Origin of the sequence: Pseudonocardia zijingensis (genome assembly GCF_042657305.1) — a bacterium.
Lineage (GTDB): Bacteria > Actinomycetota > Actinomycetes > Mycobacteriales > Pseudonocardiaceae > Pseudonocardia > Pseudonocardia zijingensis.
Window position 1 is genome coordinate 1 of record NZ_JBHSKO010000035.1, and the last position, 54,707, is coordinate 54,707.

Consider the following 54,707-nt stretch of genomic DNA (forward strand, 5'->3'; position numbering starts at 1 on the left):
ACCACCGGCAGCCCGGCGGCCTCGCCCGCGGCGTCGAGGTCGGCGGTGCTCGCGCGGCCGCGGCGCGGGGTGGCGAGCAGCGCGGCGCCCGCGACCGCCGACGCCGCGAACTGCGGGCGCCACGCCTGCACGACGGCGGCGAACGTGGCCGGACCGCCCCGGGCCAGCGCCCGCGCCGTGTAGGCCTTTTCCGCGAGCACAGGCCGCATGCTGCGCGGCACGAACGGGCGCACCAGTGCGGTGACGAGCGGTACCAGGGCCATCGATGCCGGTTCCTCTCTGCGTCGGTGGCCCGGCAGGCACGTCGGCGGGCGTCCGTTCAACGAGTGCGGGAGGCGGCTGGTTCCAGGCCCCGCATCCCCCATCGCATGGTGCCAGCAACGGCACTCCCGCCGCCCGCGGCACGCGCTCTTCAGCTTCGTCACAGTGACCGTTTGTCACGCTGCTCCCCGGACGAGTGAGCACACGGGCGACGGAGGGGTGAGATGACGGCAGGTGTCCTGGAGAACACCGGGCAGGTGACCGCAGGCCGTCGCCTCGACTGGGTCGACGCCGCCAAGGGGATGTCGATCCTGCTCGTCGTCGCCCACCACGCGATCTGGTTCCTGCAGCGGTCGGGCCAGGCGCCCGCCGCGATCGTGGCGGCCAACGAGGCGCTGGCCTCGCTGCGGATGCCCCTGTTCTTCCTCGCGTCGGGGCTGTTCGCGGCGGGCCCGCTGGCCGCGTCGTGGCGGGTGGTGCTGCACAAGCGGGTCGCGTTCTTCCTCTACCTGTTCGCCATCTGGACGGTCATCAGGTTCACGTTCTTCGCCACGGTCGTGCCGCCGGTCGTGGACCCGGACGACTCGGCCAACCCCGTCGAGTTCGCGCTGGCGCTGTTCCTGCCCGGTCCGAGCATGTGGTTCCTCTACGCGCTCGCCCTGTTCGCGGTGCTCGCCAAGCTGATGCGCCCGCTGCCGGTGTGGCTGCAGCTCGGGGCCTCCGGGCTGCTGTCGGCGCTGGTCGGGGCCGGGGCGCTGGAGCTGGACGGCTCGCGCTGGACCTACATGGCGCGGCTGCTGTTCTTCTTCCTGGTGGGCCTGCACGCCCGCACGCCGGTCGAGCGGCTGGCCGGGCTCACCAGCGTCTTGCGGGTGGCCCTCGCCGTGGCCGGGTGCGTCGGCGCCGCGGGCGTCGCGGTGGTGTTCGGGCTGCGCACCGTGCCCGGCGTCGCGCTCGCCCTGCAGTGCATCGCGGTGGCCACCGGGGTGCTGTTCGCCGCCTGGATCGCGCGGTTGCGCTTCGGCAGGCCGCTGGTCCACCTCGGCCGCCGGACGCTGCCGATCTACCTCATCCACATGCTGTGGCTGGCCCTGATCATGATCGGGGTGCGGCACCTGGAGCTGCCCACCGCGGCGGCCTACGCGCTGCCGTTCGTCATGGTGCCGGTGCTCACGGCGCTCGCGCTGCTCACCCACCGCCTGCTGGTGGCAGCGGGAGCGCGCTGGCTGTTCGAGCTGCCGCCCCGTCTCGCGTACCGCCGCTGACGCCGCGCGCCCCCAACAGGCCGAGCGTGAGGAGCAGGCGGTCGCGGGGATCGGCCACCGAGCGGCCGGTGACGGCCTCGATGCGGCGCATCCGGTAGATCACCGTGTTGCGGTGGCAGAACAGCGCGGCGGCCGCGTGGGTGGGCGAACCGCCCGCGGCCAGCAGCTGCTCGAGGGTCTGCAGGAGCGTGTCGCGGTCGGCGGGCGGCAGGTCGAGCAGCCCCCCGAGACCCGCGCGTACCACGCGCGGCGCGAGCTCCGGGCTGTCGGCGAGCAGCGCCTCCGGCAGTCGCTCGTCCAGCACCGCGAGGCCGGGCCCGTGCAGGGTCCGGGCCGCGGTGTGGGCAAGGCGGTAGCCGGTGTCGAGTTCGCCCAGCCCGTCGACCGGGGGTGAGACGCCCACGCGGCCGGTCGCGCACGGGCGCAGGGCGTCCAACGCGACGCGAGCCGCGCGGTGGCCGAGCGCCGCGACGCCCACCTCGTCACGCGGGCGCAGGGCCCACGCCGACGCGATCCCGACGGCGGCGAGGGCCTCCTGCGGCGCCCGCAGCGCCTCCTCACCCGACGGGTCCGCGGGCGCCACGACGCACAGCACCGGCCCCACCTCGGGCAGCCCGAGCACCGCGGCGGCGTCGCGCAGGAAGACCGGGTCGCTGCCCCGGCCCTCGATGAGCCCGTCCAGCACCGCGTGCCTGCGGCCCAGGTCGTGGCTCTGCAGGCGCAGCTCCTCCTGCCGGTAGGCCTGCACGAGCGCCGAGGAGCTGCCGTCGTTGACCCGCCAGACGTAGCCCGCCGCGTCCAGCAGCGCCTCGTCGTACCCGCCGTCGAAGCGGCGCCGCGACGCCTCCAGCAGCGCCTCCCACAGCACGCGCCCGCCCAGCCGGTAGGCGCGCAGCACCACCTCCAGCGGCACGCCCGCCCGGGCGCGGCGACGGCCGGTGTCCCGGGACGTGTCCTCCGGGTCAACGCCCGCAGGCACCTGGTCGGCGATCACCTGGATCCCGCGCTGCAGGTTCGCCCGCGACGCCGTGCGCAGCTCCTCGAGCATGTCCCGCTCGGCGTAGAGCGGCTCGCGCTGCAGCACGAGCACGGTGAGCCGGTCGGCGAGCCCCTCGACGTCGTCCAGCAGCGCGGTGCCCAGCACGCGCAGCGCCTCGTCGGCCGCGCGCGGCAGCCGCCGGCCCGGGCGCCCTGTGGGCAACATCTGCGCAGAGTGCAGCAGTGCGCACAGCGACGTCCAGTGCAACGGGCACGCTGCCCAGTCGAGCGGTCGCGATGTTGGGCGCCGAGCCCATGGCATCGGTTGGGCGCTGCGCCCAAGGTGTGACGCGGGGCACCGTCGCCCCCGACCCACCGGGAGGACGCAGACCGTGAACCCGCCCGCCGCCGGCCCGGTGTTCGCCGTGGCGGGCGTCGGCGTCCGGTTCGGCGGGCTCGTCGCACTCGACGACGTCTCCCTCGAGGTCCCGGCAGGGTCCGTGCACGGCGTGATCGGGCCGAACGGGGCGGGCAAGACCACGCTGTTCAACGTCTGCTGCGGCTTCGTGCGCCCCGACGAGGGCCGAGTGCTGCGCCACGGCCGGCCGGTGCGCGACCTGCGCCCGCACCGGCTCGCCGCCATGGGCATCGCCCGCACCCTGCAGGGCGTCGGGCTGTTCCGCGGGCTCACGGTGGCCGAGAACGTGATGGTCGGCGCCGACCGGCACCGCCGCGCCGGCTTCGGCTCCACCCTCTTCGCGCTTCCCCGCTCCGACCGCGACGAACGCGCCCTGCGCGAGCGCGCGATGGCCGCCCTCGCCGAGCTGGGCGCCGACGGCGTCGCCGACCGGCTGCCGGGCAGCCTCCCCTACGCCGTGCAGAAGCGGGTGGCGCTGGCCCGCGCCCTCGCCGCCGACCCCGACCTGCTGCTGCTCGACGAACCCGCGAGCGGCCTCGGCGCCGACGAGATGGCCGAGCTCGGCGACCTGATCCGCGGGCTGACCACCCGGATGTCGGTGGTGCTGGTGGAGCACCACATGGACCTGGTGATGGGCGTGTGCGACCGGATCACCGTGCTCGACTTCGGGCGGGTGGTGGCCGACGGCACGCCGGAGGAGGTCCGCGACGACCAGGCGGTCATCGACGCGTACCTGGGTGAGGAGGCGCGGTCGTGAAGGCCCCCGAAGTTCAGGAACGCCACGTTCATGAACCTGGAGGACAGGAACGTGGCGTTCCTGAACCTTCCATGGACCCGTCATGAGCACCGGCAACCTGCAGGTCCGTGGCCTCACGACCGCCTACGGGGCCGTCGTCGCCGTGGACGAGGTCGACCTCGTCGCCGAGCCGGGGCGGATCACCGCGGTCCTCGGCGCCAACGGCGCGGGCAAGACCACGCTCCTGCGGACGATCTCCGGGCTGGTACGGCCGCGGGCGGGGCAGGTGCTGCTCGACGGCGCCGACCTCACCCGGGAGCCCGCCGAGGCGATCGCCCGCGCCGGCATCGCGCACGTCCCCGAGGGCCGCGGGGTGATCACCGAGCTGACGGTGGAGGAGAACCTGCGGCTCGGGGCGCTGCTGGGGGCCTCCCGCCGCCGGACCGACCGGGGCCTCGCCCAGGTCTACGGAATGTTCCCGGCCCTCGCGCAGCGCCGCCGCCAGGACGCCCACGTGCTGTCCGGCGGCGAGCGGCAGATGCTCGTGATCGGGCGGGCGCTGCTCAGCGGGCCGTCGGTGCTCCTGCTGGACGAACCGTCGCTCGGCCTGGCGCCGCGGATCGTCGCGCAGATCTTCGCGCTGGTGCGCGGCCTCGTCGACGCCGAGGGCACCACGGTGCTGCTGGTGGAGCAGAACGCGCGCAGCGCCCTGTCGATCGCCGACGTCGGGGTGGTGCTGAACCTGGGCCGGGTGGTGGCCCGCGAGGACGCCGCCACCCTGGCCGCCGATGCCGCCCTCCGCCACGCCTACCTCGGGTTCTAGGGAGCGCGATGCAGCAGTTCCTCAACGTCACGCTGACGGGGCTCGGCCAGGGCGCGATCTACGCCGCGTTCGCGCTGGCGCTGGTGCTGATCTGGCGCTCCACCCGGATCGTCAACTTCGCCCAGGGCGCGATGGGCATGTTCACGACCTACCTCGCGCTCACGCTGATCGAGGCCGGGCAGTCCTACTGGGTCGGGCTCGTCGTGGCGCTCCTGGCGGGGCTCGTGCTCGGAGCGCTGGTCGAGCGGCTGGTGATCCGGCCGGTGGAGGGCGGCCCGGAGCTGAACGCCGTGATCGTCACGCTGGGGCTCTTCGTCGCGTTGCAGGCGCTGGCCGCGATCCTGTTCGGCTCGACGTTCCGCTCCTTCCCGGCCCCGTTCGACCTGCGCGGGTTCACCGTCGGCGGCGTCAACATCGCGTTCACCGCCAACAGCGTCTACGTGATCGCCGCCGTGGTCGTGGTGATGCTCGCGCTGGTGGCGCTGTTCCGGTTCACCGACCTCGGCCTGCAGATGCGGGCGGCCGCGTTCAGCCAGGAGGTCTCGCGGCTGCTCGGCGTGCGGGTGGGCCGGATGCTGACGCTCGGCTGGGCGCTCGCGGCCGTCGTCGGGTCGCTGGCGGGGCTGCTCATCGCCGGGGGGAGCCTGGTCTTCCCCGCCTACATGGACGCGGTGATCGTCTACGGGTTCGTCGCCGCCGTGCTGGGCGGGCTCGAGTCGCCGGGCGGCGCGGTCGTCGGCGGACTCGCGATCGGGCTGCTCCTGTCGTACGTCAGCGGCTACCTGGGCAGCGAGCTCGTCGCGCTGGCCGCGCTGGCGATCCTCGTGGCCGTGCTGCTCGTGCGGCCGCAGGGCCTGTTCGCCCGCACCGCCGCCCGGAGGGTGTGATGGTGCAGCAGACCGATCGGCCCGCCACCCTCGCCACCGCGGCGCCCGCCCGCCGGTGGTGGCGGTGGCGGCCGCGCTCGACGTTCGCCCGCCACGGGCTGGCGGTGCTGCTCGCGCTGGTCGCCGTCGTGCTGGTGCTGGAGTTCACCAGCCCGTTCCGCAACTCGCAGTTCGCCACAATGGCGTACTACGCGATCGCCGCGGCCGGGCTGACCGTGCTGACCGGACTCAACGGCCAGATCTCCCTCGGCCACGGCGCGCTGATGGCCGTCGGCGCGTACACCACCGGCCTGCTGCTCGGGCCGGAGGGCGACGGCGCGCTGCCGCTCCCGGTGGTCATGGTGGTCGCCGCGGCCGTGACGGCGCTGGTCGGCGCGGTGGTCGGGGCCGCGGCCGCCCGGCTGCACGGGCCCTACCTGGCCGGGGCGACGCTCGCGCTGGCCGTCGCCGTGCCCGGCCTGGCGATCTACTTCGACCACGTGCTCGGCGGCGAACAGGGCCTGCGCATCGCCTCGCCGGATGTCCCGGGCTGGTTCGACGCCACCGTCTGGTTCCTGTTCGCGCACGAGACGCCGAGCGCGAAGTACCTCGCCTACCTGGGCTGGGGCACGCTGCTGCTCGTCCTGCTGCTGCTGGCCAACCTGATGGCCGGGCGCGTCGGGCGGGTCTGGCGCGCCGTGCGCGACGACGAGGTGGCCGCCGAGCTCGCCGGGATCCGGCTGGGCCGGGTGCGGGTGCTCGCGTTCGTGGTGAGCGCGGCCTGCGCGGGTCTCGCCGGCGCGGTGCTCGGCGTCGTCGTGCGGCTCGCCGCCCCGAGCGGGTTCACGATCGTGCTCTCGCTCGGGCTGCTCACCGCCGTGGTGGTCGGCGGGCTCGGCAGCCTCGTCGGCGCCCTGCTCGGCAGCGCGCTGCTGGTGTTCCTGCCGCCCGCCGTCACCAACATCGGCACCGCCGCCGGGCTGGACGGCACGCAGGCCGCCCAGCTCGCCCCGTTCGTCTACGGCGTGGTGCTGGTGCTCGTGATGCTGCTCGCCCCGACGGGGGCGGTGGGCGTGCTGAAGGACGTCTGGGGTCGCCGGAGGAGGACACGATGAAGGCACGACGGGTGTGCGCCACGCTGGCGGCGGCGCTGCTGCTCAGCGCGTGCGGCGCGGCAGGGCGGCCGGCCGAGGGCGGCGGTGGGGCCGAGCCGCAGGTGGGCATCACCGACACGGCGGTGAAGGTGGGCGCGCACTTCCCGCTCACCGGCGTGGCCGCGCCCGGCTACAGCGAGATCCCGACGGGTGCGCAGGCCTACTTCGACTTCGTCAACGCTGCGGGCGGCGTGCACCGCAGGCAGATCGAGTACGTCTTCCGCGACGACGCCTACAACCCCACCCAGACCAGCCAGGTGGTCAACGAGCTGGTGCTGCAGGACCAGGTCTTCGCGATCATGGGCGGGCTCGGCACGCCCACCCACTCGGCCGTGCTCGACCACCTCAACAGCGAGGGCGTGCCCGACCTGTTCGTCTCCTCCGGCTCGCTCCTGTGGGACCAGCCCGCGGAGAACCCGATGACGTTCGGCTGGCAGCCCGACTACGAGATCGAGGCCAAGATCATCGGGCAGTACGTGGCGCAGAACTTCCCGGACGCCCGCGTCGGCCTGTTCCTGCAGGACGACGACCTCGGCCGCGACGCGGAGATCGGGGCCCGCCGCTACCTGGAGGGGCAGATCGTGGCCGCCGAGCGGTACACGCCCGGCAACACCGACGTGGCCCCGCAGATCGCCGCGCTGCAGGCGGCGGGCGCCGACCTCGTGATCGGGTTCAACGTGCCGTCCTACACGGCGCTGTCGCAGCTGCAGTCGCTGCGGTTGAACTACAAGCCGCAGTGGATCTACTCCAACATCGGCTCCGACCCGGCGCTGGTCGGCTCACTGCTCGCGCGCTTCTCCGAGGGCGCCGTCACCGACGCCGGGCTCCTCGAGGGCGTGCTGACCACCGAGTACCTCCCCGGCGTCGACACCCCGGACAACCCGTGGACCCAGCTGTTCCAGCGCGTCTGGGACGCCCACGGCGGCGACGGCGAACTCACCAACTACCGCATCTACGGCATGTCCGAGGCGTACACGTTCGTGCAGGCGCTGCAGGCCGCTGGCCCGAACCCGACGCGCGAGGGCATCGTCGAGGCGGTGGAGCGCTCCGGCTCCACGTTCGAGGGGCCGTGGGTGGCGCCCTTCCGGTACTCGGCCGACCGGCACGCCGGGATCTCGGGCGTCCAGGTCACCCGGATCGCCGGTGGCACCACGGAGAACCTCACCCCCGTGCTCGTGACCGACAACGGCGACGCCCCGATCACCGAGGCCACCGGCGAGCCGGCCGCGCCCCCGGCCGACGGCATCCCGGACGTGCAGCCGGTGAGCTAGCGGCCCCTGCCCCCGGAGTTCAGGAAAGCCACATTCAGGGCCTCTACGGCCTTGAATGTGGCTTTCCTGCACCTGGGGAGGCACTCGCTAGGTGCGGGAGCGCGGCCTGGGTGAGCAGCACGGGCCCGAGGACGTTGGTGCCCCACATCGTCGCCGCGTCTCCGGCGGTGATGCCGCCCAGCGCGGCGGGCCGGCCCATGCCGGCGTTGTTGACCAGGACGTCGAGGCGTCCGCGCCCGGCGAGCGCCGCGGCGACGATCCCCTCGACGTCCCCGGGCCGGGCGACGTCGGCGACGTGGGTGCGGATGCCGGGGTGGCGGGCCGCGGTGCCGGCCAGCGCGTCCGCCCGCCTGCCGACCACGAGCACGTCCGCGCCCCGCTCGGCCAGGTCGGCCGCCACGGCGCGACCGATGCCCGACCCGCCCCCGGTGACCACGGCGGTCCGCCCCGCCCACCCGCTTCCGGAATCTTCGATCATGTCGGCGACGCTAGGTACTGACACGGGTGTCAAGGTCAAGGACGGAGCTGGGCGGATGCTGATCGGTGAGCTGTCCCGCCGGACCGGGGTGAGCCCCCGGTCCCTGCGCTACTACGAGCAGCACGGGCTCCTGCGGTCGAGCCGCACCGCGAACGGGTGGCGCGACTACGACGAGACCGCCGAGCACAGGGCGCGCACCGTCGCCGAGATGCTCGCCGCGGGGTTGACGATCGAGGGCGTGAAGGAGCTCGGACCGTGCCTGGACCAGCCTGACCTGGACGCCTGCGACGACCCCACCGTCGCGCTGGCCACCTACCGCGCCCGGCTCGCGGTGGTGGAACAGCGCATGGCGGCCCTGCAGCGGCACCGCGACGAGCTGGCCCGCCGGGTCGAGGCGCTCGCCGCCCGATGAGCGGGCCCGGTCAGGGGACGGTCGTGGCCGGGGGCACGTCCGACGAGCGCCTCGACCGGCGGATTTGACCTCGAGCCGGGTTCAGCTCGAACACTGGCGCGGAGCCCCGGGTCGCCGGCCCGGACCGACCGGAGGAGGTCCCGTGTCCTACCCGCACCCCCGCTACCTCGGCACCACCGGGGAGATCAACGCGACGTACCGCCCCGCGAGCACGCCGCCCGACTTCGTGTCCAAACCGGTGAGCTCGTCCGGCCCGACGGTGGGGTCCGGCACCGCCTACCACTACCTGGCCACCACGGCGACCAGCGACGGCGACTTCGGGCTCTACCGCGTCGACATGGGCCCGGACTTCGGCGGGCCTGCGACGCACTTCCACCGGGCGATGGCGGAGTCGTTCTTCGTGCTGTCGGGGACCCTGGCGCTGTTCGACGGCGAGCGCTGGGTGAACGGCACCGCCGGCGACTACCTGTACGTCCCGCCGGGCGGGCTGCACGCGTTCCGCAACGATTCCGGTGAGCCCGTGTCGATGCTGATGCTCTTCACCCCCGGGGCGCCGCGCGAGGCCTACTTCGAGGGCGTGACGGAGCTGGCCGGCATGACCGACGACGAGCGCGCGAGGTTCTTCATCGACCACGACAGCTTCTTCGTCTGACGGCGACCGTCAGTCCGGGGGCGGGAGCACGCAGAACTCGTTGCCCTCCGGGTCGGCGAGCACCACCCACGGGTGCTCCGGCGCGTCGGCGAGGCGGGTGGCGCCGAGGTCGACCAGCCGCTGGATCTCGGCCTCCTGGGTGCCGGTGGCGGGGGCGATGTCCAGGTGCAGCCGGTTCTTGCCCGCCCGTGGCTCGGGCACGGGCTGGAACAGCAGCAGCGGCCCCTCCCCCGTGCTGATCTGCACGTACTCGACGCCGTGCGCGTCGCGCCACCGCCCGTCGACCTCGGCCCCGAGGGCCGCGCACCAGAACGTGGCGCACCGCTCGGCGTCCCGGCAGTCGACGGCCACCGCGATCAGCCTGCTGACCATGCCGGTGGCCTTCCCCCGCGCACCGGCCCGGGAAACCCCTGTAACGCGCGTCCGGGCCCGGGAGATGACGAGTTGTCGATCATCACTCGCGCTGTCGGGGGGGAACCGTGCTAGTGCGCGTCGAAGAGCACGCTCACGGACTCGCCGTTGTGGATGCGCCGCACCGCCTCGGCGAGCGCGGGGGCGATCGAGAGCACGGTGAGCTTGGGTGCCCGCTCGGCGCCCGGCACCGGCACGGTGTTGGTGCACACGATCTCCGCGACGTCGTCGCGCCCGCCGATGCGGTCGAGCGCGCCGTCGCTGAACAGGCCGTGCGTGCACGCCACGCGGGCGGAGGCGATGTCGTGGTCGACGAGCCGGTCGAGCAGTTCGACGATCGTGCTGCCGCGGGCGATCTCGTCGTCGAGCACCACCACGTCCTTGCCGCGGACGTCGCCGATGATCGAGCTGATGACGACCTTGTCGTCGGAGATCCGCTCCTTCGCCCCGGCGGCGACGGGCAGGCCGAGCAGCCGGGCGAATCGGGACGCCTCCTTGGCGTTGCCGAGGTCGGGCGACACGACGACGGAGTTGGACAGGTCGCTCGCGCGGAAGTGGCCCGCCAGCTCGTGCAGCGCGTGCAGGTGGTCGACCGGCACCCCGAAGAAGCCGTGGACCTGCGGGGAGTGCAGCGTCATCGTCAGCACGCGGTCGGCGCCCGCGGTCTGCAGGAGATCGGCCACCAGCCGGGCGCCGATCGAGATCCGCGGCGCGTCCTTCTTGTCCGAGCGGGCGTACGCGAAGTGCGGCATCACCACGGTGATGCGGGCGGCCGACGCCCCGCGGGCGGCGTCGAGCATGAGGAGCAGCTCCACGAGGTGCTCCTGCACCGGCGCCACCAGGGGCTGGACGATGAACACGTCCCGCTCCCGGCAGTTCGCCTGCAGCTGGACCTCGAGGCAGTCGTTGGAGAACCGGGTGAGCCGCGACGGCGCGAGCGGCACCTCCAGGTGGTGGCAGATCGCGGCCGAGAGCTCGCGGTGGGCCGAGCCGCTGAAGATCGTGATCTCCTTCACCGCGCGCTCCACTCGTGACGGCGGGCGTCGAGCAGCGGGGCCTGCAGCTGCGCCCACGGCGACAGCTCGCCCGCGCCGGCCGCGGTGAGGAACGCGTCCCAGCTCCACCACTCCACGGACTCGACCTCGTCGGGCCGCGCCTGCGGTTCGCCGACGAGCGTGCAGACGTACACGGGGCAGCGCTCGTTCTCCTCGACGCCGCCCGCGGCGGCCCGGTAGGCGAAGTCGGGGAGCACGAGGCGCAGGTCGACGGCGCCCAGGCCGAGCTCGTCGGCGAGCCGGCGCCGGACGGCGTCCTCGACGGCCTCGCCGGGCGCGGGGTGGCCGCAGCAGGTGTTGGTGCGCACGCCGGGGAAGGTCACCTTGTCCCGGGCGCGCCGGGTGACGAGCAGCCGTCCGTCCTCGTCGAAGCCGTAGCACGAGAAGGCCAGATGCAGCGGAGTGGTCGGCCCGTGCACCGTGGCCTTGTCGGCGGCGCCGATGGCGCGACCTGCGTCGTCGAGGAGCACGACCTGCTCAGGGGGGCTCACGGCGCTCACGGTAGCCGACCTCGGACCAGCGTTCAGGCTCGGCGGAGACGGCCGACGGGCCGCCCCGGACCAGGAGGGATCCTGACGTGATGTCCCGCGGACCGACCCGTCCCCGCGCCGCCGCCGCGGTCGTCACGCTGGCGCTCGCGGTCGACATGTTCCTCTACGGCAGCCTCGTGCCGCTGCTGCCGGACCTGCCCGCGGTGGCCGGGTCCGCGGGCGCCGCGGGGCTGCTCTTCGCGGCGTACGCGGTGGCGATGCTCGTGGCCACCCCGGTGGTGGGCCGCTGGGTGGACCGCAGCGGCCCGCGGGCCCCGCTGCTCGCCGGCCTCGCGGCGCTCGCCGCCGCCACCCTGCTGTTCGCCGTCGTGATCGACGTGCCGGGCTGGGCCGGGCTCGCGGTGCTCTCGCTCGCGCGGGCAGCGCAGGGCGTCGCGGCGGCGGCGAGCTGGGCGGCCGGGCTGGCGCTGATCGCGAGCACGCACCCGCCGGAGCGGCGGGGCACCGTGATGGGGTTCGCCCTGTCCGCGGTGGGATTCGGGGTGCTGCTCGGGCCGGCCGTCTCCGGGTTCCTCGCCGACGCGTTCGGGCCGCGTGCCCCGTTCGTGCTGGTCGCGGTGCTGGCCGCAGCCGACGCCGTGGCCCGCGTCGTGTGGGTGGGGCCCACGGCGGACGCGCCGGCGTCGGCCCCGTTGCGGGAGGTCGCGCGCGGACCGCAGGCCGGGCTGCTGATCGGGCTCACCGCGCTCGGGGCGGCGGCGATCGCGTTCCCCGAGCCGGTGCTGCCGCTGCACCTGTCGGCGCTCGGGCTCGGCGCCACCGGGATCGGGCTGGTGTTCGGCGCGGCCGCGCTGCTCGGCGGGCTCACGGCCCCGCTCGCCGGGGTGGTCACCGACCGGTTCGGGGCGGCCCGGGTGGCCGCCGCCGGCACGTCGGTGGCGGCGGTCGGCTTCGTGCTCTGCGGGCTGCCGGTGGCAGGCGCGTCGATCGCCGGGGTGCTGGTGGTGGGGGTCGGCGCGCAACTCTTGCTCGCCCCCACGCTCGTGCTGATCGGCACGCTCGCCGAGCACATCCAGCCGCCCGCCTACGGCGCGGCGTACGCGCTCTACAACCTCGCCTACACCGCGGGGCTCGCCGTGGCACCGCTCGCGGCAGGCACGGCGGCCGCCCTCGCCGGCGTGGCGGCCACGACGGTCGCCGCCGCGGCGGTGGCCGCCCTCACCGGGGCCTACCTCCTGGTCCGCGGCCGCCCCGCCCGTTCAGGAACGCCACGTTCCTGAACCTGGAGGACAGGAACGTGGCGTTCCTGAACTTCCCGGGACCCTCAGCGGCGGGGCAGGCCGTACCAACGGGTGGCCGTGCCACCGCGCACCTGCGCCAGCCCCGCCTCGTCGACGCCCGCGGCGGCCACCGCGGCATCCAGGTCGCGGACCGCGGTGGCGTAGTCGGCGCGCACGGTGACCACGGGCCAGTTGCTGGCCAGCATCAGGCGGTCCGGGCCGAACGCCGCCACGGCGTGGGCGACGGCGGGCGCGATCGCGGCGGGATCCCACCGCGGCCAGGCCGAGAGCAGGTCCACCCCGATCGAGACCTTCATCGCCACGTTCGGGCAGGCGGCGAGGGCGGCGAGCCGCGCGACCCAGCCGTCGAGGTCACCGGTCTCCAGCGGCGGGCGGGCGAGGTGGTCGACGACGATCCGCAGCTCGGGCACCTGCCGGGCGAGCGCGACCACGGCCTCGACCTGGCCGTCGGTGACCGGGACGACGTCCCAGGCCAGGTCGGCGGCGGCGAGCGTCGCCATCAGCCCGGGGTCGAGCCAGTCGAGCGGCTCACGGCCCACGAGGCAGCGCACCCCGCACCAGCGGCGGCGGTCGGCGCGGGCGAGCTCGGCGCGGGCCCGCTCCGGGTCGGCGAGCGGCAGCCAGCCGACCACGCCCGCCGCCTGCGGGAACGCGGCGGCGTACGCGGCGAGGCGGTCGTTCTCGTCCGGGGTGTCGACCGACTCGACGATGACGGTGGCGTCGACGCCCGCCGCGGTCATCAGCGGCGCGAGGTCGGCGGGCTCGAAGTCGGCGGCGAGCTCGGTGTGCGCGGGGTGGCGCCACGGCTGCTCCTGCAGGGCCGTCCGCCAGAAGTGGTGGTGGGTGTCGATGATCATGAGCCGCTCCACCGCGGTGCCCGGCGTGCGACGAACGCGGCCACGCCCTCGCGGAAGTCGGCGCTGGCGTAGCAGTCGGCGATGACGTCGTCGGCGTCGACATCACCCGAGCCGTCGGCGGCGGCGAGCCGCCGGTCGATCTCCTTGAGCCCGGCCAGGGTGCGGGGCGCTCCCGCGGCGATCCGCTCGGTGATCTCCGCGGCGGTGGCGTCCAGCTCGTCGGGCGGGACGACGGCGTGCACGAAGCCGGCGGCCGCGGCCTCGTGGGCGTCGATCGTGCGGGAGGTCAGCAGCATGCCCATCGTGCGGGAGACGCCGAGGCGGCGCTGCAGCCGGGCGACGACCGCCGGGGCGAGGACGTTGCCCAGCGTGCGCGCGATGGGCGCGCCGAACTTCGCGCGGTCGGTGGCCACGAGCACGTCGCAGCAGGCGGCCAGCGCCAGCCCACCGCCCACGGCGGGCCCGTCGACGACGCCGAGCACGGGCACCGGCACCGCGAGCAGGTCTTCGAGCACGGCGCCGACGCGGCGCTCGTACTCCAGGCCGTCGGCGGCGGCGGTGAACTCGGTGAATTGCGCGATGTCGGTGCCGGCCGCGAACGCCTCGCCCGCCCCACGCAGCACGACGACGCGCAGGTCGGCCTCGGAGCGGGCCGCGACGCAGAGCTTCTGCAGCTCGTCGTACATCTCCCAGGTCAGTGCGTTGCGCCGGGCCGGGTTGGCGAGCTCGACGTGCAGCACCGGGCCGTCGCGGCGGCTCCGCACCGCACCGGCGGGTCGTGAGTGGATACGAGTGCCAGGGCCCTCGTTCCCACTCACGGGGAGCAGTTCCTCGTTGTGTTGCCCCAGCCGCGGCGGCGGGCGGCGGACCACGGCCGGCGTGCCGGACAGGTGCAGCGGCGAGGACAGCACGGGGACGGGGCCGTCGGCCGGGTCGTCCACGGTGCTCACCAGCCCGCGTGCCTTCACGTGCGGGTCCTCCTCCAGCACCTGCTGGTAGTCCTGGATCGGCCCGGCCGGCACACCCGCGGCGAGCAGCCTCTCCACCCACGTGGCCGTGTCCTCGGCGGCGAGACGGCGCTCCAGCTCGGTGACCAGCTCGGCGCGGTGCGCCATCCGGTCGTCGTTGCGGGCGAAGCGCGGGTCGTCCACGAGGTCAGGCGCGTCGAGGGCCCGGCACAGCCGCTGCCACAGCCGCTCGTTGTTGGCCCCCACCGTGACGTAGCCGTCGCGCGTGGCGAGCGCCTGGTAGGGCGCCGACATCCGGTGGGCGGACCCGAGGGGCTGCGGCGGCTTCCCGGTGGCCCAGAACTCCGTGGACTCCCACACCGACAGCGCGAGCGCCGCCTCGAACAGCGACGTCTCCACGTACTGGCCCTGCCCGGTGCGCTGCCGCGACGTCCACGCGGCGAGGACCCCGACGGCCGTGAACAGGCCGGCCCCGAGGTCGGCGATCGGGATCCCCGACTTCACCGGCCGGTCCCCCGGCTCGCCGGTGACGCTCATGACGCCGGCCATCGCCTGCGCGATCAGGTCGTAGCCGGGCCGGTCGGCGTACGGGCCGGTCTGGCCGAACCCGGACACGCTCGCGTAGATCAGGCCGGGGTTGAGCGGGCGGAGCGTCTCGTAGTCGACCCCGAGCTTCGCCGCGACGCCGGGGCGCCAGTTCTCCACCACGACGTCGGCGGAGCGCACGAGCTCGTGGAAGGTCGCGCGACCCTCGTCGGACTTGAGGTCGAGCGTGACGCTGCGCTTGTTGCGGTTGAGCGCGCGGAACGCGCCCGGGTGCGCGAACGCCGAGCGCGTCTGGTCGCCCGACTCCGGGTTCTCCACCTTCACGACGTCCGCGCCGAGGTCGGCGAGGATCATCGTGCAGAACGGCCCGGCCATGACCTGGGTCAGGTCGAGCACGGTCATGCCGTGGAGTGCGCCCTCAGGGGTCGCCATGCGTCGTTCCCTCCGGTCAGGTGGTGGCGAGGACCGTGTTGACCTCGGTGATGAAGGCCTGCGCCGCCTCGCGCGTGGGGGTTCCCGCGAAGACGATGCTCTCGTACGCGCGCACGAACGCGTTCTCGAAGCTCGCCTGGTACCCCGGCGGGTAGACGACGCTGACCGGCTCCTGGGCCACGATCCGCTGGTACAGGTCGAGCTCGGCCCGCTTCAGCGCGGGCAGCGCCGGGTCGTCGAGCTGCTGCTGCAGGTGCCTGCTGTTGGTGACCGCGCCGTTGGCCGAGAGGAACGCCTTTGCGCCCGCGTCGTCGTTGACGAAGAAGTCGATGAACGCGGCCGCGGTCGGGATGTTGTCGCAGGTGGCCGGGATCGCGAAGCCCGAGGTGAACAGCACGTTGCCGGGGCCGGCCGGCCCGGCGGGCAGCGGCAGGGTGACCAGCTGCTGGCCGGGCTGCGTGCCGTCGAGCGTCTTCTGCGCCGGGGTGAGCGCGTTGCCCGGCAGGTTGTCGGCGAGCACCTTGCCCTGCGCGACGAAGCGCTGTTCGGTCTGGTCGGGCTCCTCGGCGTTCACCTCCGGGGTGGGGGTGAGGCCCGCGGCGCGGATGCGCTCCCACATGTCCCAGTACTCCACGAGCAGGTCCTCGGAGAAGCCGAGTTGCCGGTCGGCGAACAGCGACTCGCCGCGCCCGGCGACGTAGGCGATGAAGTTGTTGGGCAGCCCGCCGCCCAGGTTGACGGCGGGGATCCCCTCGGGCAGCCCGGGCTGCGCGCGCTGGAGCCAGCCGGCGAACGCCTCCCAGTCGTACCCCTCGGGCGGCAGGCCGGCCCCCGACTGCTCGGCGAGCGTCCGGTTCACGGTCATCGCGTCGTACGCGGCCCCGTACGGGATCATGTAGAGCTTGCCGTCGAGCCCGCGGCCGGTGTCGAGCACCTCCGGCGGGATGTCCGAGACGTCGATCGTCCCGGCGTCGATCATCGGCTGCAGGTCGAGCAGCACGTTCTTGGTGGTGTAGTCGTTGAGCTGGCGGCCCTGCAGCTGCGTGGCGCACGGCAGGTTGCCGCTGGAGGCCTGCACGTTGAGCCGCTCCATGTAGGCCTGGAAGTCGGCCGACTCCCCCTCCACCGAGGTGCCCGGGTGTGCGGCCGTGAACAGGTCGATCACCGCGTTGGTGACCTCGTTGCGGGGGCCGGAGCCCCACCACGCGACGCGGATGGTGCCGGTGACCTCGCCGGTGCCGTCCGCGCCCGCGTTGGGGTTGTCGCCGATGCGCGTGCCCCCGGCGCAGCCGGTGGCCACCAGCGCGAGCGCGACCGTGCCGGCCGCGAGAGCTTTCGTGAACACCCTTGTTCCTTTCTGCTACTTCAGCCCGCTGGTGGCGATGCCCTCGACGAGCAGCCGTTGCGCGGCGAGGAAGAACCCGACGATCGGGGCGAGCGAGAGCGTCGCCATGGCGAAGAGCGGGCCGTACGCGCTCTCGCCGGTGGCGTCGAGGAAGCCGTTGAGGCCCTGCGCCACCGTCCAGGTCTCGGGGCGCACGAGGTACAGCAGCGGCCCGAGGAAGTCGTTCCAGGTGTTGATGAACGTGAACAGGGCCGTGGTGCCCAGGGCCGGGATCGACAGCGGCAGGATCACCCGGCGGAAGGTGCCGACGTGCCCGCAGCCGTCGATCCGCGCGGCGTCGTCGAGCTCCCGGGGCAGGGTGCGGATGAACTGCACCATCAGGAAGATGAAGAACGCGTCGGTGGCCAGGAACCTCGGCACCACGAGCGGCAGGATCGTGTTGATCCAGGCCAGCTCGTTGAACAGCACGTACTGCGGCACCAGCGTGACGTGGTAGGGCAGCAGCATCGTGCCGAGCATCAGCGCGAACATCGTCCGCTTGAACGGGAAGGTGAGCCGCGCGAAGGCGTAGGCGGCCATCGAGCAGGCCACGACGTTGCCCACCACGGCGAGCAGCGTGATCACCAGCGAGTTCAGGAAGAACCGGGAGAAGTTGAGGTTCCCCAGGTTCCAGCCCTCGGTGTAGTTCTCGGTGGTGAAGTGGCTCGGCCAGATCGACAGCGTGCCGAACGCCTCGTTGCTCGGGCGGAACGACGCCCCCACCATCCACAGCAGCGGGTAGAGGATCACGAGCAGGATCGCCACGAGCACGGCGTGCCGCGCGAGCGCGATGACGAGGGGGTTGCGCGAGCGGCGCCGTCCGAAGATCATTTCTCGTCCCCGTAGTGGACCCAGAACCGGGCGCTGGCGAACAGGCCCGCGGTGAAGAGCGCCAGCACGACCACGAGGGTCCAGGCCATCGCCGCCGCGTAGCCCATCTCGAGGTTCGCGAAGCCGCGTTGGTAGAGGTAGAGCGTGTAGAACAGGGTGGAGTCCAGCGGCCCGCCCTCACCGCCGGAGATCACGTACGCCGGGGTGAACGCCTGGAACGCGTTCACCGTGGACAGCAGCAGGTTGAAGAAGATCAGCGGCGTGAGCATCGGCAGCGTGATGTGCACGAACCGCCGAACGCGGCCCGCGCCGTCCACGGCGGCGGCCTCGTAGTACTCCTTCGGCACCTGACGCAGCCCGGCCAGGAAGATGATCATCGTGGAGCCGAACGACCAGACGTGCAGCACCACCAGCGTGTACAGCGCGGTGCCCGGGTTGCCGATCCAGCTGCCGCCTTCGATCCCGACGAGCGCGAGCACCTCGTTGACGATGCCGTCCTGGCCGAACACCTGCCGCCACAGCACCGCGATCGCGACGCTGGAGGCGATCAGCGAGGGCAGGTAGAACGCGGCGCGGTAGCCGGACAGGAACCCGAAGCCCTTTTCGGGCGCCTTGCTCAGCAGCATCGCCACCAGCAGCGACACGACGAGCAGCAGCGGCACCGAGATCGCGACGTAGCGCAGCGTGACGCCGACGGAGGCGAGGTAGCGCGGGTCGGCGGTGAACATCCGCACGTAGTTGTCGACACCCACCCACTGCGCGGGGGTCATGAGGTTGTAGCGGGTGAACGACAGGTACAGCGAGTAGATCATCGGGCCGATGGTCAGCACGATCATCCCGGCGATCCACGGGGAGAGGAAGCCGTAGGCCGCGAGCGCCTCCCGGGTGCGTCGCTGCATCCCCGGCGGGCCGGGGGCGGCGGCCGGCGCCTGCGGGACGGGTGGGGCCGCGGTGCCGGCGGTCACCGCTGCTCCCCGCTGCGCGCCGCCGCGGCGCGCGCCTCGACGCGCGCGGCGAGGGTCTGGGCGAGCCACCCGGCCAGCGGCACCGCCACGTCCGCGGCCCGGGCGGCCTGCACGACCTCGGCGAGGTCCTTGCTCCACGGTCGGGAGGCCACGGGCGTACCGCTCTCGTCGTACGCGGCGGCGGTGCGGTCCCAGAAGTCGAGGTTCCGGGCGATCCACGAGTCGCCGAGGCTGGTCTCCAGCGCGGAGAGCAGCGCGGCGGTCTCGACGCCGTGCGCGGTGGCGAAGTCGATCGCCTCGTACACCCCGGCCAGGTTGGCGAACATCGTGAGCTGGTTGGCGAGCTTGGCCGCCGCGCCCGCGCCCACCGGGCCGACGTGCAGCACCGGGTCACCGACGGTGTCCAGCAGCGCCCGCAGCCGCTCGACCACCGTCGGGTCGCCGCCGGTCAGGACGGTGAGGGTGCCGGTGGCGGCCCGCTCGGCCCCGCCGCTGACCGGCGCGTCGAGCAGGTCGACGCCCTGGTCGGCCGCCACCGCGGCCAGGCGGGTGGCTGTCTGCGGCAGGACGGTGCTGTGCACGACCACGGCCCGCCCGGGCCGCTGCACGGCGAGGTAGGCGTCGAGGACCTGCTCGACGGCGGCGTCGTCGGGCACGGCGAGCACCAGCACGTCGCGCTCGGCGAGGGCGGCCACGTCCGCCACCGCGGTGGCGCCGAGCGCGACGACGGGTTCGGCGCGCTCGGTGACCACGTCGTGCACGGCGAGGTCCCACCCCGCCCGCGCGAGGGTGGAGGCCAGCGGGAGGCCCAGGTTCCCGAGGCCCGCGAGGGCCACGGAGGTCGGCGGCGCTGCCATCGTCGCTCCTGGTGGGTCAGACGCCGGCGTAGTACGCCTCGACGGCGTCGATGTCGATCGTGCTGTCGGCGGGCAGGCCGAGCGCGGCGTAGTGCTTGCGCCGCGCGTTCATGTCGGCGAGCAGGATCGCGCGCGCGTGCGTGGCCACCTCGTGCGCGACCTCGACGGGCACGACGATGCAGCCGTCGCCGTCGGCGCCGACGATGTCCCCGGGGCGCACCTGCACGCCGCCGCAGGCGATCGTCGTCTGCACCTCGACCACCTCGATCCGGCCGGGGATGATCGTGCGCCCGCGGCGGCGTACGCAGACCGGGGTGCGCTGGCGGATCACCTCGTCGGTGTCGCGGCAGTATCCGTCGGTGATGATGCCGTTGGCGCCCTTGACGACCGCGCCCATCGAGTTCTCCGAGCCCCAGAACCCGACCTCGCGCCCGCCGCCGGAGTCGGTGACGACGACGTGGCCGGGCTCGAGCCCGTCGGGCAGGCGCTTGTGCCCGTACCTGCCGAACCAGATTCCGTGCGCGCCGACGATCTCCTCGGTGGTGTCGAGCTTCCACATCGGCTTGTTGGCCGGGACGCAGCGCAGCGTCGCCGCGGGCCCCCAGAACCGCATGCCCTCCCACAGCGGCCGGATCTCCGGCGACATCAGCGTGAGGTCGAAGTAGCCGATGCCGTCGAGCGCGTCGGCGACGTCGGCCACCCGCAGGTGCTTGTAGAGGGAGCCGAGGTTCTCCGGGTCGGCCTTGTCGGGGCCTGCGGCGGGTGCGGACCGGTCGTGCGCGATCGTCATCGAGCGCCTTTCAGCTCGTCCGTGAGGTCGGCTATTGTCTACAACAGTCAAAAGACGGACGCAAGGATCGGGGTGAGCGGTGACGGACCGCGGATCAGCGGTCGAGCGCGGCGTAGGCCGAGGTCCAGAAGTCGAGCCGCACGGGGTTGTGGTCCGGGTACTCCATGCGCTGGGTCAGCAGGATCCCCACCAGGTCCTCGGCGGGGTCGGTGTACCAGGACGTGCCCAGGCCCCCGTCCCAGCCGTAGCGCCCCGGGGTGCGCCACAGGTCGTCGCCGCGCAGGCCCACCCCGACGCCGAAGCCCCAGCCGTCCACGCCGCCGAAAGACTCCTCGCACTGCTGCGGGGTGAGCCGGTTCGACGTCATCAGCTCCACCGCGCGGCGCGACAGGATGCGCGTGCCGCCGTGCACTCCCCCGTCCCGCAGCATCCGGGCGAACGCCAGGTAGTCCTGCGCGGTCGAGACCAGCCCGCCCGCGCCGTCGGGGAACGCGGGCCGGTGCGTCCAGGCGCTGCCCTCGCGCGGGTCGTGCAGTTCCAGCCCGCCCTCCGTGGCGACGTACGAGGCCGTGAACCGGTCGACGTCGGCGTCCGGCGCGGTGAACCCGGTGTCCCGCATGCCGAGCGGCTCGAAGATCCGCTCGTGCAGGAACTCCGCGAACGGCGTGCCGCACGCGCGTTCGACGAGGATGCTCTGCACGTACGAGCCGATGTTGTAGCTCCACGACCGGCCGGGCTGGTCGAGCAGCGGCAGCGTCGCGATGCGGCGCAGCCACTCGTCGGCGGTGTGCAGCAGGTCGGGCTGCGGCGGGCCGAAGCCGGCGATGCCCAGCTCCTGGGCCGCGGCGAAGTACGGCCACCCGAACGCCTCCTCGGTGAGGACCATGCCCATCCCGAGCCGGAAGTCGAGCGTGTCTCGCACGATGATGGGCCGCTGCGCCGGCACGGTGTCGTCCAGCGACGCACCTGGGGAGCGCAGCACGCGACGGTCGGCGAGCTCCGGCAGCAACCGATCCACCGGCTCGTCGAGGCGCAGCACGCACTCCTCCACGAGGAGGAGCACGGCCACCGCCGTGATCGGCTTGGTCATGGAGCTGATCCGGAAGATCGTGTCCGGCCGCATCGGCACGTTCCCGCCGAGCTCCGTCGTGCCCATCGCCTCGACGTGGATCTCGCCGTGCCGTTCGACCACGGCGACCAGCCCCGGGACCCGGCCCGATTCCACGTGCGCGGCCATGGTGCGCCGCAGCCGCTGCAACCCGGGTTCGCTGAAGCCGTTCCTGCCGTTGGAGGTCATGGTGTCCAGTGCTCCGTTCGGTGACGCGGTGGTCGGGAGGTCTGCCGGATTCAGACCGGCGGGCGGTGCCCGATTCATCGGCGCGGTGCCGGAGTGCGGGATGCTGGACGCACACGGAACAGGGAGGCCCACATGACCAGCGTCGGCGAGCGGATCGACCCGCCCAGCCTGGTGTCGCTGGCCGCGGAGTCGATCCGCAAGATGATCCTCTCCGGGGCCTTCGCGCCGGGCGAGCGGCTCGTCGAGGAGCGTCTCACCGAGCACCTCGGAATCAGCAGGCCACCCCTGCGCGAGGCGCTGCGGCTGCTGCAGAACGACGGGCTGGTCGTCACGCGGCCCCGCTACGGCTCCACGGTGGCCACCCTCACCGACCAGGACGTCTTCGAGATCCTCACGCTGCGCACCGGGCTGGAGAAGATGGCCGTGGAGCTGGGCGTCCCGGTGCAGGACCGTTCCCGGCTCGTCGCCTGCCACGAGGCGCTCGAGCGGATGGAGCGCAACGCCCGCGAGGAGGACCGCGGCTCGCTGGTCGAGAACGGCTACGCCTTCCACGCCTCGATCGTCGGGCTCGCCGGACACCGCAGGCTCTCCGAGATCTACCGCTCGGTGCAGCAGCAGATGCTGCTCTGCATGTCCCGCAACCTCGACGCCCGCGAGCGCTACTACGAGAGCCTCGTGGAGCACGTCGCCCGGCACCGCTACCTGCTGGAGCTCATCGAGGCGGGCGACCCGCAGGCCGTGCTGGCCGAGCTGGCCGTGCACGGGGAACGCAGCTTCGCCGAGCGCCGCGACCCCGACGGGTCGTGAGTGGATACGAGTGCTCCCGCACTCGTATCCACTCACGGGGTCAGAGCATCGCCAGCAGCATCGCGGCCGTGCCGCCGCTCATCAGGACCTGACCCACCCCGGTGGCGCGGGCGAACGGCGCGGCGCAGACCGCCACCACGAACGCGACGGTGACCAGCTGCGTCACCGCGGGAGCCGCCGCCCCGTGCGTGCCGTGCCCGTGGGCGGCGGACATACCGAGGACCATCCAGACCATCGCCGCGAGCGCGAGCAGGTGGTGGGCACTGCCGTCCGGCCCGGCCGGGTCGAGCACCCGCGCGGCGAACACGACGGCGAGCACACCGAACACCAGGAGCTGCACGGTGCCGCCCACCGTGTGCGGCCCGGCGGGCCACCCCCACGCCATCCCGGCCATCGCGCCGCTCATGGCGAGGTGTGCCAGCTCGGCCGTGCGGTCGGCACCCGCCCGCGCGACCAGCCGGACCAGCGAACCGGCACCGGTGATCACGAAGAGCACCGTGAACGCGAGCGCGAGGACCGGACTCGTCATGGCGCGACCATCCCGTCATGTGGCAACCAGCGGGTTGCCATAAACGCTATAGCAGCTCACTGGTTGCGTCAACGCCGCGCGGTCAGGACAGCGGCACCAGCTCCGGACCGGGCACGATCCGGCCGGTGATCGTCCCGATCTGCTCCACCTCGATCGAGACGACGTCGCCCGGCTGCAGCCACGGGTAGCGCTCGGAGCCGTGCAGCCCGGACAGCTCCAGCAGGCACCCGGTGCCGACGGTGCCGCTGCCCACCACGTCCCCGGGCAGCAGCCGAGTGCCGCGGGAGGCGTAGGCCAGCATCTGCCCGAACGACCAGTGGATGTCGGCCCACGTCCCGCCGCCCTGTTCGCGCCCGTTCACCGACGCCCGCATCGCGAGGCGGTAGCCCCTGCCGTCGCGGTAGGGCTCGAGCTCGTCGGGGGTGACGAGGACCGGGCCGATCGAGGTGGCGCCGTCCTTGCCCTTCGCCGGGCCCAGCCCTGCCGACGACTCGCGGCGCTGCACGTCGCGGGCCGACCAGTCGCAGAGGATCGTGTAGCCCGCGATGCAGGCCTCCGCCTCTGCCGGCGAGAGGTCGCTGCCAGCCCGCCCGACGACGGCCGCCACCTCCACCTCGTAGTCGAACGCCTCGCAGCCCGGAGAGATCGGGACCTCCTCGTCGGGCCCCAGGATCGCGGCCGGGTTGGAGAAGTAGAAGACCGGCTGCTCGAACCACACGGGCGGCGGGTCGGTGCGGCCGAGGGCGTGCACGGCGTTGCGCAGGTGCTCCTCGAACGACAGGAAGTCCCGCACGGAGGGCGGGCGCGGGATCGGGGCCACGAGCTGCACGTCGGCGAGGTCGACGACCTCGACGGGTGCGGCCACGGCCCGCTCGGCCGCCTCGGCGAGACCCGACTCGATCAGCGCGAGCAGCGTGCCGTCCAGCCCGTGCACGCGCCCGTCCCGCAGCAGTCCCGGACGCTCGGCGCCGTCGGCGGCGCGGTAGGTGACCCAGCGCATCAGGCGAAGCACCCGATCGGGCCGCCGTGGAACGCGACCATGTCCGGCCACACGGCGTCGAGGGGGATCCGGGTGCCGAGCGGGTGCCCGTCGAGCTCGTTGTAGGCGCGGTGCAGGTTGCCGACGAGCCGCTCGCTCTCCTGCCAGGAGGCGAACCGGTTGTCCTTCTCCATCGTGGCCGCCTCCAGGGGTGTGCGCCCGGCCGCGTGGTGCTCGCGGGCCACGGCGTCGACGAACGCCCCGTACTCGGTGAGCTCGTCGAGCAGCGCCGGGATCTCGTCGCCGCGGCACACCGGCCCGTGGCCGGGCACGAGGACGTCGGGTTCGAGCTCGCGGATCCGGGCGAGGGCGGGTCGGTAGCCCGCGACGCTGCCCTCCACGAGGAACGGCTGGCCACCCGCGAACGCGAGGTCGCCGGCGAAGAGCACGCGCTCCTGCGGCAGCCACACGACCACGTCGCTGCGGGTGTGCGCCGGGCCGACGTGGATCAGCTCGACCGCCCGCCCGCCCAGGTGCAGGGTCATCGCGCCGGTGAACGTGACGTCCGGCGGGCGGATCTCGAGGCGGCCGTAGTCGGGCCCGGTGAGGACCTGCGCGGCGACGAGCCCCGCGGCGAGCACGTCCTCCCGGCAGTGCACGTGCCCGATGACGGGCGTCTGCGCCGGCACGAGCCAGTTGCCGTAGGTGTGGTCGCCGTGGTGGTGGGTGTTCACCAGCGCCCGCGGGTCGCCCGGGCAGACGGTGGCGACGGCGTCGAGCAGGGCCCGGTTGCGCGCCTCGGTGGACGTGGTGTCGACGAGCAGGTGCCCGGTCTCCCCGGCCACCGCACCGGTGTTGTTGATCATCCAGCTCCCGTCGGGCTGGACGTAGGCGAAGACGCCGGGCGCCAGCTCGGTGAGCTCGGGCGGGGGCATCGTGGTCATGCGGTCCTCTCCAGGGTCGGGGCCGGCTCCGGCTGCCGGTCGGTGCGGGGTAGCAGGAACGTCAGCAGGCCGGCGGCCGCGAAGAACGCCGCGCAGACGAGCAGGCCGCCGGACAGGCCGATGACGGCGGCGAGCGCGGCCAGCCCGAACGGCGCGAACGCCGACACGCCGCGGCCGACGTTGAAGCAGAAGCCCGCCCCGGTGGTGCGGATGCGGGTGGGGAACAGCTCCCCGATGTAGGAGCCGAACAGGCCGGTGAAGGCGGCGAAGAACGCGAACAGCGGCCCGAACCACAGCAGGGCCGTCTGGTTGGTGGTGAGCGCGTAGAGCGGGAGCGTGACCGCCACGCCGAGCAGCGAGACGATGATCGCCGACCGCCTGCCGATCCGGTCGGCGATCAGGCCGAACACGTTGTAGCCCACGAACATGCCGAGGTTGAGCACCGTCATGAACACCGCCACCGTGGCCGTCGGGATGCCCCGCTCGGTGGCCAGGTAGGTCGGCAGCCAGGTGGAGCCGCCCCACCAGCCGGTGAGCGCGAGGCCGGCCACCAGCGTGGCGACGATCGTGCGCCGCCGCACGGCGGGGGCGAAGATCTCGGTGACCGACACGCGGCCGCCCGTGTCCGCCGCCCGCGCGTCCGTCCACGCCTTCGACTCCGGGAAGAACGGGATCACCACCAGCAGCGGGAGCACGACCCCGGCCCCCGCCACCAGGAACATCAGCCGCCAGTCCGGCAGGAAGAGCCCGGACAGCAGCGCCGCGGCGACACCGCCGATGGGGAAGCTGCTCAGCACGAACGCCGCCGCACGTCCGCGGGACTCGCTCGGCCACGTCTCGACGACGTAGGCCGACACCACGCCCCACACGCCGCCGAGCCCGAAGCCCGCGACGAACCGCAGGAGCAGGAAGAGCTCGAAGTTCGGGACGGCCACGAGCGCCGCGGTGAAGACGCCGAACACGGTGAGCGAGCCGATCAGCGCGGTCTTGCGCCCGAAGTTGTCCGACACGTACCCGGCCAGCAGGCTCGAGAGCCCGATCCCGAGCAGCGTGGCCGTGGCGAGCAGGCCTGCCTGCCCCGCGCCGAGCCCGAGGTCCTCGCGGATCGCCGGCAACGCCAGCGACAGCAGGATGATCTCCATCGCGTCGAACATGTAGGCGAGGAAGCTCCCGCCCAGCACCACCCAGCGCATCCGCATCGCGTCTCCTCTTCGAAACGATGCACCGGACTGTACGGACGTCCAGTCAGTCTCGTCCAGTAGTGTGGGCGGATGACCGAGGCCCCCGAGCGCGCTGCCGTCGCCGAGACCCCGATCGCCCGGCGCGAGCGGATCCTCGACGCCGCCGAGCGGGTGTTCGCCGAGGCCGGCTACCACGCCACCACGCTGCGGCAGATCGCCGCCGCGGCCGACGTCAAGCTCTCCCTGATCGGCTACCACTTCGAGTCGAAGCTCGCGCTCTACACGGCGGTCTTCGCCCGGCGCCAGCACGTCAACGAAGAGCGGCTGCGGCTGCTGGAGGCCATCGAGGACCCGACGGCCCCCGAGGCGCTCGACCGGATCGTCGCCGCGTTCATGGACCCGGTGGTGGCGCTCGCGGAGGAGGGCGCCTGGTACCGGCGGCTCGTGCTGCGGGAGGCCGCCGACCCGTCGAGCATGCAGCGGCCGGTGATCGCCGAGCTGTTCGACCCGATGGCACGGCGGTTCATCGCCGCGCTGAAGCAGGCGCTCCCCGGCAAGCCGCCCGGGTTCCACGAATGGGCCTACCTGTTCGCCGTCGGCGCGCTCACCCAGAGCGCGTTCGACGACCGCTTGAGCAACCTCACCGACGCTCCCCCACCGGCCTCCAACGTCGAGCTCCTGCGCGCGTTCATCACGGCGGGCTGGCGGCACGGCTGACGCACCGCACGTCGCGACATAGGGTGGCAACCGCTTTCCTGAAAGGGGACCCGGTGTCGAACCACCCACCGCGCGTCGCGCTGATCGGCGTGCACGGTTACGGCCAGGTGCACCTCGACGGCCTGCTCCGCCTCGCCGCCACCGGGGCGGTGCGGGTGGCGGGGCTCGCCGACCCCCGCCCGCCCGACCCGCAGGCCCTGGAGCGGGTGCGGGCGCTGCCCGGCGGGGCCGGCGTGCCGATCGTCGCGGACGCGGCCGAGCTGCTCGAGCGCGTGCGCCCGGACGTCACGATCGTCTCCACCCCGATCCACACCCATCTGCCGCTGGCCCGGCTCGCGCTCGCCACCGGCTCCCACCTGCTCGTGGAGAAGCCGCCCACGGCGTCGATGGCGCAGTTCCGGGAGCTGTCAGCCGAGGTCGCGGCGGCCGGCCGGGTGTGCCAGGTCGGGTTCCAGTCCTTCGGCTCGCACGCGCTGGCCCACGCGGCCCGGCTCGTGGCCGACGGCGCCGTCGGGCGGCTGCGCGGCGTTGGCGTGCACGGCGCGTGGGTGCGGGAGCGGTCCTACTTCACGCGCGCGCCGTGGGCCGGCCGGATGAGCCTCGACGGCGTGCCGGTCACCGACGGCGCGCTCACCAACGCGTTCGCCCACGCCACGGCGTCGGCCCTGCGGGTGGCCGGCGTGCGCGACGACGCCGCCGTCACCGTGGAGCTGGAGCGCTACCGCACCGCCTCGCCCGAGGGCGACGACACCGCCGCGGCCCGGCTCACAGCGGACGGGGTGCCGATCGTCGTGGCCGTCACGCTGTGCGCCGCCGAGCACCGCGCCCCGGTGATCGTCGTGCACGGCGAACGGGGCCGCCTGGAGCTCGAGTACACCACCGACACGCTCACCGGGCACACCGCCGACGGCACCGCCGTCACCGGGCCGCCCGGGCGCACCGTGCTGCTCGACAACCTCGTGGCCCACCTCGCCGACCCCGCCGTGCCCCTGCTCGCCCCGCTCGCCGCGTGCGCGCCGTTCATGCACCTGCTGGAGGCCGTGCGGCGCGACGGGCCGGCCCGCCCGCTCCCCCGCGCCGCCGTGACCGAAGTCGACGGCCGCCCGGTGGTGGCCGACGCCGACGCCACCGTCCGGCGCTGCGCGGAGCAGCTGGCGCTGTTCTCCGAACTGCCCGGAAAAATCTTCGAGGGTGGTGTCGAGAACCCGCGACCGGCTCCGTCCCCGGAGCGGACGTGACCAGAATGGGTCGCGCCGAGACCGGAGGAGAAGCCCGATGGCCAAGTACCTGCTGCTCAAGCACTACCGCGGCGCGCCGGCGGCCGTGAACGACGTCCCGATGGCCCGGTGGACGCCCGAGGAGATCTCGGCGCACCTGCAGTACATGAGCGACTTCGCGGCCCGGCTCCAGGAGACCGGCGAGTTCGTCGACAGCCAGGCCCTCTCCCCCGAGGGCACGTTCGTGCGGTACGACGGCGAGGGCCGCCCGCCGGTCACCGACGGCCCGTTCGCCGAGACCAAGGACCTCATCGCGGGCTGGATGGTGATCGACGTCGACAGCTACGAGCGCGCCGTCGAGCTGGCCGGTGAGCTGTCGGCCGCACCGGGAGCCGGCGGCAAGCCCATCCACGAGTGGCTCGAGCTGCGGCCCTTCTACGGCGTACCGGCCACCGTCACGGAGTGACGCGGCCGGTGGACGACGCGCTGATCCGCAGCCTCGTGCCGGGCGTGCTCGGGGTAATCGTCCGGCGCGGGGCCGACTTCGCGGCGGCCGAGGACTCCGTGCAGGACGCGCTGGTCGAAGCGCTGCGGGTCTGGCCGTCGGATCCACCACGGGACCCGAAGGGCTGGCTGGTCACCGTGGCGTGGCGGAAGTTCCTCGACGCCACCCGGGCCGAGACCGCCCGCCGGCGCCGCGAGGACGTCGTCGACGAGGAGCCGACCCCCGGTCCTGCGCCCGCGGTGGACGACACGCTGCAGCTCTACTTCCTGTGCGCGCACCCGTCGCTGACGCCCTCGTCGGCGGTGGCGCTCACGCTGCGCGCCGTCGGCGGGCTGACCACCCGCCAGATCGCCCAGGCCTACCTGGTGCCCGAGGCCACGATGGCGCAGCGCATCAGCCGGGCCAAGCGCACCGTCGCGAGCGTGCGGTTCGACCGGCACGGTGACGTCGCCACCGTGCTGCGCGTGCTCTACCTGGTGTTCAACGAGGGCTACTCCGGCGACGTCGACCTCGCGGCCGAGGCCATCCGGCTCACCCGCCAGCTCGCGGCGGTGATCGACCACCCGGAGGTGGCGGGCCTGCTCGCCCTCATGCTGCTGCACCACGCCCGCCGCGCGGGTCGCACCGCACCCGACGGCAGCCTCGTGCCGCTGGCCGAGCAGGACCGCAGCCGGTGGGACACCCGCATGATCGCCGAGGGCGTCGCGATCCTGCAGGCCGCGCTGGCCCGCGACCGGCTGGGCGAGTTCCAGGCCCAGGCCGCCATCGCGGCGCTGCACGCCGACGCACCCACCGCCGAGGAGACCGACTGGCCGCAGATCGTCGAGTGGTACGACGAGCTCGTGCGCCTCACCGACAGCCCGGTGGTCCGGCTCAACCGCGCGGTGGCCGTCGGGGAGGCCGACGGCCCGCGGGCCGGGCTGGCGGCGCTCGCCGAGCTCGACGACGCGCTGCCCCGCCACACCGCGGCGGCGGCGTACCTCCACGAGCGCGACGGCGACCTCGCCACGGCGGCCCGGCTGTACGCGGAGGCGGCCCCGAAGGCCCCCTCGCTCGCCGAACGCGACCACCTCACCCGTCAGGCCGCGCGGCTGGGCGCCCTCCTCCGCTGACGGCGGGCGCCCCCGCCGCGGTCGAGGCGGATGCGCACCGCGACGGCGGCGCAGACCACCACGGCGAGCCCGCCGAGCACGGTGGCCCACGTCAGCTCCTCGCCGAGCAGGAGGGCGGCCCAGGCGATCGTGAGCACCGGCTGCACCAGCTGCACCTGGCTCACCTGCGCGATCGGGCCGATGGCGAGACCGCGGTACCAGGCGAAGAAGCCGAGGTACATGCTCACCGCCGCGAGGTAGGCGAACGCGGCCCACTCCTGGGGCGTGGCCGAGGGCGGCGCGCTCACGACGGAGGCGGCCGTCCCGGCGAGCATCACGGGTGCCGCCAGCACCAGCGCCCACGACACCGTCTGCCAGGAACCGAGCTCGCGCGCGAGCAGCCCGCCCTCGGCGTACCCGACCGCGGCCGCGACCACGGCGCCGAACAGCAGGACGTCCGCCACGTGCAGCCCGCCGAAGCCGCCGCTCTGCAGCGACGCGAACGCCAGCGCGGCGACGGCGCCGACCGCGGCCGTCACCCAGAACGAGCGCGGCAGGCGTTCCCGGGTGCGCAGCACGGCGACCGCGGCGGTCGCCACCGGCAGCAGCGCGATCACCACCGCGCCGTGGCTCGCGGGCACCGTCGTCAGGGCGAACGAGGTGAGCAGCGGGAACCCGGCCACGATCCCGGCCGCCACCACGGCCAGCCGCACCCACTGGCGGCGGGTGGGCGGTCGTTGCCGGGTGACGGCGAGGGCCACCGCGGCCGGCAGCGCGGCCACGACCGCCCTGCCCGCGCCGATGAACAGCGGGGACAACCCGCCCACGGCGACGCGGGTGAAGGGAACCGTCAGCGAGAACGACAGCACGCCCAGCAGACCCCACCAGGGCCCAGCCGATAACGCGTGAGCCGTCGTGCGAGTAGCGCTACTGTTCCGTAACATGTCTGACGATAGCAGTGCGCGGATCGTCGCGGGCCTGCGCACGTGGCTGGCGACGGCGCCGCCCGGGGCGCGGCTGCCCTCGAACCGGGAGCTGGTGGCGCGCTACGGGGCGAGCCCCGTGACGGTGCAGAAGGCCATGCGCACGCTCGGGGCGCTCGGGCTGGTGGAGAGCAGGCCGGGTGTCGGCACCTTCGCCCGGGCCGTACGCACCGCCCGCGCCCCCGACTACGGCTGGCAGACGGCCGCGCTCGGGGCCCCGCGCACCCACCTGCCGCCCGTGTCGTCGCCGCTGCGCAGCGCCTCCCCCGACGCGATCGGCCTGCACGCCGGCTACCCCGACCGCACGCTCCTGCCCGAACGCCTGGTGCGCTCCGCGCTCGCCCGGGCCGCCCGCGGCGACGCCGCGCTCGTGCGCTCCCCCGTGCCCGGCCGCCCGGAGCTGCGGGCCTGGTTCGCCACCGAGCTGGCCGAGGCCACCCCGCCGGGCGTCACCCCGCCCTCGGCGCGCGACGTCGTGGTCGTGCCGGGCAGCCAGATCGGGCTGAGCGGCATCTTCCGGGCGCTCGTGGGCCCCGGGCGCCCGCTGCTGCTCGAGTCCCCCACCTACTGGGGCGCCATCCTCGCCGCGGCCCAGGCCGGGGTGCGCACCGTGCCGGTGCCCAGCGGGCCGGACGGCCCCGACCCCGACGAGCTCGCCCGCGCCTTCGCCGAGACCGGCGCGCGCGTGCTGTACGCCCAGCCCAACTACGCCAACCCGACCGGCGCCCAGTGGTCCCGCGAGCGGGCGCAGCGGGTGCTCGACCTCGTCCGCGCCCACGGGGCGTTCCTGGTGGAGGACGACTGGGCCCACGACTTCGGCATCGAGACCACGGCCCGCCCGCTCGCCGCCCACGACGACGCCGGCCACGTCGTGTACGTGCGGTCCCTCACCAAGAGCGTGTCGCCCGCCGTGCGCGTGGCCGGGATCATCGCCCGCGGCCCGGCCCGCGACCGCGTCCTCGCCGACCACGGCGCGGAGTCGATGTACGTCAGCGACCTGCTCCAGGTCGCCGCCCTGGACGTCGTCACCCAGCGCGGGTGGCTCACCCACCTGCGCGGCCTCGCCCAGCAGCTGCGGTCCCGGCGCGACCTGCTCGCCGGCGCCCTCGCCGAGCACGTGCCGGACGCGCACCTGGACCACGTCCCCCGCGGCGGCCTGCACCTGTGGGCCCGGCTGCCCGACGGCACCGACCTCGACCGGCTCACCCGCGACTGCGAGGCCGCCGGCGTGCTGATCGCCCCGGGCACGGAGTGGTTCCCCGCGGAGCCCTCCGGCCCGCACGTGCGGCTCAACTTCTCCGGTCCCGACCCCGCGCGCTTCCCCGACGGCGCCCGGGTCCTGGGAGAGGCACTGGCCACCCAGACCTAGCCCCGCCCCACCCGCCCGCCTCTGACGCCAGCATGGTGGCTTTGCTGGCGCATTACGCCAGTAAAGCCACCATGCTGGCATTCGGGGGCCGGCGTTCGGGGGGCCGGCACCCGTGGGGCGCGGGGCTGCGGGGGCGCCTCAGCGCATCGCCGCGTTGCCCGCCTCCTGGGCCTGCTGCAGCCCCTCGGCCACCGGGGTGCGGCCGGCGAAGACCTCGTTGAGGATCGGGTTGAACGCCGTGGACGCCGCCTCGAACTTGGGGCCCGCGGGTGCCGGGATCGTGGCGGTGCCGCCCTCCTCCCCGAAGAAGCGGGTGTCGACGCCCTGGCCCTCCCAGTAGTCGTAGTAGTCCTGCTGCGCGGAGGTGACGGCGGGCAGCGCCGCGCCCTCGGACCCCACGTACGAGGCACCCTCGGGCGAGCCGATCCAGCGCAGCACCTTGAGGATGGCGTCGCGGCGGGGGCTGTCGGCGTTGCCCGCGGCGATCACGCTGTTGACCACGCTCACCCGGCCGGTGGGGCCGTTGAGCAGCGGTGCGATGCCCCACTCGAACGCCGCGCCGTCGCCGACGTTCTTGAGGTTGTAGGTGCCCGACTGGAAGAGCGCCATCTTGCCCTGCAGGAACTGGTCGCGGCTGAAGTCGGGGTTGTCGTTGGTGTCGGCCGCCGACGGCGCCACGTGCTCGGTGTTGATCAGCTTCACCAGGTAGTCGAAGGCCTCGACGGTCTTCGGGTCGGTGAAGGTGAGCGACTCGTCCGGGCCCTGGATGCTGCCGCCGTTGGAGCCGGCGAAGTTGAAGTAGATCGCCTGCAGGTCGCGCGCCGCGTTGAAGCCGTACTGGGTGATCGCGCCCGGGTCGAAGCCGGGCTGGTCGGCTGTGCGGCCGGCGCTGTCGACGGTGAGCTTGCGCGCGGCGGGCAGGAACGTGTCGGCCGCCGGGTCGGACGGGTTCCACGTGAGGTTCGCCGGGTCCACGCCGGCGGCGTCGACCATGGCCTTGTTGTAGTAGACGACGATGCGCCCGTCGGTGAGCGCGGGCACGCCCCACAGCGTGCCGCCCCGCGAGTACTGCTCCACGGCGGCAGGCACCCAGTCCTCCTGCTGGTCGGCGAGCTCGCGGCCCACGTCGATCAGCTTGCCGCCGTCGGCGAGCGCACCGAAGTTGGAGCTGTTGAGCCAGTAGACGTCCTCCGCGGTGCCGCTCGCGACGTCCAGGCTGAGCCCGGTGAAGTAGTCGCTCCAGGGCACGACGTTCAGCTGGACCTGCACGTCCGGGTTCTGCCGCGTGAACTCGTCGAACGACTGCTCGTACGCGGTGGCGACCTGCTCGTCCCAGATCCGCACCGTGACGGTGGTGGCGCCGTCGGCCGCCGGGGCGTCGTCCGGCGCGGCGGGCGAGCAGGCGGCGAGGGCGAGCGCGGCGGCCAGCACCGTGACGAGTGGACGCAATCTCATGTGGACTCCCTACCGGAACCCGGTGATCGTGATCGAGCGGACGACGTGGCGCTGGAACGCCAGGAACAGCAGCATGAGCGGCAGGACGGCGACCGTGGTGGCCGCCATGACCACCGTCCAGTTGGAGTTGTACTGCGACTGCAGGGCGGACGTCGCCACCGTCAGCACCTGCCACTGCCGCCCCGTGGTGATCACCAGGGGCCACAGGAAGTTGTTCCAGTGCGTGACGACGGTGATGATCGTGAGCGTGGCGAGGATCGGCCGGCTCACCGGCACGACCACGTGCCACAGGATGCGCGGCGTGCCCGCCCCGTCGAGCTTCGCGGCGTCGAGCAGGTCGCCGGGGATGCCCTTGAAGTACTCCCGCAGCAGGAAGATCCCGTACGGGTGCCCGAAGACGTACGGGAGCACGAGCGCCCAGAACGTGTTGCGGATGCCGAGGTCGGCGAACACCGCGTACAGCGGGATGATCGTGACGATCTGGGGCACCATCAGCGTGGCCACGTACAGCCAGAAGAGCGCGTCCCGGCCGGGGAAGCGCAGCCGGGCGAACGCGTAGGCGGCGAACACCGAGAACACCAGCTGGCCCACCACGATCACGGCCACGACCTGCGCCGTGACCGCCACCGGCGCCACGAAGTCGTAGCGGTCGCCGAACAGCGCGGCGAAGTTCACCAGCGTGGGCGGATCCGGCGGGGTGAGCACCGGCTCGGACGCGAACTGCTCCGGCGACTTCAGCGCCGTCTGCAGGCTCAGCAGGAACGGGGCGAGCGTCGCCACCGCGCCCAGTACCAGCAGCAGGTAGACCCCGACGGTCCTCATGTCGACAGGTCGTAGGTCGTGCGGCGGGCGAACCACCGCTGCTGGACGAGGGTCACGGCCACGAGCAGCACGAACAGCACCAGCGCCATCACCGCGGCCTGGCCGACCGCGCGCTGCTCGAAGGCCTCGTAGTAGATCCGGCCCGCCACGACGTCGGTGACGCCCTGCGGCCCGCCGTTCGGCGTGAGCGCGTAGACGGAGTCGAACACCTGGAACGTCGCGATGATCTGGGTGACCAGCACGAAGAACGTGGTGGGCCGCAGCAGCGGGAGCGTGACCCGCCAGAACCGCTGCCACGGGCCCGCCCCGTCGAGCATCGCGGCCTCGTGCACGGTGTCCGGGATCGCGCGCAACCCGGCCGAGAAGAACAGCGCCACGTACCCGATGTGCGTCCACACCGTCACCGCCGCCACCGACGGCAGCGCGAGCGCGGGGTCGGCGAGCCACTCGACGCGCCGGCCGAGCAGGGCGTTGAGAGCGCCGTCGGTCGGGGCGAGGACCCACCGCCACACCACGCCGAGCACGAGCGGCGCGCAGATCCACGGCAGCACGTACAGCACGCGGAACGCGGCCGAGCCGCGCAACCCCCGGTTCAGCAGCAGCGCCGCCACCAGCCCGAGCACCGTCTGCGCCGGGATCACGACCGCCACGAACACGGCGGTGATCAGCAGCGAGCGGGTGAACCGGCCGTCGGCGGCCACCGCCACGAAGTTGTCGAGGCCGACGAACGTGCGCGGGCCGATCAGGTCCCAGCGCTGCAGCGCGAGTGCGGCCACCACGAGGATCGGCAGCACCAGGAACGCGCTGATCCCGAACAGGCTGGGCGCGAGCAGCAGGTAGGCCGTGCGCGTGTCCCGCCACGCTCCCCGCTTCTGACCAGCCATCCGTCCCCCGCGCTCCGTGCGGATCATCCCATCAGATCGTCCGCGTCCCGCAGACGGAGGGTGCGCTTGGACGAGGTAGGCGTGAGCGGGCTTCCCGGAGCTGCGAACCCCGCTCACGTCGACCTCGAACGAGATTTCCGAATCGGGCCCGGAATGCGCCGCCGCGGGCGACACTCCACCCGTGCAGGAGGTCGCGGGATGGCCGGTCGCGTTCTGCGGCTCCGAGGCGGTGGCCGCCGGCCTCGTCACGCCCGACGAACTGCGCGGCCCGCGATTCCTGCGGATCTTCCCGGACACAAGGACACTCGGCGGCCGAGATCCTCCGCGCGTCCTGCGGCCCCCGGGACGCGCCCGCCGAGGTCACCGTCCCCCACCGGGGGCAGCGCAGCCACCCCGGTCTGCTCGTGCACCGCACCCACCTGCAACCCGGCGAGATCACCGAGGTGAAGGGGCTGAGGGTCACCAGCCCGCTCCGCACCGCCTACGACCTCGCCCGACGCGACGACCTGGTCGAACGCGTGGTCGCCGTCGATCGCCTGGCCGAGGTGCACCGGTTCGACCCTGATCTGCTGCGCGGATACGTCGCCCGCTACCGCCGCTCGCGTGGCAACGAGCTGGTGGCGGACATGCTCGCCCACGCCGACCGCCGGTCCGGCTCTCCGATGGAGACACGGCTGCGGATGCTCATCGTGCAGGCAGGCCTGCCGAAGCCGCAGGTGCAGTGGGTGGTGCAGGACGAACGCACGCGCACTGCGGCGTGGCTCGACCTGGCCTGGCCGGAGCACATGATCGGCCGAACCTGATCGTCGCTCAGCTCAGGAGAGCCCGAAACCGGACCGGGTCGACGTGAGCGGGCTTCTTGGAGCCCCGGACCCCGCTCACGTCGACGTCGTCCGCACACCCTCAGATCTGCGGCGTGATCGCCTGCAGCGCCGCGGAGCCCCGCACCGCAGCGGCCAGGTCGGCCAGCGCCGCGCCGTGAGCCGCGGCCAGCTCGGCGCTCTGGTCGGTGAGCGTGGTGCGGTCGACGTAGCCGCCGTGGTCGAGGTACAGGCCCGGCGAGAGCACCTGCACCGCGAAGAACCCGGCGAGCACGTCGCGCAGGTCGCCGAGGGCGAGGAAGTGGTGCCCGCTCGCGCCGGTGAGCACGGTGGCGGCCACCCGGCCCTGCAGCGGTGCGGTGGACTCACCCCACTTGCCGCGCTCGGTGCGCTCGAGGAGGTCCTTGAGCAGGGCGCTGTAGGTGGCCCGGTACACCGGGCTGCCGAACACCACCCCGTCGGCCTCGCCGAACGCGGCGATCACCGCGTCGATGCCGGCCTCGGAGAGCTCCAGCAGCGACGTGGTGGCACCTGCCTTCTCGGCGCCCGCCAGCACCCCGGCCACCGCGGTGGCGGTGCGCCCGCCCGCCTCCGGCCCGGCCACCACACCCAGCACGTGTGTCATCGGTCCTCCTCGATCTGCGCGGCAAGACCGTAACGGCCCCGGTGGAACAGCAGCGGGGAGCGGGTGGCGTCGGCCCCGAGGTCGTGCACCCGGCCTACGACGATCGTGTGGTCACCGCCGTCGTACTCCCGCCACAGCGTGCACCCGATCCACGCGCAGACGTCCTCGAGCACCGGCGCCCCGTGCGGCCCCGGCCACCACCGCACGCCCGCGAACTTGTCCGTGCCGGAGCGGGCGAAGCCGCCCGACAGGTGCTGCTGGTCGGCGGCCAGCACGTTGACGCAGAACGCGCCCACCGGGCGGATCCGCGGCCACGTCGACGACGTGCGCGCGGGCGCGAAGCTGATCAGTGCCGGCTCCAGCGACAGCGAGGCGAACGACTGGCAGGTGAACCCCAGCAGCCCGTCGGGCCCGGCCGCCGTGACCACGACGACGCCGGAGGCGAAGTGCCCCAGGACCTCCCGCATCGTCGCGGGCTCGACGACGACCGTCACGGCTGCAGGTCGGGCCGCGGCGGGGTGCGCTCCCCCGCCTCCACCGCCACCGGCAGCCGGTTCCCGGCCGGGGGTAGCGGGCAGGTGGCGAAGGCCGTGAACGCGCACGGCAGGTTGACGGTGCGGTTGAGGTCGATCGTGACGCGGCCCTCGGCGTCCGGGTCGGGCAGCGCCACCGAGCGGCCGCCGCCGTAGGTGCTCACGCCGGACGTGGCGTCCCGGAAATGCAGGGAGAGGCCGCCGGTCTTGCCGGGGAAGGCGACGAGCTCGTGCTCGGCGCCGTCGAGGGCGAAGCGGACGACGCCGACGGCGGTGGGGAAGTGCTGCAGCCCGTCGACGACGGCGCCGACGGTGAGGCGCCGCGGCTCGGGGTAGGGCTCGAAGCGGCCTTCCACGACCCAGCGCTCGTCCAGGTCGAATGCGGGCGCGCCGGTGAACGCGGTGCGGGTGATCGCCTGCGGGTCGCGCACGCGCAGGGCGTAGTCGTCGGTGCGGCGGATCACCTCGACCCGCCGGTCGCCGATCTCGACGAGCACGCCGGGCTGCCCGTCGACGGGTTCGAGCCGCACGGTGCCGGTGACCGGGGTGCCGTCGAGCGCGGCCTCCCCCTCGGCGGTGAGCTCGACCCCGCCGTCGCCGGTGGCGCGCCAGGTGCCCGGGATGCCGTCGTAGCCGCGCGCGGTGGCGTCGAGCCAGTGCAGGGCGGTGAGGCTGAGCCAGCCGTGCGGAGTGGACAGCGTCGCCTCCCGCTCGGTGTGCCAGGCCGTCCACTCCTGCTGGAGCGAGGACTCGGCCGGGGGACGGTAGGCGGCGGAGCCTGCGGAGCCGGCGGGGCGGGTAGAGCTGGTCATGCGCTCTCCTTCCGGGCGTTCAGCGGTGCGTGCGGGTGGCGCAGGCCGAGGTGGTCGCGCAGGGTCGGTCCGGGGTAGGCGGTGCGGTAGCTGCCGCGGTCCTGCAGTTCGGGCACGACCTCGGCGACGAACCGGTCGAGGCCGCCGGGGGTCAGGTGCGGTACGAGGATGAAGCCGTCGCAGGCGTCGCGCTGCACGAACTCGTCCATCCGGGCGGCCACGGTGCGGGGCGTGCCGATGAACGACTGCCTGCCGGTCTTCTCGATCACGACCTCGCGGATGGACAGGCCGCCGTGGGCCGCGGCGAAGTCGCGCCACTCCTGCGCCACGACGCGCGGGTCGCGGGCGTGGCGCACCCGGCCCCGGGTGATCGAGACGTTGTCGACGTCGGGTTCGACGTCGGGCAGCGGCCCGTCGGGGTCGTACTCCGAGAGCTCGCGGCCCCACACCTGCTCGAGGAACGCGATCGCAGTGGCCGGCGAGACCTGCTGGCGGCGGATCCGCACGGCCTCCTCCTGGGCCTCCGCGTCGGTGTCGCCGAGCACGAACGTGACACCGGGGAGCACCTTGAGGTCGGACGGGCTGCGGCCGTGCTGCGCCAGGCGCGCCTTCACGTCGGCGTAGAAGGCCTGCCCGGCCTCCAGCGTGCCGTGCAGGGTGAAGATCGCGTCGGCGGTGGCGGCGGCGAAGTCCCGGCCCTGGGCGGAGTCGCCCGCCTGGATCAGCACGGGGTGGCCCTGCGGACCGGGCGGCAGCGGGAACCGGCCGCGGACGTCGAACTGCGGGCCGTGGTGCTCGACCTCGGCGCCGTGGGAGTCCCAGAGCGCGCGCGTGACGGCGACGACCTCCGCGGCCCGCTCGTAGCGCTGCTCGCGGGGCAGGAAGCCGCCCCGGCGGAAGTTCTCGCCGGTGAACGCGTCGGACGTGGTGACCATGTTCCACGCCGCCCGGCCCGCCGAGAGGTGGTCGAGCGAGGCGAACTGCACGGCCAGCTCGTACGGCTCGTTGTAGGTGGTGTTGATCGTGCCCGCCAGCCCGATCCGGGAGGTGACGGCGGCGAGCGCGTTGAGCACGGTGAACGTGTCCGGCCTGCCCACCACGTCCAGGTCGTGGATGCGGCCCCGGTGCTCGCGCAGCCGCAACCCCTCGGCGAGGAACACGAAGTCCATCAGCCCGCGCTCGGCGTTCTGGGCGAAGTGGACGAACGAGGAGAAGTCGGTCTGGCTGCCCGCGGCCGGGTCGCTCCAGACGGTGGTGTTGTTGACGCCCGGGAAGTGGGCGCCGAGGTGGATCTGCTTCTTCACGAGCTCGCCCCCACGAAGTGGTTGGCCGGCCGGGACAGCCCCAGCCGGGATCGCAGCGACCCGCCGGCCCGGCCGGTGCGCAGCAGGCCGCGCCCGGCCAGCAGCGGCACCACCCGATCGGTCACCGCGTCGAGGTCGGTGGGCAGCACGAGCGGCACGAGCGTGACGCCGTCGGCGGCCCGGGTGCGCACGGCGGTGCCGACGAGGTCGGCCAGGTCGGTGGGCGGGCCGAGCACCCGCACCGACGACGGCGGCAGCTCGGCCCCGGCGCGCGTGTCGAGCTCGAGGAGGTCGCGGCGGGCCCGGTGGCGGTCGGCAGCCAGGTGCACCTCGACGTCGAGCAGCACGATGACGTCGTCGGGGTGGCGCCCCGCGCCGGCCACGGCGGCCCGGATCCGCTCGCGGGCAGCCGCGGCGGACGGCAGGTCGGGCGCCGAGATCCGCACGACGTCGGCCCAGCGCGCGGCCACCGGGAGCGCCTCCGGCTCGTCGGCGCGCAGCACCACGACGGGGTGCCCCTGCGGGGGCCGCGGGGTGATCGACGGGCCCTTCACGGAGAAGAACTCGCCCTTGAAGTCGATGTGGTGCAGCTTGTCGCGGTCGACGTAGCGGCCGGTGGCGGCGTCGCGGATCACCGCGTCGTCCTCCCACGAGTCCCACAGCCGCACCACCACCTCGACGGCCTCGGCCACCTCCCGCCACAGCACGTCGGCGGGCGCGGCGGGCTTGCGTCCGAACAGGTCGGCCTCGGCCTGCGTGCGCGAGACCGCGGGCTCCCAGCCCGCCCGGCCCGCGGACACGATGTCGAGCGTCGCGATCGACTTGGAGACGTGGAACGGCTCGGTGTGGGTGACGGTGGCGGTGGGCACCAGCCCGATCCCCGACACCACCGGCGCGATCCGCGCGGCGACGGCCGCCGACTCGAGCAGCGGCCCCGCGTCGGGGTGGAACGTGTGCGGCAGGAGCGCGAGGTCGAGGCCCCGCCGCGCCGCCGTGCGCGCGAGCCCGGCGTGGTGCGCCGGGGAGAGCAGCGCGGCCGGGTCGAGCCCCGCCCACGCGGCGGCGGCCGGGTGCCTGCCCGCCGCGGTCAGCTCGACGGCGAGGTGCATCCTCGCCTCGGTGAACGGACTCATCGCACGACCCCCGCCTCTGCCCGGTCCTGCTCCGCCCAACCACCGCGCCTGTCCCCGTGTTCCGCCCAGGCCGTGGCCAGCAGCTCCGTGCTGCGCACGCGGTCGGCGTGGTCGGTGGTGATCGTGGTGACGAGCAGCTCGTCGGCGCCGGTGACGCGGGCGAGCGTGGCCAGCTTCGCCACCACGCTGGCCGGCGATCCCACGAATTGGGTGTCGACGCGGTCGGCGACGATCGCGCGCTCGGCAGGCGTCCAGTGCCGCGCCTTGGCCTCCTCGGGTGTGGCGTAGGGCCGGGCTCCGACGCCGGTGCGGATGTCGAGCACCCACTGCGCGTACGGGGCGGCGAGCTCCTGCGCGCGCTCGTCGGTCTCCGCGACGACCACGTCCGCCGACACCACCACGTGGGGCGCGGTGAGCCGGGCCGAGGGCCGGAACGCGGCCCGGTAGGCCTGCACCGTCTCCAGCACCGTGCCCGGCGAGGTGTGGTAGCTCGCGGCGAACGGCAGGCCGCGCTCCCCCGCCACCCGCGCGCTCTCGCCGGGGCTGGAACCGAGGATCCACACGTCGAGGTCGGCGCCCGCGGCCGCAGGCACCGTGACGGGTTGTCCGTCGGGGCGGCGGGCGGCGCCGGAGAGGTGGTCGAGGATGGCGCCGACCTGGGTGTCGTAGTCCGGCGTCGGGTCCTCCGGCCGGATCCCGAGCAGGTGCGCGAGGTGCACGTAGGTCGACAGGTCGCCGCGGAACCGGGCGGGTGGCGGGATCAGCAGCCCGTCCACCACGCGGGCGGGTGGCGCGACCGGCGGCTCGGCGTCCGGCGCGGGCGCGGTGCCTGCCAGGCGCAGGATCTTGTGGATGTCGAAGCGGCCCAGCCCGAGATCCACCCGGCCCGGGTGCAGCGCCGCCACCGTGCCGAACTGCTCCACCGCCTGCAGCGGCGACGTGACGGGCAGCTGCACGGCGCCGGAGCCCACCCGGATCCGCGACGTGGCCGCGGCGATCAGCGCCACCAGCACCGAGGTGGACGACGACGCCACCCCGGAGGCGAGGTGGTGCTCGGCCACCCAATAGCGCCGGTAGCCCGCGCGCTCGGCCACCTGCGCCAGGTGGACGGAGTTGCGCAGCGCGTCGGCCGCGGTGCCACCGGCGGGCACCGGGGAGAGGTCGAGGATGTTCAGCGGGATCGTCATCGGCTCGCCCCCACGGGTTCGTCGGCGGGCCGGGCGTCGTCCGGGTCCCGGGGCACCGCGCTCGCGAGCGGGCGGCTCGGCACGGCGGCGCGCAGCGCGGGCGCCACCTCGGCCTGGAACAGCTCCAGCTGCTCGCGCTGGCGCCGCGGCGACAGGCCGTCGCCGTCCAGGTTCAGGTGCAGCACCTCGTGGCCGAACACCGCGTGGTAGCGCAGCACCTTGTCGACGATCTGCGCCGCGCTGCCCACCAGCGCCGACGAGCGCTCGACGAAGTCCTCCACCGTCGGGAACACGATCGGCAGCCCGAACCGCTCGGCCGCCGCGAGCCGCGCCGCGAACGCGGGCCGGAACTCCTCGATCGCCTGCTGGCTGGTGGGGGCGATGTGGAACGCCGCGGTGCCCGCGCCGACGAGCGCGGCGGCCGGGTGGTGCCCGTGCGCCGCCCAGCGCTCGCGGTAGTAGGAGATGAGCTCGGCGTAGGGCTCGATCGGGTTGGTGACGTTGGCCGAGAACAGCGGGTCGCCGTACCGCGCGGCCACCTCCACCGACTCCTTGCTGGTGGCGCTGCCGTGCCAGACCCGGATCGGGTGCTGGCGCGGCGGCGGCCACGTCTCGGCGTCGACGAGCGACGGGCGGAAGCGCCCGGACCACGTGGTGCGCTCCTCGCGCCACAGCCTGCGGAAGAGCTCGTAGCCCTCCGCGTTGCGGTCCCACTGGTCGTCCGGGGTGACGTGGAACAGCTGCGCCTGCGCCGCGCCGTTGCCCTTGCCGATGATCAGCTCGAGCCGGCCGTCCGCGAGCTGGTCGAGGGTGGCGTAGTCCTCGTAGGCCCGCACCGGGTCGAGCAGCGCGAGCGTCGTGACGCCGGTGAACAGCGTGATCCGCGACGTGCGGGCCGCGATGTGCGACAGCACCACCGGCGGCGCGGAGGACAGGAACGGCCGCTCGTGCCGCTCCCCCACCGCGTAGCCGTCGAAGCCCAGCTCCTCGGCGAGCACGGCGTTGTCCACCACGCGGCGCAGGCGGGCGTTCGGGGTGGGGGTCCGGCCGGTGACGGGGTCGGGCCCGTTGGTGATCAGGGTGAGCACGAGGACCTTCATGCTGTTTCCTCCAACCGGCGTCCGGCGATCGCGGCGAGCAGCTCGCGCGTGTAGTCGTGCTGCGGCGCGGCGAAGACCTGCTCGGTGAGGGCCAGCTCCAGGAGCTTCCCGTCGCGCAGCACGCCGACGCGGTGCGCGATGCGGCGCACCACCGCGAGGTCGTGGGAGATGAACAGGTAGGCCAGTCCCGCGTCGGCCTGCAGCTCCGCGAGCAGGTCCAGCACCTGCGCCGACACATGGGAGTCGAGCGCGGACACCGGTTCGTCGCACACCACGAGGTCGGGCGAGAGGGCCAGGGCCCGCGCGATCGCCACCCGCTGGCGCTGCCCACCGGACAGCTCCGCGGGACGGCGGTCGAGCACGGCCTCCGGCAGGGCCACCCGGTCCAGCAGCTCGGCGGCGCGGGCGCGACGCGAGCGCGCGTCCCCCACCCGGAACGCCCGCAGCGGCTCGGCGATCACCTCGGCGATCGGGAAGCGGGGGTCCAGCGATGCGAACGGGTTCTGGTAGATCAGCTGTGCGCGCCGCCGCAGCTCCCGCCACGCCCGGCCGCGCACCCGCGTGATGTCGGTGCCGTCGAAGAGCACCGTGCCCGACGTCGGGTCGGCCAGGCGGAGCACGAGGCGCGCGGTGGTCGACTTGCCCGACCCCGACTCGCCCACCAGCGCGAGCGTCTCGCCCCGCGCGATCGTGAAGCTCACGCCGTCCACGGCCCGGATGTGCCCGCGTCCCAGCGGGAACTCCTTCACGAGGTCCCGCACCTCCACCAGCGGCGAGTCCCCCGTCTCACCAGGGTGAGTGCCGCGTTCGGTCGTGGTGTGTGCCACGCTCGGACGCAGCCCGGGCGCGCTCTCCAGCAGCCGCCGGGTGTAGGGGTCGCGCGGCGCCGCGAGCACCTCGCGCACCGGCCCCTCCTCCACCACGCGCCCGCCCTGCATCACGACGAGCCGATCGGCGCGGTCGGCCGCCACCCCGAGGTCGTGGGTGATCAGCAGGACGGCCGTGCCGGACGCGCGCACGAGCTCGTCGAGGCGGTCGAGGATCTGGCGCTGCACGGTGGCGTCGAGGGCGCTGGTCGGTTCGTCGGCCACGAGCAGCTGCGGGCGGGCCGCGATCCCGATGGCGATGAGCACGCGCTGGCGCATCCCGCCCGACAGCTCGTGCGGGTACTGGCGGGCGCGCGCCGCGGCGTCGGGCAGCCCGGCCTCGGCCAGCAGCTCGACGGCCCGGGCGGGTGCGCTGCGGCGATCCGCGAGGCCGTGCACCGTCAACGCCTCGGCGACCTGCGCCCCGACGCGTTGCACCGGGTTGAGCGCCACGCCGGGGTCCTGCGGCACGAGACCGATCAGCCTGCCCCGCACGGTGCGCCAGGCGCGGTCGGACAGCCCGGTCAGCTCCTGCTCGCCGAGCGTGATGCGGCCGGCGTCGATCCGGCCGGTGCCCGGGAGCAGCCCGGCCACCGCATGCGCGAGCGTCGACTTCCCCGACCCGGACTCCCCGACGATCGCGACGACCTCCCCTGGCGCCACCGACAGCGAGACGCCGCGCACGGCGGCGATCGGCCCGGCGCCGGTGGCGTAGGAGACCCGCAGGTCCTGCACCTGCAGCAACGGCCCCGTCAGCTGCCCCGTCATCGGCGCCGCTCCCCGTCCAGGGCGCGGGAGATCCGGTTGACCGCCAGCACCGTGGCCGCGATCGCGGCCCCGGGCACGGCGCACAGCCACCACGCCACGGCCATGTAGTTGCGGCCCTCGGCCACCAGCGACCCCCACTCGGGCGCCGGGGGCGGCGCGCCGTAGCCGAGGAACGACAGCGACGACACCGCGAGGATCGCGAGCCCGAACTCCAGCACGGCGAGCACGAGCACCGGACCGGCCGCGTTCGGCAGCACGTGGCGCACGAGCGTGACGTGCCACCGCGTGCCGACCGACCGCGCCGCCTCGACGTAACCGGACTGGCGCACGCGCAGCGTCTCCGCCCGCATCACGCGCGCGAAGCTCGCGACGCTCGCCACCCCCACGGCGATCGCGACCTTCACCGTGCCGTAGCCCAGCGCCGTGATCAGCGCGAGCGACAGCAGCACGGCGGGCACCGCGAGCAGGACGTCCACGAACCGCATCAGCACCTCGTCGACCCAGCCGCGGACGAACCCGGCGAGCACGCCCACCAGCCCGCCGACGACGAGCGCGACGCTCACCGCGATCAGCGTGGCCTGCAGCGACAGCGACGCGCCGTGCACGACGCGGGTGTAGACGTCGCGGCCGAGGTAGTCGGTGCCGAACAGGCCGGCGGCCCCGGGCGGCTGCAGGCGCAGCGCCGGCACGCCCGCGGCCGGGTCGCCGGGGGCGAGCACGTGCGGCGCGAACGCCGCGACCACCACCAGCGCCACGTAGAGCAACGAGAGGACGAGCCCGGGCCTGCGCATGACGAACCGCAGCCGGCCCTCGCGGGGCGGCGGCGCCTCGTCGGCCTCCGCGGTGACGACGGGTTCGCGTATCAACACCTCGGTCATGCGGTGGCCCCGATCCGCGGGTCGAACAACGGGTAGATGAGGTCGACCGCCAGGTTGACCAGCACGAACACCGCCGCGGCGAACACGACGATCCCCTGCACCATCGGGATGTCCTGCACCCCGACGGCGGCGACGGTGAGCCGGCCCAGGCCGGGACGGGTGAACACGGTCTCCACGACCACCGATCCGGCGAGGAGGTTGCCCACGACGAAGCCGAGCACGGTGAGCGCAGGCAGGGCCGCGTTGCGCAGGGCGTGCCGCAGGTGGATGCCCACCCGCCCGACGCCCTTGGCGCGCGCGGTCGTGGCGTACGGCTCGCCGAGGGCCTGCGCCATGCTCTTCGCGAGCACCTGCGCCACCAGCGCGCCCGTCGGCAGCCCGAGCGTCACCGCGGGCAGCACGAGCGCCGCAGGCCCGTTCGCGCCCACGGAGGGCAGCAGGCCCAGCCCGAACGCGAAGACCTGCACCAGCATCAGGCCGACCCAGAACACCGGCAGCGACACCGCGAGCGAGGGCAGCGCCATCAGCAGCTGCCGCAGCCACAGCACGCGCGTGTAGGTGGCGACGAGCGCCACCGTGCCGCCGAAGACCACCGCGACCGCCAACCCGGCGGCCGAGATCTGCAGTGTGGGCGGCAGGGCCTCGAGGATCGCGCCGCGCACGTCCTGGCCGCTCTGGATCGACGTGCCGAAGTCGCCGGTGAGCGCGGCGAGCAGGCGTTGCCCGTACTGCACGAGCACCGGCTGGTCCAGCCCGTAGCGGGCGCGCAGCGCGGCCAGCTGCTCCGGGGGCAGCGGCTCGCCGTCCAGTCCGCCGCTCGCCATCGTGGCCACCGGGTCGCCGGGCAGCAGGTAGAGCACCACGAACGACACCGTGAACGCGGCCCAGAGCACGCCGACCGCGGCGAGCAGCCGGCGGGCCAGGTACCGACCGGTCACGGTTGGACCTTCCAGGCGTCGTGCAGCTGGATGCGCGAGCTCGCGTCGAACAGCACGCCCTGCACGTCGGCGGCGACGCCCAGCACCGTGGTCAGCTCCACGACCGGCACGGTGTGGTGCCCCTCCAGGAGCACCTGCTGCACCTGCACGACGGTGGCCGCGCGGGCGGCCGGGTCGGGCTGCGCCGCCTGCTCCGCGAGGAGGGTGTCGAGCGGCCCGGGCGAGAGCCGGTAGTAGTTGTTGCCCGCCGTCGAGAACTGGCTGCGCAGGATGTCGGGGTCGGCGCGGGTGAGGTTGCCCCAGCTGGCGACGAAGTCCCCGGACTGCTGCGTCGGCTGGCTCTCCGAGATCGGCTTCTCCCGCAGCTGCAGGTCGATGCCGACCCGGCGCACCTGCTGCTGGAGCAGTTCCACCGTGGCCCGGTTGGCGGGCGAGTTGGAGTACCAGGTGAGCTCCAGCGTCAGCGGCGTGCCGCCCCGCGCCCGGATCCCGTCCGGGCCCGGTAGCCAGCCCGCGGCGTCGAGCACCGCACCCGCCCGCGCCGGGTCGAACGCCAGGAGCGCGGACTGGTCGGCGTAACCGGGCGTCGTCGACGCGAGCGCGCTGGTGGCCGCCTTCGTCTGCGAGCTGTAGACGGTGGCCACGACCTCGGCGCGGTCGATCGCGAGCGACACCGCCTCCCGCACCGCCGGGTCCCCGCCCAGCGGCGTGGCCTGGTTGAACGAGATCCCGAACGGGATGCCCGGGTTCGCCCGGCCGAGCAGCTGCACCCCGGCCGCGGAGAGCAGGGCCTCGTCCTGCTGCGCGATGTTGCCGATGGCGTCCACCTCGCCGGACTGGAGGCTCCCCACCCGCACCCCGGACTCGGGCACGATCTGGAACTCGACCCGGTCCAGCCGGGCCTCACCCGGGGAATCCCACAGCGACGAGCCCCACGCGTAACCCGTCCGTTTGGTGAGGACGATCGACTCGTCACGGGTGTAGGACTCGATCACGAACGGGCCGGAACCGATCACCGAGGCGCAGCGCTCGTCGTCGCCCGTCGCCACCGTGGCCGGGGAGAGGATGCCCAGGCTGTGGGTCGACGTGCCCTGCAGGAACTGCACGTTCGGCTTCTCGAAGGTCACCGTGAACCGGCTCGGGCTCTCCACCGTCGTGCCCACGTAGCCCGCCAGGTAGCCCTTCGGGAGCGAGCCGCGCGGGCCGAGGTCCGCGACCGCGTCGAAGTTCGCCTTCACCGCCTCGGCGTCCAGCGGCGTGCCGTCGCTGAACGTCACGCCCTCGCGCAGCGTGAACGTGTACGCGGTGGCGTCGGCGTTGCTCTCCCAGCTCGTGGCGAGCCACGGCCGCAGCTCACCGCTGGCCGGGTCCTGGTCGGTGAGCGAGTCCACCACCTGGCGCAGCGAGAAGATCGTGTCGTTGCTGCCGACCTGCTGCGGGTCGACGCAGCCCTGGTCGCTGCTCACGGCGAAGCGCAAGGTGCCGCCCGGTTGCGGGGTGCCCGGGTCGGCGGTGCTCGCGGCGGGCGTCGAGCCGCACGCACCGAGCAGGAGGGCCACTGCGGTCAGCCGCAGCGCGAGAGGTCGGGACATGACGTGTTCCTTCATCCAGGAAATGCGCGCAGGAATGGGCACCACCGCTTCGGACACGGCGATGCGCGGGTGGATGGGGTCGGGTCGTCAGCCCCGACAGAGCGCCGCGCAGGTGCGGCACAGATCGACGTGGTGGCGCCATGCGTGCCACGTCGTCAACAGCTCGATCCGTTCCGCACCCGGCACGGCGACCTCCATCGCTCCCGGCGGTAGCACCCGCTCCCACTCGCGCGGGGGGTTGCTGCGGCGTCGTCGATCCGGGTCTCTCGGCCGCTCTGGATGGCGTCTTGTTTGCACATCGAACTTACGTAGCGATCGCATCGTTTTTCAAGCGGTGTGTCGAGCACCATTGCCCGGGATGAATGACCGGACAGATCGAATGGCAAATGTCCGTTCGTTGACACGGTGCGGGGCCGCCGACCTACCGTGGTGATCCGCTTCACGGGAGAGCTGGAGGCCGCCGTGCCCTGTCCACCGAGCCTGCTGGACCCGACGCCCACCGAGACCCCGTCCCTCACCGCCGACGTCGCCGTCGTCGGAGCGGGCCCCGCCGGGGCCGCCACCGCGTGGCACCTGGCCCGCCGCGGCCTCCACGTCCTGCTGCTGGAGCGGCGAGCCGCCGGCACGGTCTGGCGCGCCGCGGGCTCGGCCCCGTGGACCGACGCCGGCATCCCGGCCCGGGTCGCGGCAGAGGCCACCGGGCTCTGGCGGCAGGTCGAGCAGGCCACCGGGGCGCAACTGCTGCACGTCGTCTCGGGGGTCCGGCAGGTACGCGCCGATCAGGCCACGGCAGCCCTCACGGCCGCCGCCACGGCGTGGGGCGCCCGGCTGCGCCACTGCGACGAGGTCGTCGCGATCGACGCCGCCGGTCGCGGGGCGCTCGTGCGCACCCGCTCCGCCACCGTGCGCGCCGACCGGGTGGTGCTCGCAGGCGCCGGCCCGCTCCCCACCGATCCGGGCGCGCCGGTCGCCTCCGTGCCCGGCCGGGGTTCCTTCGCGATCCCGGCGATCACCCGCTGACGGGTCACCTCCACAACACCCGGCCTCCTCGATACGCTCGCATGATCGATCGGCGACCGTGACCCGGGGGGGAAAGCGTGACAGAGGACCAGATCGAGATCGGCGGCATCCCGACCGACATCCCGACTTCCGCCCGCGCCTACGGCTGGCTGCTCGGCGGCAAGGAGAACTTCACCGTCGACCAGCAGTTCATGAAGGCCACTCTCGAGGTCTTCCCCACCTGTCTCGACATCGCCCGCGAGAACCGGCGATTCCTCTACCGGGCCGTCCGCCACCTCACCGAAGAGGTGGGGATCCGGCAGTTCCTCGACATGGGCTGCGGACTGCCCACGGACAACAACGTGCACCAGGTGGCCGGGCAGTTCACCGATGACGCGCGCGTCGTGTACGTCGACATCGACCCGATCGTCCTCGCCCACGCACGCGCATTGCTGGCCTGCGACGACTCCACGGTGGTCGTCCGCGCCGACATGCGCGACCACGACGCGATCCTCGCGAACCCGGACGTGAACCGGCTGATCGACTTCAGCGAGCCGGTCGCGGTGTTGTTCCTCTCCGTCGGCCACCACATCCTCGACGAGTTCGACCCGCACGCCGTCCTGCACGGGGTGATCGACCGCGCCGTCCCGGGCAGCTACCTGGCCTTCTCCCAGGTGGTCTGCGACGACCCCGAACGCGGCGCCCGGTTCGAGCAGTCGATCAACGAGTACGGCATCCCCTGGCGCAACCGCTCCACCGCCCAGGTCGACGAGCTGCTCTCCGGGCTGGAACCGGTCGAGCCGGGGCTGGTGAACCTCAGCGACTGGCGCCCCACCGCCGACCAGCCCGCGCTCGCCCCGGTGCCCGCCGACATCGCGCGGTACGAGGGCGCCTCCCGCTCCGACCCGTCGATCTACGAGTACGGCGGGGTGCTCCGCAAGAGCTGACCCCGCGTCCGGTACGGCGGCGGAAGATCCGCTTGACCGACCGCGGCCCCGCACGTACCGTCCCCCTCAGGTCAAGAGCGCCAGCGTCAAGCCCCGGCTCGCTGGCCGGCAACCCTCCTCCGCGGTGGGGTGCTCCGGGTGACGACCAGGCCGCCGTGCACCCACGGCCGGCAAGCGCGGACCCGACGTTCGTCCGGGTCCCATGGAGGGTCCGGAGGACCTCGATGACCGCTGTGCTGTCCGCCCGTCCCGGCGTCTGCGCCCCGGCGTCCGTCACGGGCGCCGACCTGCGCGTCCCGCTCGTCACCGGCGAGCACGTGCGCTACGCCAACCTCGACCTCGCCGCCAGCGCGCCCGCGCTCACCGCGGTGGCCGACCACGTCGCCGACCTGCTCCCCTACTACGCGAGCGTGCACCGCGGCGCCGGCTACGCCTCGCAGGTCTGCACCGGCGTGCTGGAGCAGGCCCGCGAGACGGTGGGCCGGTTCGTCGGAGCCCGCGCCGACGACGTCGTCGTGTTCACCCGCAACACCACCGACGCCCTGAACCTCCTCGCCGGGTGCGTGCCCGGCCCGGTGCTGCGGCTCGACGTCGAGCACCACGCCAACCTGCTGGCCTGGCGCAGCGGCCGGGTGCTGCGCGCGGCCGGCACGATCGAGCGCACGCTCGCCGACCTGCGCCACGCCCTGCGCACCGACCGGCCCGCGCTGCTCGCCGTCACCGGGGCGTCCAACGTCACGGGCGAGCTGCTGCCCCTCGCCGAGATCACCGCGCTCGCCCACGCCGCAGGCGCGCGCGTGGTGGTCGACGCCGCCCAGCTCGCGCCGCACCGCCCCGTCGACATCGGGGCCACCGGCATCGACTACGTCGCGCTCTCCGGGCACAAGCTCTACGCCCCCTACGGGGTCGGCGTGCTCGTCGGGCGCCGCGACTGGCTCGACGTCGCCGCCCCGTACCTGGCGGGCGGCGGCGCGGTGAACGCCGTGAGCGGCCCTGACGAGCACGGCGCCGCCGAGGTCTCGTGGGCTCCCGCACCGCACCGGCACGAGGCGGGCACCCCGAACGTGTTGGGCGCCGCCGCGCTCGCCGAGGCCTGCCGGGTGCTGCCCGGCGCGCTGTCCCCGGACCACGAAGCCACGCTGCTGCACCACCTCGAGACCGGCCTCCGCTCGATCCCCGGTGTGCGGACCCTGCGGATCTGGAGCGACAGCACCGACCGCGTCGCCGTCACCACGTTCGTGGTGGACGGCCGGCCGGCCGGGCTCGTGGCCGCCTACCTGTCGGCCGAGCACGGCATCGGCGTGCGGGACGGGAAGTTCTGCGCCCACCCGCTGCTCGCGCGCGTCGCAGGCAGCGCCGACGGCGGCGCGGTGCGCGCCAGCCTCGGCCTCGGCACCTCGCTGGACGACGTGCACCGGCTCGTCGACGCCGTCGACCGGCTCGTGATCGACGGGCCCGGGTGGGACTACGCCGTGGTCGACGGCCGGTGGAGCCCGGTGCCCGACCCGCGCGACGCCGACCCCCTGGGCATCGGCACCCCCACCGGCCCCGCCCGCCCGGGCTGCGGCCACTGACGACCCACCCGTGAGTGGATACGGGTGCTGGAGCACTCGTATCCACTCACGACAGGGGGCGGACAATGGACGGCGATGCCGCCCGACCCTGACCGCTACACCGCCGACTGCTCCCGCTGCGCAGGCCTGTGCTGCGTCGCCCTCGCGTTCTCGGCGTCGTCCGACTTCGCCGCCGACAAGGCCGCCGGCACGCCGTGCCACCACCTGCGCACCGACTTCCGCTGCGGCATCCACACGCGCCTGCGCGACGAGGGCTACCCCGGCTGCACGGTCTACGACTGCTTCGGCGCCGGGCAGCAGGTCGTGCAGGTGACGTTCGGCGGGCGCGACTGGCGCACCCACCCCGAGCAGGCCGACGCGATGTTCGCCGTGTTCCCGGTGGTCCGCGTGCTCCACGAGCTGCTGCGCCACCTCACGGAGGTCCGGTCGCTCCCCGCGGCGGCCCCGTTCTCCGCCGAGATCGACGCGGCCGTCGCCGACACCGACCGTCTCGCCGCGGGCACCCCCGACGAGCTCGCGGCACTCGACGTGGAGGCGCACCGGCGGTCGGTCGCCGACCTGCTGGGCCGGGTCAGCGACCACGCCCGCGCGGAGCGGCCCGGCCCGGACCACCGCGGGGCGCAGCTGCTGGGCGCCCGGATGCGCGGCGCCGACCTGCGCCGCGCGACGTTCCGGGGCGCGCTGCTCGTCGGGGCCGACCTGCGCTCCGCCGACCTGCGCGGGGCCGACCTGCTCGGCGCGGACCTGCGTGGCGCCGACCTCGCGGGCGCCGACCTGCGCGACACGCTCTTCCTCACCGCCGCGCAGGTCATCGCGGCCCGCGGGGACACCGCCACCCGGCTACCCCGCGCACTCGCCCGTCCCGCCCACTGGGCCGCGGCACCGTCAGCTCCCGGCCGGCGCTCGTCGCGCCGCCGCCCCGCCCGCCGGTAGGCCGGCCGGACCGCCGAGATCCGGCCAGTGCGCGGCTGCGGGTTCCACCGACCGGCGGGCGCTACTAGCGTCCCGACCGTGAAGGTGCTCATCGTCGGGGCCGGGGTCGGCGGGCTGGCCACCGCGTTGTTCCTGCACGAGGCCGGGATCGAGTGCGAGATCTACGAGCGCAGCCCGGCCATCCGCGAGCTCGGTGTCGGGATCAACGCGCTGCCGCTGGCCGTGGCGCCGCTGGCCGGGCTGGGCCTGCTCGACGCCCTGGACGAGGTGGCGGTGCGCACCAAGGAGCTGTTCTACAGCCACCGCCTCGGACAGGTGATCATGCACCGGCCGTGCGGCCTCGACGCGGGCTTCGACGTGCCGCAGCTGTCGGTGCACCGCGGCCGGCTGCAGGGCGTGCTGCTGCGCGCGGTCCGGGACCGGCTCGGCCCGCACGCCGTGCGCACCGGGCACCGGTTCGCCGGGTTCGAGCAGGACGCCGGCGGCGTCCGCGCCACGTTCACCGACCCGGCGGGCGAGCCCCTCGGCGAACGGCCGGGTGGCGTGCTGCTGGGCGCCGACGGCATCCACTCCACGGTGCGCGCCGGCTTCTACCCCGACGAGGGCCCACCCCGCTGGAACGGCGTGCTGATGTGGCGCGGCGCCACCGACTGGCCGCCGTTCCTCACGGGCCAGTCCATGATCGTGGCCGGGGGCAACGCCGCCAAGCTCGTCCTGTACCCGATCGGCCGGGGCAGCTCGCCCGGCACCGTGCTCACCAACTGGGCGGTCTGCATCCGCACCGGAGAGCCCGGCGACCCGCCTCCCCGCCGCGAGGACTGGTCGCGCCCGGGCGACCGCGCCGAGCTCGCACCGCACCTCGAGCGCTTCCACACCCCGCACCTCGACCTGCCCGGCCTGGTGGCCGCCACCCCCGAGTTCTACGAGTACCCGATGTGCGACCGCGACCCCCTGCCCCGGTGGAGCCACGGCCGCGTCACCCTGCTCGGCGACGCCGCCCACCCGATGTACCCCATGGGCTCCAACGGCGCGGGCCAGGCGGTGCTCGACGCCGTCGCCCTCACCCGCCACCTGACCTCCGGCGCCGCCCCGGAGGCCGCGCTCGCCGCCTACCAGGACGAACGCCTGCCGCCCACGCGCGAGATCGTGCTGCGCAACCGAGTCGGCGGGCCGGAGATGGTGATCGACGAGGTCGAGCGCCGCGCCCCGGACGGCTTCGACCGCCTCGACGACGTCATCGACCCGGCCGAGCTGGAAGCGATCGTCAAGAGCTACGCCGCGGCGTCCGTGGCCACCCCCACCCGCTAGCTCTCACACCACCTCGGGCGCTCACACACCGACTGCAACCGGTGTGCCGGCGGTCCGGCCGCGCTCCCGGGGCGCCACACACCACCTCACGTGCTCACACACCGGTTGCAACTGATATGCCAGCACCACTACCGATGTGCGAGCTGATCAGCGGCCGCCCGAGGCACCCTCACACACCACCACTGGTCCTCACACACCGGTTGCAACTGATGTGCCAGCACCACAACCGATGTGCGAGCCCTCGGCCGCCTCGGGGACGCCGCCACTGAAGGCCGGCCGTCCACCCCGCTCACACACAAACCTGGCACTCACACACCGACTGCAACCGATGTGCCAGCACCACGACCGGTGTGACGAGCACCCCGGTCGTGGGTGCCGACCCGCCCCCATAACGCCGGCCGGCATCCGAGCGACGAGGAGTAGCGACGCCGACACCGACCGCGCCGAGAAGTACCGCGTCGTCCGTCGGTCATGGCCGGTGCAGCAGTTCACCGAGACGGGGACGGGTCATCGTGGACACCACCTCACGCACCACCACCGGTCGGCCGGTAGCGACGGGGGTTCAGCGTCCGGCGGTGGTGCGCGGCCTCAGCACCGCCCTTCGTTGGCTCCGGCACAATCCCAGTTTGGCCTTCGAGTTCCTCACGGCCGCCTTGGGAGTTGCCGCTTTCGTCGCCTCCGTCTTCGTGACGATCCCGCAGGCGACGATGGTCGCGGTAACCGTCGCACTCCTCGCCTTCCTGTCGGTCTCGGCACTGCTGCAGAGGGTGACGACCCTGGAGAAAGTCGACCGCCACGTCACCTCGGTGCACGACTTCATACGCAGCGGGGGTCTCGTGCGCGCGGTGGAGTCAGGCGCCCGCGATGCGCTGGATTCCGTGAAGTCCCTGCACGAAGCGGGGATCGAACTGGTCTACGAGGATCTTCGTGCCATCGACCTCAGGAACAACCTCGCCTCGGCGGAACGCTCGATACGAATCTTGTCCAACTGGGTCGGCGTACTCCCGGAGATCGGCGAGATGCTGGCCCGCAAAGCGAAGGACGGATGCTCGGTCCAGGTCCTGCTGCTGCAGCACACGGCCAGTTATGCGCAGCTTCGCAGCATCGAGCTCGGATTGCCCGCCGACGAGGTTTCGCGACAGATCGAAGGAGACCTCCGCCGCTTCAACTCGATCATCTCGGCCAGCGGGACGACCGGGACGAGGTGCCCTCTGAAGGTCCGCGCATTCGATGCACGACCGCCGATCTGCATGTTCGCCTACGACGACATCCGGCTCATCGGGATGTTCTGGCCCGAACTCGACGCGATGAACGGTCCGTTCATCCAGATACGGGGCGAGCGAGCATCCGACCTGCTCCCACCGCTCGTGGCCATGGCAGACAAGCAGTTCGAGTACCTCTGGGGTT

The 54,707-nt window shown here is 73.9% G+C and carries 55 protein-coding genes and 1 riboswitch (1 of these 56 running past the window's edge); of the genes, 22 read left to right on the forward strand and 33 right to left on the reverse strand.

What is annotated here, in order from left to right; translation table 11 throughout:
* On the reverse strand, nt 1-263 hold a 263-nt coding region (locus ACFPL3_RS38265), incomplete at its 3' end, for a hypothetical protein (RefSeq protein ID WP_379590659.1).
* Nucleotides 264-485: 222 nt separating this feature from the next.
* On the opposite strand from ACFPL3_RS38265, the gene ACFPL3_RS38270 reads away from it, so the two are divergent.
* On the forward strand, nt 486-1,526 hold the full coding sequence (locus ACFPL3_RS38270) for an acyltransferase family protein (RefSeq protein ID WP_343945042.1): 1,041 nt from the start codon (nt 486-488) through the stop codon (nt 1,524-1,526).
* Here the strand turns inward: ACFPL3_RS38270 and ACFPL3_RS38275 are convergent.
* Entirely contained in the window at nt 1,450-2,730 is a 1,281-nt protein-coding gene (locus ACFPL3_RS38275) for a PucR family transcriptional regulator (protein ID WP_343945041.1), read from the reverse strand. The genes ACFPL3_RS38270 and ACFPL3_RS38275 overlap by 77 nt on opposite strands.
* A gap of 166 nt (nt 2,731-2,896) precedes the next feature.
* Between ACFPL3_RS38275 and ACFPL3_RS38280 the strand changes: the two genes are divergently transcribed.
* The 5 genes from ACFPL3_RS38280 to ACFPL3_RS38300 all read left to right on the forward strand — a co-directional run bounded on the left by ACFPL3_RS38280 (nt 2,897) and on the right by ACFPL3_RS38300 (nt 7,772).
* The gene (locus tag ACFPL3_RS38280) at nt 2,897-3,679 is read left to right on the forward strand and encodes an ABC transporter ATP-binding protein (RefSeq protein ID WP_343945040.1); all 783 of its coding nucleotides are present in this window, start codon (nt 2,897-2,899) and stop codon (nt 3,677-3,679) included.
* 82 nt (nt 3,680-3,761) lie between these two features.
* A complete protein-coding gene (locus ACFPL3_RS38285) occupies nt 3,762-4,481 on the forward strand; it encodes an ABC transporter ATP-binding protein (protein ID WP_343945039.1) in 720 nt (239 codons plus the stop codon).
* An 8-nt stretch (nt 4,482-4,489) separates the two neighbouring features.
* Nucleotides 4,490-5,368: a branched-chain amino acid ABC transporter permease gene (locus ACFPL3_RS38290; protein ID WP_343945038.1), complete on the forward strand. Its 879-nt coding sequence runs from the start codon at nt 4,490-4,492 to the stop codon at nt 5,366-5,368.
* Nucleotides 5,368-6,462 (forward strand): branched-chain amino acid ABC transporter permease, encoded by a 1,095-nt coding sequence (locus ACFPL3_RS38295; protein WP_343945037.1) that lies wholly within the window; start codon nt 5,368-5,370, stop codon nt 6,460-6,462. The genes ACFPL3_RS38290 and ACFPL3_RS38295 overlap by 1 nt, the downstream gene beginning before the upstream one ends.
* The gene (locus ACFPL3_RS38300; RefSeq protein WP_343945036.1) at nt 6,459-7,772 is read left to right on the forward strand and encodes an ABC transporter substrate-binding protein; all 1,314 of its coding nucleotides are present in this window, start codon (nt 6,459-6,461) and stop codon (nt 7,770-7,772) included. Before ACFPL3_RS38295 ends, ACFPL3_RS38300 begins: the two co-directional genes overlap by 4 nt.
* Nucleotides 7,773-7,815: 43 nt before the next feature.
* Here ACFPL3_RS38300 and ACFPL3_RS38305 read toward each other — a convergent pair whose 3' ends face one another.
* Nucleotides 7,816-8,250: an SDR family oxidoreductase gene (locus ACFPL3_RS38305; RefSeq protein WP_343945035.1), complete on the reverse strand. Its 435-nt coding sequence runs from the start codon at nt 8,248-8,250 to the stop codon at nt 7,816-7,818.
* A gap of 55 nt (nt 8,251-8,305) precedes the next feature.
* Between ACFPL3_RS38305 and ACFPL3_RS38310 the strand changes: the two genes are divergently transcribed.
* Both ACFPL3_RS38310 and ACFPL3_RS38315 read left to right on the forward strand, forming a co-directional pair.
* Nucleotides 8,306-8,662: a MerR family transcriptional regulator gene (locus ACFPL3_RS38310; RefSeq protein WP_343945034.1), complete on the forward strand. Its 357-nt coding sequence runs from the start codon at nt 8,306-8,308 to the stop codon at nt 8,660-8,662.
* A gap of 142 nt (nt 8,663-8,804) precedes the next feature.
* A complete protein-coding gene (locus tag ACFPL3_RS38315; protein ID WP_343945033.1) occupies nt 8,805-9,314 on the forward strand; it encodes a cupin domain-containing protein in 510 nt (169 codons plus the stop codon).
* Between the two features lie 9 nt (nt 9,315-9,323).
* Here the strand turns inward: ACFPL3_RS38315 and ACFPL3_RS38320 are convergent, their stop codons facing one another.
* From ACFPL3_RS38320 to idi, 3 genes are all read right to left on the reverse strand, one after another.
* A complete protein-coding gene (locus ACFPL3_RS38320) occupies nt 9,324-9,686 on the reverse strand; it encodes a VOC family protein (RefSeq protein ID WP_343945032.1) in 363 nt (120 codons plus the stop codon).
* Between the two features lie 110 nt (nt 9,687-9,796).
* On the reverse strand, nt 9,797-10,741 hold the full coding sequence (locus ACFPL3_RS38325) for a ribose-phosphate diphosphokinase (protein WP_343945031.1): 945 nt from the start codon (nt 10,739-10,741) through the stop codon (nt 9,797-9,799).
* Nucleotides 10,738-11,271 (reverse strand): isopentenyl-diphosphate Delta-isomerase, encoded by a 534-nt coding sequence (gene idi / locus ACFPL3_RS38330; protein WP_343945030.1) that lies wholly within the window; start codon nt 11,269-11,271, stop codon nt 10,738-10,740. Before idi ends, ACFPL3_RS38325 begins: the two co-directional genes overlap by 4 nt.
* 89 nt (nt 11,272-11,360) lie before the next feature.
* Here idi and ACFPL3_RS38335 point away from each other — a divergent pair, with 89 nt between their 5' ends.
* A complete protein-coding gene (locus ACFPL3_RS38335) occupies nt 11,361-12,551 on the forward strand; it encodes an MFS transporter (RefSeq protein WP_343945029.1) in 1,191 nt (396 codons plus the stop codon).
* A gap of 44 nt (nt 12,552-12,595) precedes the next feature.
* Here ACFPL3_RS38335 and ACFPL3_RS38340 read toward each other — a convergent pair whose 3' ends face one another.
* The 8 genes from ACFPL3_RS38340 to ACFPL3_RS38375 form a co-directional block, all read right to left on the reverse strand.
* Nucleotides 12,596-13,429 (reverse strand): amidohydrolase family protein, encoded by an 834-nt coding sequence (locus ACFPL3_RS38340; RefSeq protein WP_343945028.1) that lies wholly within the window; start codon nt 13,427-13,429, stop codon nt 12,596-12,598.
* Nucleotides 13,426-15,375, reverse strand: coding sequence for an enoyl-CoA hydratase (locus ACFPL3_RS38345; protein WP_343945027.1), 1,950 nt, complete (start codon nt 15,373-15,375; stop codon nt 13,426-13,428). Before ACFPL3_RS38345 ends, ACFPL3_RS38340 begins: the two co-directional genes overlap by 4 nt.
* Nucleotides 15,376-15,391: 16 nt before the next feature.
* The gene (locus tag ACFPL3_RS38350; RefSeq protein WP_343945026.1) at nt 15,392-16,720 is read right to left on the reverse strand and encodes an ABC transporter substrate-binding protein; all 1,329 of its coding nucleotides are present in this window, start codon (nt 16,718-16,720) and stop codon (nt 15,392-15,394) included.
* Between the two features lie 15 nt (nt 16,721-16,735).
* Entirely contained in the window at nt 16,736-17,590 is an 855-nt protein-coding gene (locus ACFPL3_RS38355) for a carbohydrate ABC transporter permease (RefSeq protein ID WP_343945025.1), read from the reverse strand.
* Nucleotides 17,587-18,555, reverse strand: a complete 969-nt coding sequence (locus ACFPL3_RS38360) for a carbohydrate ABC transporter permease (RefSeq protein WP_379590667.1) — start codon at nt 18,553-18,555, stop codon at nt 17,587-17,589. The genes ACFPL3_RS38355 and ACFPL3_RS38360 overlap by 4 nt, the downstream gene beginning before the upstream one ends.
* A complete protein-coding gene (locus ACFPL3_RS38365) occupies nt 18,552-19,412 on the reverse strand; it encodes an NAD(P)-dependent oxidoreductase (RefSeq protein ID WP_379590669.1) in 861 nt (286 codons plus the stop codon). Before ACFPL3_RS38365 ends, ACFPL3_RS38360 begins: the two co-directional genes overlap by 4 nt.
* 16 nt (nt 19,413-19,428) lie before the next feature.
* Nucleotides 19,429-20,202, reverse strand: a complete 774-nt coding sequence (locus ACFPL3_RS38370; RefSeq protein ID WP_343945493.1) for an RraA family protein — start codon at nt 20,200-20,202, stop codon at nt 19,429-19,431.
* A gap of 94 nt (nt 20,203-20,296) precedes the next feature.
* Complete coding sequence (locus tag ACFPL3_RS38375) at nt 20,297-21,499, reverse strand: serine hydrolase domain-containing protein (protein ID WP_343945494.1); 1,203 nt, start codon at nt 21,497-21,499, stop codon at nt 20,297-20,299.
* Nucleotides 21,500-21,631: 132 nt separating this feature from the next.
* Between ACFPL3_RS38375 and ACFPL3_RS38380 the strand changes: the two genes are divergently transcribed.
* The gene (locus tag ACFPL3_RS38380; RefSeq protein ID WP_343945495.1) at nt 21,632-22,306 is read left to right on the forward strand and encodes a GntR family transcriptional regulator; all 675 of its coding nucleotides are present in this window, start codon (nt 21,632-21,634) and stop codon (nt 22,304-22,306) included.
* A 40-nt stretch (nt 22,307-22,346) separates the two neighbouring features.
* On the opposite strand, the gene ACFPL3_RS38385 is transcribed toward ACFPL3_RS38380, so the two are convergent.
* The 4 genes from ACFPL3_RS38385 to ACFPL3_RS38400 form a co-directional block, all read right to left on the reverse strand.
* Nucleotides 22,347-22,835, reverse strand: coding sequence for a DUF5134 domain-containing protein (locus tag ACFPL3_RS38385; protein ID WP_343945496.1), 489 nt, complete (start codon nt 22,833-22,835; stop codon nt 22,347-22,349).
* Nucleotides 22,836-22,917: 82 nt separating this feature from the next.
* The gene (locus tag ACFPL3_RS38390; RefSeq protein WP_343945497.1) at nt 22,918-23,835 is read right to left on the reverse strand and encodes a fumarylacetoacetate hydrolase family protein; all 918 of its coding nucleotides are present in this window, start codon (nt 23,833-23,835) and stop codon (nt 22,918-22,920) included.
* Complete coding sequence (locus tag ACFPL3_RS38395; RefSeq protein ID WP_343945498.1) at nt 23,835-24,758, reverse strand: MBL fold metallo-hydrolase; 924 nt, start codon at nt 24,756-24,758, stop codon at nt 23,835-23,837. Before ACFPL3_RS38395 ends, ACFPL3_RS38390 begins: the two co-directional genes overlap by 1 nt.
* A complete protein-coding gene (locus ACFPL3_RS38400; RefSeq protein WP_343945499.1) occupies nt 24,755-25,957 on the reverse strand; it encodes an MFS transporter in 1,203 nt (400 codons plus the stop codon). Before ACFPL3_RS38400 ends, ACFPL3_RS38395 begins: the two co-directional genes overlap by 4 nt.
* Nucleotides 25,958-26,029: 72 nt before the next feature.
* Between ACFPL3_RS38400 and ACFPL3_RS38405 the strand changes: the two genes are divergently transcribed.
* The 4 genes from ACFPL3_RS38405 to ACFPL3_RS38420 are packed head-to-tail and all read left to right on the forward strand — an operon-like array spanning nt 26,030 to nt 29,490.
* The gene (locus ACFPL3_RS38405) at nt 26,030-26,656 is read left to right on the forward strand and encodes a TetR/AcrR family transcriptional regulator (protein WP_343945500.1); all 627 of its coding nucleotides are present in this window, start codon (nt 26,030-26,032) and stop codon (nt 26,654-26,656) included.
* A gap of 53 nt (nt 26,657-26,709) precedes the next feature.
* Complete coding sequence (locus ACFPL3_RS38410; protein WP_343945501.1) at nt 26,710-27,894, forward strand: Gfo/Idh/MocA family protein; 1,185 nt, start codon at nt 26,710-26,712, stop codon at nt 27,892-27,894.
* 37 nt (nt 27,895-27,931) lie between these two features.
* On the forward strand, nt 27,932-28,339 hold the full coding sequence (locus ACFPL3_RS38415; RefSeq protein ID WP_343945502.1) for a YciI family protein: 408 nt from the start codon (nt 27,932-27,934) through the stop codon (nt 28,337-28,339).
* Between the two features lie 8 nt (nt 28,340-28,347).
* The gene (locus tag ACFPL3_RS38420; protein WP_343945524.1) at nt 28,348-29,490 is read left to right on the forward strand and encodes an RNA polymerase sigma factor; all 1,143 of its coding nucleotides are present in this window, start codon (nt 28,348-28,350) and stop codon (nt 29,488-29,490) included.
* Here the strand turns inward: ACFPL3_RS38420 and ACFPL3_RS38425 are convergent.
* Nucleotides 29,457-30,413: a DMT family transporter gene (locus ACFPL3_RS38425; RefSeq protein WP_343945503.1), complete on the reverse strand. Its 957-nt coding sequence runs from the start codon at nt 30,411-30,413 to the stop codon at nt 29,457-29,459. The two genes, ACFPL3_RS38420 and ACFPL3_RS38425, sit on opposite strands and share 34 nt — an antisense overlap.
* On the opposite strand from ACFPL3_RS38425, the gene ACFPL3_RS38430 reads away from it, so the two are divergent.
* Nucleotides 30,412-31,821: an aminotransferase-like domain-containing protein gene (locus ACFPL3_RS38430; protein ID WP_343945504.1), complete on the forward strand. Its 1,410-nt coding sequence runs from the start codon at nt 30,412-30,414 to the stop codon at nt 31,819-31,821. The genes ACFPL3_RS38425 and ACFPL3_RS38430 overlap by 2 nt on opposite strands.
* 138 nt (nt 31,822-31,959) lie before the next feature.
* On the opposite strand, the gene ACFPL3_RS38435 is transcribed toward ACFPL3_RS38430, so the two are convergent.
* The 3 genes from ACFPL3_RS38435 to ACFPL3_RS38445 are packed head-to-tail and all read right to left on the reverse strand — an operon-like array spanning nt 31,960 to nt 35,009.
* A complete protein-coding gene (locus ACFPL3_RS38435; RefSeq protein ID WP_343945505.1) occupies nt 31,960-33,276 on the reverse strand; it encodes an ABC transporter substrate-binding protein in 1,317 nt (438 codons plus the stop codon).
* 9 nt (nt 33,277-33,285) lie between these two features.
* Nucleotides 33,286-34,098: a carbohydrate ABC transporter permease gene (locus ACFPL3_RS38440; RefSeq protein ID WP_343945506.1), complete on the reverse strand. Its 813-nt coding sequence runs from the start codon at nt 34,096-34,098 to the stop codon at nt 33,286-33,288.
* A complete protein-coding gene (locus ACFPL3_RS38445; RefSeq protein ID WP_343945507.1) occupies nt 34,095-35,009 on the reverse strand; it encodes a carbohydrate ABC transporter permease in 915 nt (304 codons plus the stop codon). The genes ACFPL3_RS38440 and ACFPL3_RS38445 overlap by 4 nt, the downstream gene beginning before the upstream one ends.
* A gap of 377 nt (nt 35,010-35,386) precedes the next feature.
* Between ACFPL3_RS38445 and ACFPL3_RS38450 the strand changes: the two genes are divergently transcribed.
* Nucleotides 35,387-35,785, forward strand: a complete 399-nt coding sequence (locus ACFPL3_RS38450; RefSeq protein ID WP_343945508.1) for a hypothetical protein — start codon at nt 35,387-35,389, stop codon at nt 35,783-35,785.
* Between the two features lie 100 nt (nt 35,786-35,885).
* Here the strand turns inward: ACFPL3_RS38450 and ACFPL3_RS38455 are convergent, their stop codons facing one another.
* Genes ACFPL3_RS38455 through ACFPL3_RS38505 form a run of 11 tightly spaced genes read right to left on the reverse strand, consistent with a single transcriptional unit; the run spans nt 35,886 to nt 47,539 of the window.
* The gene (locus ACFPL3_RS38455; protein WP_343945509.1) at nt 35,886-36,428 is read right to left on the reverse strand and encodes an NAD(P)H-dependent oxidoreductase; all 543 of its coding nucleotides are present in this window, start codon (nt 36,426-36,428) and stop codon (nt 35,886-35,888) included.
* A complete protein-coding gene (locus ACFPL3_RS38460) occupies nt 36,425-36,922 on the reverse strand; it encodes a flavin reductase family protein (RefSeq protein ID WP_343945510.1) in 498 nt (165 codons plus the stop codon). Before ACFPL3_RS38460 ends, ACFPL3_RS38455 begins: the two co-directional genes overlap by 4 nt.
* The gene (locus ACFPL3_RS38465; protein WP_343945511.1) at nt 36,919-37,773 is read right to left on the reverse strand and encodes a DUF1684 domain-containing protein; all 855 of its coding nucleotides are present in this window, start codon (nt 37,771-37,773) and stop codon (nt 36,919-36,921) included. The genes ACFPL3_RS38460 and ACFPL3_RS38465 overlap by 4 nt, the downstream gene beginning before the upstream one ends.
* A complete protein-coding gene (locus tag ACFPL3_RS38470) occupies nt 37,770-39,077 on the reverse strand; it encodes an LLM class flavin-dependent oxidoreductase (protein WP_343945512.1) in 1,308 nt (435 codons plus the stop codon). The genes ACFPL3_RS38465 and ACFPL3_RS38470 overlap by 4 nt, the downstream gene beginning before the upstream one ends.
* On the reverse strand, nt 39,074-40,210 hold the full coding sequence (locus ACFPL3_RS38475) for an LLM class flavin-dependent oxidoreductase (protein ID WP_343945513.1): 1,137 nt from the start codon (nt 40,208-40,210) through the stop codon (nt 39,074-39,076). Before ACFPL3_RS38475 ends, ACFPL3_RS38470 begins: the two co-directional genes overlap by 4 nt.
* Complete coding sequence (locus ACFPL3_RS38480) at nt 40,207-41,397, reverse strand: LLM class flavin-dependent oxidoreductase (protein WP_343945514.1); 1,191 nt, start codon at nt 41,395-41,397, stop codon at nt 40,207-40,209. The genes ACFPL3_RS38475 and ACFPL3_RS38480 overlap by 4 nt, the downstream gene beginning before the upstream one ends.
* Nucleotides 41,394-42,497 (reverse strand): LLM class flavin-dependent oxidoreductase, encoded by a 1,104-nt coding sequence (locus tag ACFPL3_RS38485; RefSeq protein WP_343945515.1) that lies wholly within the window; start codon nt 42,495-42,497, stop codon nt 41,394-41,396. Before ACFPL3_RS38485 ends, ACFPL3_RS38480 begins: the two co-directional genes overlap by 4 nt.
* On the reverse strand, nt 42,494-44,131 hold the full coding sequence (locus ACFPL3_RS38490; protein ID WP_343945516.1) for an ABC transporter ATP-binding protein: 1,638 nt from the start codon (nt 44,129-44,131) through the stop codon (nt 42,494-42,496). The genes ACFPL3_RS38485 and ACFPL3_RS38490 overlap by 4 nt, the downstream gene beginning before the upstream one ends.
* Complete coding sequence (locus tag ACFPL3_RS38495) at nt 44,128-45,009, reverse strand: ABC transporter permease (RefSeq protein ID WP_343945517.1); 882 nt, start codon at nt 45,007-45,009, stop codon at nt 44,128-44,130. The genes ACFPL3_RS38490 and ACFPL3_RS38495 overlap by 4 nt, the downstream gene beginning before the upstream one ends.
* On the reverse strand, nt 45,006-45,947 hold the full coding sequence (locus tag ACFPL3_RS38500; RefSeq protein ID WP_343945518.1) for an ABC transporter permease: 942 nt from the start codon (nt 45,945-45,947) through the stop codon (nt 45,006-45,008). Before ACFPL3_RS38500 ends, ACFPL3_RS38495 begins: the two co-directional genes overlap by 4 nt.
* Nucleotides 45,944-47,539, reverse strand: coding sequence for an ABC transporter substrate-binding protein (locus tag ACFPL3_RS38505; RefSeq protein WP_343945519.1), 1,596 nt, complete (start codon nt 47,537-47,539; stop codon nt 45,944-45,946). Before ACFPL3_RS38505 ends, ACFPL3_RS38500 begins: the two co-directional genes overlap by 4 nt.
* Before the next feature lie 429 nt (nt 47,540-47,968).
* On the opposite strand from ACFPL3_RS38505, the gene ACFPL3_RS38510 reads away from it, so the two are divergent.
* From ACFPL3_RS38510 to ACFPL3_RS38535, 6 genes are all read left to right on the forward strand, one after another.
* Nucleotides 47,969-48,559 carry an FAD-dependent oxidoreductase gene (locus ACFPL3_RS38510; protein ID WP_343945520.1) on the forward strand — a complete coding sequence of 197 codons (591 nt, stop codon included), beginning with the start codon at nt 47,969-47,971 and terminating at the stop codon, nt 48,557-48,559.
* A gap of 77 nt (nt 48,560-48,636) precedes the next feature.
* Entirely contained in the window at nt 48,637-49,485 is an 849-nt protein-coding gene (locus tag ACFPL3_RS38515) for an SAM-dependent methyltransferase (protein WP_343945521.1), read from the forward strand.
* 69 nt (nt 49,486-49,554) lie between these two features.
* A riboswitch (SAM riboswitch) is annotated at nt 49,555-49,668 on the forward strand.
* 41 nt (nt 49,669-49,709) lie between these two features.
* Nucleotides 49,710-51,059 (forward strand): aminotransferase class V-fold PLP-dependent enzyme, encoded by a 1,350-nt coding sequence (locus ACFPL3_RS38520; RefSeq protein WP_343945522.1) that lies wholly within the window; start codon nt 49,710-49,712, stop codon nt 51,057-51,059.
* Nucleotides 51,060-51,134: 75 nt separating this feature from the next.
* Complete coding sequence (locus ACFPL3_RS38525) at nt 51,135-51,992, forward strand: pentapeptide repeat-containing protein (protein WP_379590682.1); 858 nt, start codon at nt 51,135-51,137, stop codon at nt 51,990-51,992.
* A 78-nt stretch (nt 51,993-52,070) separates the two neighbouring features.
* Nucleotides 52,071-53,300: a flavin-dependent oxidoreductase gene (locus ACFPL3_RS38530; RefSeq protein WP_343943775.1), complete on the forward strand. Its 1,230-nt coding sequence runs from the start codon at nt 52,071-52,073 to the stop codon at nt 53,298-53,300.
* 512 nt (nt 53,301-53,812) lie between these two features.
* On the forward strand, nt 53,813-54,707 hold the 5' portion of the coding sequence (locus ACFPL3_RS38535; RefSeq protein WP_343943776.1) for a hypothetical protein. The gene runs 740 nt beyond the window's last position; only the first 895 of its 1,635 coding nucleotides appear in the window; it begins with the start codon at nt 53,813-53,815; its stop codon lies beyond the right edge, outside the window.

Coding starts and splice junctions, on each gene's coding strand:
- ACFPL3_RS38520 (WP_343945522.1), top strand. CDS start 49,710: ATGACCGCTGTGCTGTCCGCCCGTCCCGGCGTCTGCGCCCCGGCGTCC.
- ACFPL3_RS38480 (WP_343945514.1), bottom strand. CDS start 41,397: ATGACGATCCCGCTGAACATCCTCGACCTCTCCCCGGTGCCCGCCGGT.
- ACFPL3_RS38310 (WP_343945034.1), top strand. CDS start 8,306: ATGCTGATCGGTGAGCTGTCCCGCCGGACCGGGGTGAGCCCCCGGTCC.
- ACFPL3_RS38340 (WP_343945028.1), bottom strand. CDS start 13,429: ATGATCATCGACACCCACCACCACTTCTGGCGGACGGCCCTGCAGGAG.
- ACFPL3_RS38365 (WP_379590669.1), bottom strand. CDS start 19,412: ATGGCAGCGCCGCCGACCTCCGTGGCCCTCGCGGGCCTCGGGAACCTG.
- ACFPL3_RS38525 (WP_379590682.1), top strand. CDS start 51,135: ATGCCGCCCGACCCTGACCGCTACACCGCCGACTGCTCCCGCTGCGCA.
- ACFPL3_RS38435 (WP_343945505.1), bottom strand. CDS start 33,276: ATGAGATTGCGTCCACTCGTCACGGTGCTGGCCGCCGCGCTCGCCCTC.
- ACFPL3_RS38355 (WP_343945025.1), bottom strand. CDS start 17,590: ATGATCTTCGGACGGCGCCGCTCGCGCAACCCCCTCGTCATCGCGCTC.
- ACFPL3_RS38345 (WP_343945027.1), bottom strand. CDS start 15,375: ATGGCGACCCCTGAGGGCGCACTCCACGGCATGACCGTGCTCGACCTG.
- ACFPL3_RS38485 (WP_343945515.1), bottom strand. CDS start 42,497: ATGAAGGTCCTCGTGCTCACCCTGATCACCAACGGGCCCGACCCCGTC.
- ACFPL3_RS38395 (WP_343945498.1), bottom strand. CDS start 24,758: ATGACCACGATGCCCCCGCCCGAGCTCACCGAGCTGGCGCCCGGCGTC.
- ACFPL3_RS38405 (WP_343945500.1), top strand. CDS start 26,030: ATGACCGAGGCCCCCGAGCGCGCTGCCGTCGCCGAGACCCCGATCGCC.
- ACFPL3_RS38400 (WP_343945499.1), bottom strand. CDS start 25,957: ATGCGGATGCGCTGGGTGGTGCTGGGCGGGAGCTTCCTCGCCTACATG.
- ACFPL3_RS38465 (WP_343945511.1), bottom strand. CDS start 37,773: ATGACCAGCTCTACCCGCCCCGCCGGCTCCGCAGGCTCCGCCGCCTAC.
- ACFPL3_RS38495 (WP_343945517.1), bottom strand. CDS start 45,009: ATGACCGAGGTGTTGATACGCGAACCCGTCGTCACCGCGGAGGCCGAC.
- ACFPL3_RS38430 (WP_343945504.1), top strand. CDS start 30,412: ATGTCTGACGATAGCAGTGCGCGGATCGTCGCGGGCCTGCGCACGTGG.
- ACFPL3_RS38425 (WP_343945503.1), bottom strand. CDS start 30,413: ATGTTACGGAACAGTAGCGCTACTCGCACGACGGCTCACGCGTTATCG.
- ACFPL3_RS38475 (WP_343945513.1), bottom strand. CDS start 40,210: ATGAGTCCGTTCACCGAGGCGAGGATGCACCTCGCCGTCGAGCTGACC.
- ACFPL3_RS38320 (WP_343945032.1), bottom strand. CDS start 9,686: ATGGTCAGCAGGCTGATCGCGGTGGCCGTCGACTGCCGGGACGCCGAG.
- ACFPL3_RS38445 (WP_343945507.1), bottom strand. CDS start 35,009: ATGATCCGCACGGAGCGCGGGGGACGGATGGCTGGTCAGAAGCGGGGA.
- ACFPL3_RS38375 (WP_343945494.1), bottom strand. CDS start 21,499: ATGACCTCCAACGGCAGGAACGGCTTCAGCGAACCCGGGTTGCAGCGG.
- ACFPL3_RS38295 (WP_343945037.1), top strand. CDS start 5,368: ATGGTGCAGCAGACCGATCGGCCCGCCACCCTCGCCACCGCGGCGCCC.
- ACFPL3_RS38380 (WP_343945495.1), top strand. CDS start 21,632: ATGACCAGCGTCGGCGAGCGGATCGACCCGCCCAGCCTGGTGTCGCTG.
- ACFPL3_RS38490 (WP_343945516.1), bottom strand. CDS start 44,131: ATGACGGGGCAGCTGACGGGGCCGTTGCTGCAGGTGCAGGACCTGCGG.
- ACFPL3_RS38415 (WP_343945502.1), top strand. CDS start 27,932: ATGGCCAAGTACCTGCTGCTCAAGCACTACCGCGGCGCGCCGGCGGCC.
- ACFPL3_RS38300 (WP_343945036.1), top strand. CDS start 6,459: ATGAAGGCACGACGGGTGTGCGCCACGCTGGCGGCGGCGCTGCTGCTC.
- ACFPL3_RS38275 (WP_343945041.1), bottom strand. CDS start 2,730: ATGTTGCCCACAGGGCGCCCGGGCCGGCGGCTGCCGCGCGCGGCCGAC.
- ACFPL3_RS38455 (WP_343945509.1), bottom strand. CDS start 36,428: ATGACACACGTGCTGGGTGTGGTGGCCGGGCCGGAGGCGGGCGGGCGC.
- ACFPL3_RS38270 (WP_343945042.1), top strand. CDS start 486: ATGACGGCAGGTGTCCTGGAGAACACCGGGCAGGTGACCGCAGGCCGT.
- ACFPL3_RS38290 (WP_343945038.1), top strand. CDS start 4,490: ATGCAGCAGTTCCTCAACGTCACGCTGACGGGGCTCGGCCAGGGCGCG.
- ACFPL3_RS38440 (WP_343945506.1), bottom strand. CDS start 34,098: ATGAGGACCGTCGGGGTCTACCTGCTGCTGGTACTGGGCGCGGTGGCG.
- ACFPL3_RS38370 (WP_343945493.1), bottom strand. CDS start 20,202: ATGACGATCGCGCACGACCGGTCCGCACCCGCCGCAGGCCCCGACAAG.
- ACFPL3_RS38505 (WP_343945519.1), bottom strand. CDS start 47,539: ATGTCCCGACCTCTCGCGCTGCGGCTGACCGCAGTGGCCCTCCTGCTC.
- ACFPL3_RS38305 (WP_343945035.1), bottom strand. CDS start 8,250: ATGATCGAAGATTCCGGAAGCGGGTGGGCGGGGCGGACCGCCGTGGTC.
- ACFPL3_RS38385 (WP_343945496.1), bottom strand. CDS start 22,835: ATGACGAGTCCGGTCCTCGCGCTCGCGTTCACGGTGCTCTTCGTGATC.
- ACFPL3_RS38390 (WP_343945497.1), bottom strand. CDS start 23,835: ATGCGCTGGGTCACCTACCGCGCCGCCGACGGCGCCGAGCGTCCGGGA.
- ACFPL3_RS38285 (WP_343945039.1), top strand. CDS start 3,762: ATGAGCACCGGCAACCTGCAGGTCCGTGGCCTCACGACCGCCTACGGG.
- ACFPL3_RS38335 (WP_343945029.1), top strand. CDS start 11,361: ATGTCCCGCGGACCGACCCGTCCCCGCGCCGCCGCCGCGGTCGTCACG.